The organism is Leptospiraceae bacterium (assembly GCA_024233835.1).
Lineage (GTDB): Bacteria > Spirochaetota > Leptospiria > Leptospirales > Leptospiraceae > JACKPC01.
Map to the genome: position 1 here is coordinate 1,007,743 of JACKPC010000002.1, position 57,671 is coordinate 1,065,413.

Consider the following 57,671-nt stretch of genomic DNA (forward strand, 5'->3'; position numbering starts at 1 on the left):
TATCGCATGAAAATGTACAAAAATTATTAGATGAAAATATTGAGCTAAGAAAAAATTCCATAATAGTAGTTAGCAATGGAGAGGATGGAGTATCAGGAATTAAAAAGCATTATGAGTTTTTTGAAAGTATAACTCCAGGAAGTCTTGATGCACTGCGACAATCAATATTTCGTTTATCTGACATGATATTTTCTAGCAATTCTTCCGACAGAAAATACTTTTTAGGAAAAAAAGAAAATTCACAAGGCAATATTGTTGATACGCCAGAGCAAATTTTACGCAAATGCGGTTCCCTAAAACCTTGTATTCATGGTTCAGATGCCCACGACGAATCAAAACTTTTTAAACCGGACAATGATTTATATTGCTGGATAAAAGCTATTCCAACTTTTAATGGTTTAAAGCAGGTAATTTACGAGCCAGAAGATAGAGTAATTATCCAAAAAAATAATCCTTACACAGAATATGATAAACCTCATTTTTCATTCGTTAAAATTACTAATAGTAAAATATTCAGCGACAGCTCAGAAATAAAATATAATACTAATGAAATACCATTAAATAAGAATTTAGTAGCAATAATTGGAGGGAGAGGAACTGGAAAAAGTTTATTCTTAGATTCTATCGCTAGAACATTTAAGAAAACTGGGAGTAACAAAAGAATTAATGAAATAATAATTTCACCCGAAAATTTTCTGGTTACATTCAATAAGGAAGATGATGAAAAAATTACATTTAAAATTCAAGAAGAAAACAACCTAGAATATTTACATATTCATCAAGGAGAAGTAAAAGAGATTGCAGACAATTCGTCTAAACTAGATGAAGAAATTAAAAAGCTACTTAAAATTAGTGATTTTCAAGTATCAGATACACAACTCCATGACTCAGACATAGAAAGAGTAATTAGTGATATATTCGAAATTCAGATGTTTTTGAATGAAACTGATGAATTGGGCGAATACATTAATTCTAAAGATTATTTGTTGAAAAAGAAAAAAGAAAAGGAGGATTTAATAGGAACAGTAACAACTAGTAAAAATAAAGAGCTAATATCGAATTATTTAGACAATTTAAATAAACAAGGTGAAGCAACAGATCGAAATGGACGGCTTGAAATCTTTGAACAAGAGTTAAAGGAATTTGAAATCAATGAAAATGATAAAATTTCTGATTTTAATTCATTTATTTCATCATTAAATTTTGAAGACTACGCAAATATGCTTATTCCTGAAATTTCCTTTGAAAGACAAATTGATTCAATTAGCAAAATAAAAAAAACGCTATCTAATTACATTGAGGGGCTAGGAGTAAGAAATAAAGAAATTGAAAATAATTTTAAATCTATCGGTGTAACTGCAAATATTTTAAGCTTACTGTCTGATGTAGAAAAATATCAGAAAGAAATTTTAAGTATAGAATTAAAAATTACGGAACTTGAACAAAAGCAAAGAGATTTGGATGATAAGTTTATCGAAATTGGAAGATATTTAGATACATTTAATTTAAACTATAATATTTATAGAGAAAAAATTCGTGATGCATGGAAAACTTTAAAGGAAAGTTCTAGCAATCTAAATTCAGAACAGAAAAGTATCATGGAAATGCTTCTTAAAGATATTTCTATCGATGCAGAAGAACATTTCCTACTGAACTCATTTATTTCAAAGATTACTGACTTCTTAAGTGGACAAAAATTTAAAACAACGCAAAGGCAAACTAAAGGAGAGCGTATTGCGGAGGTATTCAACTTTAAAAATAAAGATGACTTTATGAATTTTTTCAAAGGTATTACCAAAATATCTATTGATGGAGATGAATATAATCTTAGAAATATTATCACTTCTAATATTTTTAATAAAGATGGAGCAAGAGATTTTCTGCGGGAATGCCTATTGCCCAAAAATATAAAAAACTTCTGGAAAATTATTTCTGTCTCAAAATATAAAGATAAACTGACTTCAAAACTTTCTGTTGGACAAAGGGGTACATTTTACCTTTGCTTAAAATTAGCAACTGACCCATTTGGTAAACCCTTTATTTTCGATCAACCTGAAGACGATTTAGACAATGACTTTATCATGCATGAATTAGTTCCATTATTTAAGAAAATTAAAAAATACAGACAAGTTATTATTGTAACACATAATGCTAATCTTGTAGTGAATGCAGATGCAGAACAAGTAATTGTAGCTAATAACAATAACGAGTCTTTAGAATATAGAATGGGAGCAATTGAGGATGAAGAAATTAAAAATTATATCTGCAATATTCTTGAAGGTGGCAAGGATGCATTTAAGAAGCGGGAAAGAAAATATGAAATCTATAAAGAAATCTGAAAACGTCCGCCAACAAAGAGTAGCCGCTCAGAAGCCATGAGAAGATATGGCTTCTGGCTCCGAGCCATCTGGTTGTTTAAGATAAATTTTTTAGTTTATTTGGAAAGCTATCGCAAGTCTTGTGCCTTCACTACTGTCACGAAACTTGCAGAGAAGAGCAAGTTTGCGTGCCATCCGTTCAGTCACAGGACTTGCTAGTTATACGGTTGGCTCGGAGACATGACTTTAAAATTCAAAAGGTGCTACCGCACTTTCGAATTTTAAAGTCACGTCGGCTACTCTAAACGTTGTCCGAAATTTTGGATACAACTATCAAGATAATATTTAAGGAGACTTAAATGGAAAATGTAAGCTTATCTGACATTAGGATACCGAGTCGAGACGAACTCAGTAGTTCAAGACTTTCTTCTTTAGAAAATGGCTATGATTCATTTGAAACTCAATTGAATAGTAGTAGTGACCCTATTGCTTTGGATAGAAGTGGTGGGAGACCGTACCGAATAATAAATGGAAGGCATAGAGTTTATCTGGCTTATCAAAAGGGTTACTCATCCGTTCCGGTAGTATTTACATAAGTAAAGAAAATTTGTTCTCTCGTAATTTTAGAATGGACATAATTTTAAAGTATGAGAGGATAAATTTTGATATATATCCTTTTAATATACAGGAGAAATTATGAATTATCGAGAGAGAATTATTGCTGATCCACAAATTATGCTTGGAAAGCCTATAATAAAGGGAACAAGAATAACTGTTGAGTTGATCCTTAGAAAATTATCTCAAAAAATTTGGATAGAAGAATTGCTAAAATCATATCCACACATAACAATAGATGATATATACGCGGCTTTAGCATATTCTGCTGATGTAGTTTCAAAGGAAGAAGTAATTGCCTGTTAAAATCATTGCAGATGAAAATATTGATAATATTATTATTCAATCATTAAGGGATGATAAATATGAAATAATTTCTATAAAAGAAAGTTATAGAGGGATAAAGGATATTGAAATAATAGTCCTTGCAAATCAAAATGAATGTCTAATTTTGACCGAAGATAAAGATTTTGGAGAATGGGTTTTTGCACATAAAACAGAATCTGTAGGTATTCTCTTCCTTAGGTATGACGAAAGTGAATTGAATGAAATTATAAATTCCTTAAAATTATTACTCAAAAAATATGGAGATTCTCTTTATAATAAATTTACCGTTATTACAAAGAACAAAATAAGAATTAGAGAAATATAATAACTTAACCAAAACTTCGGTCAACAATAGAGTAGCCGCTGCGAAGCCACCAGAAGATGTGGCTTCTTGCTCCGAGCCACTTTTTTGTGTAAGTGAAAATTTTTAGTGTTTTAGAAGTATTAGTGCAAGTCCAGTGCCTTCACTACTGTCACAAAACTTGCAAAGGAATGCAAGTTATTGTGCCATTCGTTCAGTCACAGTCCTTGCTTTGGTTAGGTGGCTCGGAGACATTGCCTACATGCTTCGGTCTTGAGTTCCTCAGACCTTCGCATTCCGGCAACGTCGGCTACCCTTGAACGTTGTCCAAAAATTAATGAATTTATATAGAAGGAAATAAATTTGAAAGATATAAAAGAATTTCCAGTAGAAGTAATTGAGAAAATAAGATTTTACGTTTATAGGCTGATAGATCCAAGAAATGGTGAAACTTTTTATGTAGGAAAAGGGAAAGGCAACAGAGTTTTTCAACATATCAATGATACATTATCTAAAAGTGATGTAGATGCTGATAGTGATAAATTAACCAGAATTAGGGAAATTTTAAATTCCGGATTAAAAATTATTCATATAATTCATAGACATGGGATGGATGAAAAAACTGCTATTGAAGTTGAAGCTGCACTTATTGACCTATTCCCTTCAGCATCAAATATTCAAGGTGGAAGTGGGAGTAATGATTATGGCCCTATGCATTCCTTTGAGATATTAAATAAATATTCAGCAGAGGAAGCTATATTTGAAGATAAAGTTCTCATGATTACTGTAAATAGAAGTATTACAGAAAAATCTTTATATGATGCAGTTAGATATGCATGGAGGCTATCAGAAAGTAAAATTAAAAAAGTTGAGTATGTTCTTGCTGTAGAAAAAGGAATCATTAAGGGAGTTTATAAACCTATAAAATGGTTAAAAGCAACTCCAGAAAATTTCCCTGATATGGGTAATAAATTAAGACCAGATAGAATAGGATTTATTGGTGAAGAAGCAAAATCTGATATAAAAAATAAATATATTTTCAAAAGAATTCCTGATGAATTCAGGAAAAAAGGCGCAGCTAATCCTATTAAGTACTCATTTTAATATTGTTTAGAAAGTTTATATATATTATACTGAGAGAATATAGTTGAGTACCAAAAGACCTAAATCAAAAATAATTGAGCAAGAAGGAATATTAGAATTCAGTAAGCAAATTAATATTAGTGGTTCTTGCTTCAATGAAATTGATACTAAAAATGATGTTGGAATTGATGGTTATCTTGAAATTTTTAAAGATGAAACAGCTACTGGATGCTGCATAGGAATTCAAATAAAGTCCGGAAAATCTTATTTTAAAAATAACAAACTTGTTTTAAATGCAGATATGAATCATTTCAAATATTGGAGTTCACATCTTCTACCAGTTATTATAGTTGGATATCACCCGGAAATTAAAAAAGTATTTTGGTTTGATATTTCTGATTATTTATTGAAAAATATAAAAATAATAGAAAAAGGACCGTATAGTCTATCCTTTGATATAAATAAAGCTGAATGTCAAATTGAAAACCTAATCGAATATTGCTCAAATAAATATAAAAAAGAAAATACTCTTAATTCATTGATCCGTAGTATGAATACTTTATCCACACACAAAAGCAATACTTCCTTTGAAGATTTAGTGTCCTCGATAAAATATCTTTTTTATAATTATAGAAATGAGTTATTTGTTGTTTCATTGATTCTTTCTATTTTTCAAAATACCGATGAACCCAATTTGCTGATTTTAATTATATCTGTTTTATCGTATTATGTAAGTCATGGAGATATATATTGGCACAAAGAAAATATAATAAAATATGAAACTTCTGATTATATAGTTAAGAATGTAATTGCTGATTTCAAAACTAATGAAATTATAAAAATGTTAAATCTTTTAGAAGACAGAGGGAGTTATAGTAGAGGTGGAATCGGTCAAATTGTATTTCATATAATAGATGCAAATAACAATAGAGAAGATATATTAAAAGATATTTGTTTTGAAATTGAATGTCCATATATAGTGAAGTATTATGCCTTTTACGCTTTGGTCTATATGCTTCAGTTTAAGGATTTAAAATTAACCTTAATAGTTATTGAAAAATTTTATAACTTGTATCATAAAATAGATAATGAATTTGGTATTGAATTTATATATAACTATATAAAAGAAGGTAATCAGATTGAAATATCTTAACTTCGGACAACGAGAGCGTATGATAAATTTCCGCCAGGTTATGAAGCTGCGGAAACTTCTCATTACGCTCGGGACGTTGTGAGGGCATTTTTTGAAAATTTTGAGAAAAGTGAATAATTTACCAAAATCTTTATTTTTTTTATTTTTAATTTTATATTTAGTTACCTTTATTTCTTGTGATGGACCTGCTAGTGATAGAGTCTCTCATAAGAAGTGTAAAGAAGAAGAGAAAAGTATGGCTTATACATTACTTCTTCTTATGGAAGATTTAAAAAGAAATAATACAACAGAACCTGTTTTTAATGATATATCTCTCATTTTTTATACAAGATATGATGGATGTTTAGAAAGGTGGAGAATTAGTCCAAAAATTATTGATCCTATAGATAATTTGCTTTGGAATGGCTGTGGTAGATGTTATAAATAAAATTTTTCATTAACAACTAAAAAAATATTGAAATCTGAATCGAAAAAAACATTCTCATCGCATTTTAATAGCATTGGAAGGAGTAATAGATGACAAATCCGGAAAACAGAGCTATTGAGCTTCATAATAAACTTTCAAATGAAAGAACCAAACGGCATACTACAACAGCAGTAGGAATCACTGATTCAAATATCTCTATAGTAGGAAGTAGTGAGGAATATTTACGAGCAGAGATTCGAGAAGCATTATCAGAAGATGAAATTCCTGCAAAGGGAAAACCGGGAAACCATGCAGAAGACAATGTAATTGCGGAAGCAGATGACAAAAATTTAACAATTACCGATATTGGAGCCAGCCGTCCGATTTGTCTTGATTGTGAGTTGGAAATTAAAAAACGTGGAATTAAATCTTGGACAATTTTCTCTGGAAAGAAGTCTAAGAAAAGGAGAGATTCATAATGGATAAAAAGATAAAACAACAGATTAAAGAGAAAATATCCAAACTCTCAACTTACAATCAGCTTGCTTTTGGAGTAATGATAACAGAACGGTTTTTACCTAATTATTTTACCTTCTATATCGCAGAAAGATGGGGTAATCCCATGATATTGTTAAACGGAATAGACCTCCTAAAGAATATTGTGAGACAGGAAAGCTATGAATCGGAAGAATTAGAACTCATTGATAATTTTATAGAAGATATTACGCCGGATATGGATGAATTTTCTGGAAGTTTAGAAGCTTCTCTGGCATTGGACTGTTCCAGTATGCTCTATGATTGTTTTTCTTTTGTTAAAAATAAAGATTCTTCTCATATAGAAAGCTGCTCCGAAATTGCTTTTGGCTCTTTAGAACTATTTATTCAAAAAAGAGATAATCTAAGTCATGAACTTTCTGTAAAAGAATTAGAAGCATATTTGGCAAAAGATGGATTGATTCAAAAAGAAATAGAATACCAGTTAAATTTACTTGATGAATTAACTGATAAAAAGATCAGCCATAAATTATATATAGAAAAAAGTATGAATGCTCCACTGCTAAAATGCTAATGTTTTACTGTAGAGAACAGGAATTAGCTGAAAAAATTTAATGATAGTTGTTTTTGAGCTTTATAGTGGTATATCAAAAAACAGCCCTCAAACAGAGCGTATAAAACATTTCCGCCAAATCGGATGCTGCGGAAACGTCTTATGACGCTCGGGACGTTGTGAGGGCATTTTTTATTATTAGAAATATTAGAGTTAAATGAATAAAACATGGAAAATATTAGAGTTAAATGAATAAAACATGGAAAATATTAGAGATTCATTAGTTAACATTGCATTAGAATGGGAAGATAGATATACTGTCATGCCGCAAATAACTTCGGCTATATCTGAATATGATGCTGCAAAATTAGTTGGATGTGATGATGAGAAATATTCTAAATCAATGAAAAATCAAACTGCTGTAACGAAAGGTTTCGATTTTTTATTTGAAAATAAAAAGTATCAAATTAAAGCAAATAGACCTAGTGGAAAACCCGGGAGCAAAGTTACAAAAGTTGCAAATGCTAAAAATTATGATTGGGATATTTTAATTTGGATACTATATGATACAAAATTTATTCTTAATGAAGCTTGGAAATTTAAAGTAAGTGAATATAAGAATTTATTTGATAATAAAAAAAGATTATCCCCAGATGATATGAGAAAAGGAGAATGTTTGTATAAAATTTCATAAAAAATTCTTGGCTCTATTTTATGAAATAGAAGATTTACTACCTAATTCAACTTATTATGTGACCTTACGCAGAGGAAATAAAAAATAAAATAGAATGAGTGCCTGTACGACAATAGAAGTATGAGACACGACGAAATTTTTGAATTATATGTAGATTATTTGCTATCGAGTTTCGGAGAGGTTACAGCGACCGGATTATCAGCGCTGACGGGAGGAATAATTTCACATGACAGGATAACCAGAAGTCTATCTGAACCCGAATTTGGACCTAAAGACCTCTGGAAAGAAGTAAAACCTATTGTGAAGAAAGTAGCTTCAGAAGATGCTGTAATAGCTTTCGATGATTCGATACTTGAGAAACCTTATACAGATGAAAATGAAATGATTAGCTGGCACTACTCTCATACGAAAAACAGAAATGTTAAGGGAATCAACCTTTTAACAGGTCTTTATTATTCTAACGGTATCAGTATTCCTGTGAGCTATTATATGGTGAAGAAAACAGAAATCTATATTGATAAAAAAACAGGAAAAGAGCATAGAAAAAGTCCCATTAGCAAAAACGAAATAGTTCGTGATTTAAGCCAACAGATAATAAAAAATGGTGTGAAGTTCAAATACTTTCTTACAGATTCCTGGTTTTCTTCAACAGAAAACATGATGTTTTTCAAGGTAGACTTACAAAAGGACTTCATAATGGGTTTGAAAAGTAACCGACTTGTAGCCATGAGTCTTCAGGACAAAAAGGAAAAAAGATACATACCAATAGATTCTATTGAATTGGAAAAAGGTTCCGTAAAAGAAGTTTTCCTTGAAGGGGTAAGGTTTCCCCTGTATATTGTGAAAAAAGTCTTCATAAACGAAGATGAAAGCACTGGAATTCTCTATCTGATAACAAGTGATCCCGGATTATCCTATAATGACCTTTTTGAAATCTATCAAAAAAGATGGAAAATTGAAGATTATCACAAGTCGATCAAGCAGAATACAGCTATCACAAAATCACAGACAAAGACAGTAAGAACTCAGAGTAACCATATATTTGCTTCTCTGTGTGCATTTGTTAAATTGGAAAAACTAAGAATTGTGGCCTCTGTTAACCAGACAAATGTTAGAAAATGGATATATTTTAATGCTCAGAAAAAAGCTATGGAATTTCTGAAAAATCTCAGTTGCAATTTAGATAATTATTTTTATTCTAAACAGGCTACTGCGTAAGGTGAGTTATTATATAATTAGTATATCATTTGACAAAAATTTTTACCTACACAACCCTGTCTAAATGGCAAAAAAATAATAGTAGACTATTTTCTGGAATCAGGAACTATTTCAGAATGGAGTAGAGAATTAATGGAAACTGCAATAGAAGAAAATCTTTTAAAAAAATTTGAATTACTTTCAAAAAATAGACAGCAAGAAGTTTTAGATTTCTTAGATTTTGTTTTTGAAAGATTTTTGGATGAATTAGAGGAAAAAGATAATAATCAAACAGAAAATGAAGAAGCCTTCATTGTAACGGATGAATTGCGTGAGTTTTTAAATTATCGGTTAAAACAGGCGAAATTACATAGAGATAAAGCTATAACATCTGAAGAGTTTGACAAAAAGATTAAAGAGAAATATAATTGGAAATAAATTACAAATTGCTCCTTACCAATGAAGCTGCATATGATTTGGAGGAAGTCATTGATTATTACGAAAATGTCAGAGAAGGCTTAGGAAAAGACTTTTTTCTGTCCTATCAAAAAGCAGAAGAGTTAATAAAAAGTAATCCAAAAATATATGCATGTATCGAGGGTGAAGTTCGTAGGGCTTTAACAGATAAATTCAGGTATTCTATTTTTTACCATATAATTGAAAACCAACAAATAGTAGAAGTTCTTGCAGTCATTCATACAAGCCGAGATCCAAAATATTGGAAGAAGCGAATCAAATTATAAAAAACAGCCCTCAAACAGAGCGTATGAAAAATTTCCGCCAAATTATGAAGCTGCGGAAACTTCCCATACGCTTTGACGTTAGGTGAAAGTTGAAGAAGGTTTTTATGTCACTAAAGAAATTATTTTCAATTCTAATAATCTTAATCTTTTTTGGGAGTTTAATATCTCAAGAAAAAGAACTTTCAAAGGAGGATTTAAGAAGAGCAGTACTTATAGAAGAATATTATTCATTTCTAAGAGCTAATCGGCCAAATGAAGCATTAAAATTTGCGTCGGTATACTTCAAAATCGATTAAGTCCGAAAGCTTTCTTAATGGATCGCCTATCTTTTCCAGCTTTTTCTTTCGTGATTGTGATTCAAAAATATTCATATTACCCATAAAACAAATATTTACTGACCGCTATTTTTGTTTACCTTTTTTTATGCAGGTTTTTAGAGGTTCCCTTTTAATTGAAGGAATAAAAGATGAGTAGAAATTATTATATTTGTAGCATAGGTCAGCCTAACCAGGGTTATGACGACGAAAATTTAAGAAGGTGTATTATCAATAATTGTTTCGTTTTACACGAAAATGCAAAACAAAAAGGATGTATCCACGAAATAAAACCAGATGATATTTTAATTCTAAAATATAAACATGAATTTATAGGATATGGTAGAAGTACTAGTAGTTTAAAACAAATTGGTGAAGGATGGTCTTATCAAGTTGATGTTAATATGTGGGAAATCATATTCATAAATATGGAATTCAAAATGCACAACAAGAAGGTACAGCATATGATGTTGTGAAAAAGGTAGAAAGAAATTTTGCTCTACAAAAAATTGAAGAAATTGGCTTCCCTTTTTAAATAATAAATATTGTATAATGTAATGGTAGTATCTCAAAAAACAGCCCTCAAACTGAGCGTATAAAACATTTCCGCCAAATAGGATGCTGCGGAAACTTCTCATGACGCTCGGGACGTTGGACGGCATTTTTTGGAATTCACTGAAGAATACAGGCTCAAACTGAAAAATAAGAGAAACAGGTGGATATATAAGAATTTTTATCGAAGGTAATTCAGCTAAATTTCTTTATACATTTACAAGTGCAAAAGAAGGAAAGCTATACTAATGTGCGGTATGTTATTTGACAAAAACTTTTCTATCCTGAACCCTATCTAAATGGCAAAAGATTTATTTCATGAAGCAGTAAAAAAGGCTCTGGAAAAAGATGGATGGGAGATTACAGATGATCCTTTGATTTTAGGAGAATTGGGAGCTTCTGTGAGAATTGATCTGGGTGCAGAAAAATTATTGGTTGCTTCCAAAGGGAAAACCAAAATTGCTGTTGAAATAAAAAGTTTCTTAGGTAATTCTGTAGTAAATGATTTTAATTCTGCTTTAGGACAATATTTAGGCTATTTAAAATTATTACGAGTAAAAGAGAGTGATAGGTTATTATATTTAGCTGTTCCTGTAGATATACAGGAGCATATTTTTAAAATAGAATATTATAAGGTTATGATTAACGATTATAAATTAAAAATAGTAATTTATGATCCTGTAAATGAGGTAATTGTGAAATGGATAAATTAGAAAGTTTTAGAGAAATAATTATTGAGACTTTAAATAATTATGGAAAAGTCCAGCCAAAAGATTTACCAGATGTTTCAGTTCAAATTAGTACCGATAAAGTCAATGATCATTACCATTTGCATTATGTTGGTTGGGATAAAATGAAAAGAATTTATACCTGTGTATTTCATTTAGATATAATCAAAGATAAAATATGGCTACAAGTAAATAACAGTAATTATGATATAGCTTTAGAATTAGTAGAAAGAGGTATTCCAAAATCAGATATTGTTCTGGGTTTTCAAGCTCCTTATAAAAGACAATACACCGAATTTGCAGTGGCTTAATAGTGGTATTTCAAAAAACAGCTCTATAACATGAGTGTATGATAAATTTCCGCCAAATCATTATTATGGCAGATAATAAAAGTAAAATACGTGAAAAAATTAATTCTTTAGAAAAGTAAATTTCTAAACACCAAGATAAAATTTCCGATTTCAAAAGAAAAAGAGGAACTCCCTTAAATTCATGAGATAGTACGGCGGGCACTGATTAAAGATGGTTGGACAATTACCCACGATTTTTTTGAAATTCCTGTAGAAAAAGGTCTAAATTATGAGATTGACTTTGGAGCAGAAAAAGTTATTATTGCTGAAAGAGGAGTCACAAAAATAGCTGTGGAAGTAAAAAGCTTTCTTGGTGCTTCAGAGACTTATGAGTTTCATAAAGCATTCGGGCAATATGTAACCTATAAAGAAGCTCTCGATGAAAGTGAACCGAATAGAAAATTATTCCTTGCTCTACCTAAGAAACTTAAAAAAGGGATATTGAGGTTTTCTTTTATCCAGAATTTATTATCCAAGTTTGGAGTTTATTTTTGTATTTTTGATCCTGTAACAGAGGAGATTATAGAATGGAAAGATTAGAAAAGTTTAGAAATGCAATCATTGAAATATTAAATAGTCATAAACAAGGAAACTACACCGAAAAAGTAGACGTCGAAACTCAAATCTGGATTGATAAAGAAAATGATCATTACCAGCTATTATGTATTGGCTGGGAAGATGACGAACAAATTTATTTTACTATCATGCACTTTGACATAAAAGGTGATAAAATTTGGATACAAAGAAATACCAGTGATATACCTGTAGATTTAGAGTTATTAAAGTTAGGTATTTCTAAGGAAGATATTGTTTTAGGTTTACAACCTCCATCGTATAGAAAGTTTACTGAATATGCTGTGGCATAATAAAAAGTCTTCTATATGCTATAAAATAATTTTGTAAATTGTTACTATAACGAAAATAAATTTTAATTGAAGGAATAAAAGATGAGTAGAAATTATTATATTTGTAGCATAGGTCAGCCTAACCAGGGTTATGACGACGAAAATTTAAGAAGGTGTATTATCAATAACTGTTTCGTTTTACACGAAAATGCAAAACAAAAAGGATGTATCCACGAAATAAAACCAGATGATATTTTAATTCTAAAATATAAACATGAATTTATAGGATATGGTAGAAATACTAGTAGTTTAAAACAAATTGGTGAAGGATGGTCTTATCAAGTTGATGTTAATATGTGGATTATGGGAAATCATATTCATAAATATGGAATTCAAAATGCACAACAAGAAGGTACAGCATATGATGTTGTGAAAAAGGTAGAAAGAAATTTTGCTCTACAAAAAATTGAAGAAATTGGCTTCCCTTTTTAAATAATAAATATTGTATAAAGTAATGGTAGTATCTCAAAAAACAGCCCTCAAACTGAAAAATAAGAGAAACAGGTGGATATATAAGAATTTTTATCGAAGGTAATTCAGCTAAATTTCTTTATACATTTACAAGTGCAAAAGAAGGAAAGCTATACTAATGTGCGGTATGTTATTTGACAAAAACTTTTCTATCCTGAACCCTGCCTAAATGGCAAAAGATTTATTTCATGATGCGGTAAAAAGGGCTCTGGAAAAGGATGGATGGGAAATCACAGATGATCCTTTGGAAATCAAGTATAAAAAAGTAAAATTATATATTGATTTAGGTGCAGAAAAGTTTTTAGAAGCCCAGAAAGGAAATAAAAAAATTGCTGTTGAAATTAAAAGTTTTCTGGGACATTCTGTTATTAATGAGTTTAATTCTGCATTGGGGCAGTATTTAGGGTATCTGAAAATCATTAGAAGGATTGAACCTGAAAGAGCTTTGTATTTAGCGATTCCCAATGAAGTGGAAAAATTAATAAAGGATAATGACTATTTTCAGGAACTCATTAGTGACTATGGATTGAAAATAATTGTATATGACCCTCAGCAGGAGAGTATATTATCATGGATAAATTAGAAAAATACAGAGAAATAATTATAGATCTATTAAAAGAATTCTCAAAGAGAAAACCTGTAAATATGCCTGAACTCGATGTACAGATAGTCATAGATAAGGAAAATGACCATTATTTCCTTTATGATGTGGGTTGGAATGAATTAGAAAGAATTCATGATTGTGTATTCCATTTTGATATAATAGATGGAAAGGTCTGGCTACAAGAAGACAATACAAATGCAGAAGCAGCATTATTGCTGGTAGAAAAAGGGATTCCAAAATCAGATATAGTTCTGGGTTTCCAAGCACCTTATAAAAGACAATATACCGAATTTGCAGTGGCTTAATTGTGGTATCTCAAAAAACAGCCCTAAAACAGAGAGTATGATATTATGATTCTCTCTATTTCAGGGCATGGGGAACTTTGATTCAGGGTAATTTGATTGCCGCTAAGGACGAAAACTCAGATGGAAATAAATTCAGCGAGCAGTAATTACTACACGAGTTTTAGCAGGTCACCGGGCTATATCAACAGGGGATTTACTAAGAGACTCACTCATCATAGTAAATAATACAAGTAAACCCAGAGCGGACATAAACGAAGCCAGATAGTATGCACCGGATAAACCCTGCCAGGAAAAACCTATACCAATAATCAAGGGTCCCAGAGTTTGCCCCAAACGCAGAACCGTTCCATTTATAGACATGAAAACAGCACGCTGATTATCCGGTGCGAGATTCGCAAGAGAAGTTTGCAAGCTGGGAATATTCAAAGCCTGTGCAATACCAAAGATAACGATTGGCAATATAAAAAGATAAAGGTGATTCACTGAAGGTAATATTAAGGTAACAATAAAATATAAAAGAAATGCAGTCTTCAACAATTTAAGACTTCCAAATTTCCGGTTCAATTTCCCAATACGTGTCGCTACAAATGCGGTGGTAAGAGAGCTAAGAGAAAACAAAATACCTATCTGCTGCGGAAGCAAATGAAATTTTTGATTAAGCAAAAAAGGAAGATAAGTCAGAAAAGCACCGTATAGGATAACAAAGGTCAAAACACTCAAGATAAATATAGCGATTACTTCGATTCGCATAACGCTTTTAGCCATTGAACTCAGGTATTGCCTGAAGTCTTCAGGCTTTACAATTTCCGGTTCTTCCATCCCAAATATTACCAGAAGTCCCACCGGTATCGCAAGTAAAGGTAAAAGAAAAGGATAATACCAGTTCATCCCGGCCAGAGCACCACCGATTAAGGGATAAAAAGCCGTGGATAGGCTTAGTACACTGGCGTTAAAGCCCATTGCTTCCGGACGCTGTTCTCCTTTAAAAAAATCACCTATCAGGGTAGTATTCAAAGAACCTAAAGACGCTGCACCCATTCCCTGCAGGATGCGTAGCAGGATCATAGTTTGAAAATGATGCACAAAGAAGATGGTAAAACCTGCTCCTGCAAAAAGGAAAAGGGAGGGAACAAGAACCATTTTTCGCCCCCATCTATCAGCAATAACCCCAACAACCGGTGAAAGGAATATTCCCGGAAAAGTAAAAGCACTGATTAGCCAGCCCACCTGAACCTTATTGAGTTGGAGGCTTTCAGCTATTTTTGGAAAGGCAGGTGTTAAACTGGCAACTCCCATCACCGCAATCAGCGTTATACTAAAAATAATATATATACGTCTATCGTTTAAAATTCGTTTTTTCATCCTTTTCCCTTTCCAAAAAAAATAGGCCAATACCCCCCCCAAGACCCGAAGCAAAAAAAAGAAACGAAAAGTTCAGGCTTCAGGGAATCTAATTAAAAAAAATAAAGGATTCAGTGTATGCTTGAATATCACAGCCTGGGGACCATTTTTTATATATTCCTTTTCGTGTTTATTGTTTTCTTTTTTTTCAGCTATATCCGGAGAGGAGAATACTCAGATATAGACTGGATAGCCAGAAAACATTCTATCCGCTTTTGCAGCTTTGGGGTTCTTTTAGCTCTTTCCCTTTTCCTTGGCATCTCCTCAAACTTTACCTGGTCGAGACTTCATGAAGGCTTGGAATTTTTATACCGCTTTGGAGTAAACATAGGATTCGGACTTATAGGACTTTACAGCAGTGTATGGTATTTAAGTCCTTTTTTCGGTCAGCAAATCATCCGGGAGAAAAGAAGTCCCGGCTTCCTTGGAATCCTTCTTACGATTATCTCCCTTTTCCTGGGAATATTTCTCGGTTCACTACCCGGATTCTTTGTTTCCCAATTCTACTACCGGTCAAATTTCTCTGATGGATTCCAGCAAACGATCATCGGCCCTCTTTACTGGATATTCTTTTTCGGAGGCATTCCGGCTCTTTCCCTCGGCTTTTTTCTTGGAAAAAGGATAGAAAAAGGCTTTTAGGTCATCTTACTTTATTCTACTTGCCCCTGTAGGCTTTCGGTTTTTTATGTTCTTAAAGCTTAAAGAACCGGGAGAACTACTTGAAATTATCATACGATTGGCTGAAGGATTTTGCCGACTTTGACTCTGTCCCTTTTGAGAAAATTACAGAAAAAATTGCCCTCTCCATCTGTGAAGTCGATGAGGTAGAAGAATACAAGGAATTCTTAGAAAAAGTCATCACGGTTAAAATTCAGAGCCTCGAAAAGCATCCTTCCGCAGATAAACTGAGTGTCTGCAAAGTATTTGATGGCCAAAAAGAAAAAATAGTAGTTACCGCTGCTAAAAACTTGAGTATATCCGACATTGTTCCTCTTGCCACACCGGGTGCTATTATCGGTGATAAGAATATTTCCGAAGCCGAACTTCGCGGAATCATGAGTTATGGAATGTTTGTTTCCGGCAAGGAAATGGATATAAATGAAGACGATTCCGGAGTTCATATTTTTCCTGCTGATACCCAAATTGGCCTTACAATTCGACAACTATTTCATCTTGAAGATAAAATCTTTCATGTAGACAATAAGTCCATTACCCACAGGCCGGATCTCTGGTCCCACTACGGCTTTGCCAGGGAACTCTGTGCCCAACTGAATCTCCCGATACGCTTTAATCCATTTGAAGTAAAATATTCTTTTGCAGAAGAAAAGAGTGTCATCGAAGTATTAAAAAATGATAATGCTCACTCCTATTACGCATCCCTTATAGAAGGAGTAAAGGTCTGCCCTTCTATAGAAAAGTTCAAGCTTCGACTTCAGAAATGCGGACAGAAATCCATTAATAATGTGGTAGATGTTTCCAATTATGTAATGTTAGAAATGGGACAACCCACACATTTTTTCGATAAGGATAGTATCGGTTCTATTAAAATAGAAGTCAGTCCCTCTATAAAAAATGAAAAAATTTTACTTTTAGATGATTCTGAAAAAGAACTCGAAGAAGGTATCATTCTAATTCGAAATGCTTCCGAACCGGTGGCCATAGCCGGTGTAATGGGTGGCCTTAAGTCTTCGGTTACAAATAACACAAAAAACCTGGTATTAGAATCCGCAGTATTTAAAAGAGAGAATATTCGTAAATCCATACGTTCTACCGGCATTCGTTCAGAAGCATCTATTCGTTATGAGAAGGGGCTCGACTCCTCTCTGTCTTTACCTGTTTTACAGAGAAGCCTGCAACTCCTTGAAGAAAATGCAGGGGGAGCTTTCAAGGCTTACAAACCGGAGGGTTTTAACAATTCTGCTGCCAAGGTAGTAAAAATAAATACAGATCTGGAATTCATTCAAAAGAAATTGGGGAAAAGCATCAGTGCCGAAGAAGTTACAGCTTATTTGAAGCGTCTCTACTTTTCAGTTAAAGAGAAAAATGGAAGTTTCGAGGTAGTTGTCCCCAAATTTCGTCACAATTATGATATTACCATTCCTGAGGACCTGGTAGAAGAGATTGGAAGAACCATGGAATATTCTAATATAGAAAATAAACCTCTTAAAATGGATGTAATGCCGGTTCCGATTTCTCATAAACGTAACCTCGAACGTCTATTGAAGAATGGATTTTCCAGATTATTAGGCTTTTCTGAAGTATTTAACTATTCCTTTGCTTCAGAAGAAGACAATGGTTTTGAAGGCCAAAAAGAGGATTCGGTAGCCATTTTAAATGCCATGCCGGAAGAACAAAAATTTCTTCGTAACTCCATTTATCCTTCCCTGATTCGGAATGTTCAGTCTAACCTTGACAGGTTTGGGGAAGTGAAACTTTTTGAATACGGTAGAACCTACCACAAAACAGAAGGAAAAGAGCTTTCTATAGAAAAGTTCTGGTTTGGATTTGCTCTCTCTAAAAATAGGAAACTAAAAGAAAATCTAGCTCTATTAGAAGATGACTTCCTGCAATTCCGTAGCGATTTTGAAGCCCTGTTTTTAAGTCTTGCACCTTTTACACTAAGTTTTTCTTCGTATGAAGGTGAATATTTGCATCCGGGTGCAGCTCTAAAAATCCTCATAGACAATGAAGAAATAGCAGAACTGGGCTATATCCATCCCGGAAAGAATGAAAGCTTCGGTCTAAAAAAACGAATCATCCTCGGTAAAATCAATTTTCATAATTTACTGAAAGCTTATGAAGCTTACCAGGTCAAAAATACCTTCAAAGCACCTTCGGTTTATCCCGGTGGAGAAATTGATCTATCCTTTGTAATGGAAGAAGAAAGAAGCACAGCCGATTTAGCGGAACTCGTAAAAAAACAAAACATCGAAGAACTGAAGTCAATTCATGTTCAGGATATATACAGGGGAGAAAATCCCGGTCCGGGCAAAAAGTCTGTGATGTATCGATTAAACCTGATTCGCTATGATAAAACCTTTACCTCGGAAAGAATTCAGGAAATATCAAACCTGGTTATTCAGGAAGCTACAAAACAGGGTATGGAACTTAGAAAATAGGAGTTGGAAATGGTTAAGCATGTTGTAATGTGGAAAGTAAAAGATACAAAGCAGGGTACAAAAGAAGAAAATATTCAAAAAGCGAAGGAACTCCTGGAAGCTTTAAAAGAGAAAATTACAGCGATTTCTTCTTTGCAGGTAGGTTTAAATTTCAGCACAAGACCTGTAGCTTTTGACCTTGTGCTCATCACCGAGCACAAAGATATGGAAGCACTAAAAGACTATCAGGAACACCCTGAACACAAGAAAGTGGCGGACTTCATCGGAGAAGTGAAATTAGAAACTGCTGTTGTAGATTTTACCTACTGAAGATTATCTGTTTCTTTTTCAAGATAAGCAATCTTATCTTCCATCTGGGTAAGTTTGGCGAGAATCATCCTCACAACTCCAAATAAGAAGGTAGGATTCGTTTTACATATTTTAATAAAGGAACGCCTATCAAGAGAAACAATCTGGGCTTCACCGGATTTCACTTTTACGGTAGAACTCCTGGTTTCTTCGCTGACAAGACCCAACTCTCCAAATAGTTCTCCGGCTTGTAAAACCGTAATTTCCATGGGAATATCTGTATTATTTTTAAGGATAGACAATTCGCCTGAAATTAAAAAATACATTTCCCCATTAGATTTCTCACCGAAAGCATAAATATTCTGACCTTTAAAATATGTACTGCTGGCGGCAAAACCAACATAGTCCAGAATATCAATACTTCCCACTTCATTGAGAGGTAATTTTAGATGCTCTTTCATGAATACAGGTTTGTAGTTTACCAGTCTATCCACCTTGCTTTCGGCAGATTTTAAACGGGTAATAGCTGTTTTCATGAGTTTCATTAAAAAATTAGTGCTGTTTTTAGCAATACTGCTAAATGTATCTTTATTAATTTCTGCAAGACGGGCAGTTTCTGAAGAAATAATAACAGTTGCAATCCGTTTCTTTTTTATACTTACGATAGCAACTTCCCCAAAAAACTCTCCTACCTTCATGGTATTTATTTTTATGTCTTTTCCACCCCTATTTTTATATACATCTGCCTGACCGGAGATAATGAAATACATAACCCCATTCGAAAAATCACCTTCTGTAAAAATTACATCCCCTTTCTTATAATTTACAGCCGAAATTCCCTTCAGGTCGTACTGTTCAATTTTCTCTGAACGAAAGATTTTAGCATCCGTCATAAAAGAAGCCCCCGGTTTTTATTTATTCTTGACTCTTAATGAAAATCATCCATAACTTAGAATTATTCTCAAGTGAAATTCTAATAAAATGGGAGAAAACAAAAAAAAGAATTACGTTTCATCCTTTTTTCTGGATGGAATCCAGTAAAAACCAAGCCTGGCCTCACAGTTTTTTAGCTCTCTCCAGGAATGAATATCCAGATGGAGAGAAAGAAAGGCAGATGTAGGAAACTTCTGAAAAAGAGAGCGGGTTTGCAATAAACCATTTGCCAGCTCTTCTAAACCCGGATTATGAGCTATGAGAAGAATTTCTGCATAATCTTCCGAAATCTCCTGAAGGTGATTTATCAATGCTGTATAATTGGCTTCATAAATTTGCGGGTCTTTAAGTATTTTATAAAACTTTAATTTTTTACTTTCTTCCAATATTTCTAAGGTTTGACGGGTTCGTCTGGATGTAGAAACCAGGCACAGAGGAAAAGATAATTTCCTTTTTTCCAAAAACTCTTTTAATTCCTCAGCATTCTGCCTTCCTCTTTTGGATAAAGGTCTGTCGTGATCTGTATCATAAACAGCATCCCAATCTGATTTAGCGTGACGTAAGAGATATAAACTTTTCATCATTCAGCAGCTTATTTTGAATTTCTAAAATAGGACACAGTTTGCTTTAGACTATCTGAATGCTTTTGTAAACTCTCTGCCGCAGAACCGAGACTCTCTGAAGACAAAAGATTTTGCTGAGAAATATCTGCTAATTGTGTAATAGATATATTTACCTGCTCCATCCCAACTTTTTGTTCTTCTGAAGCAGTACTGATTCCCTGGATTAATTCAGCAGTAGTTTGTATTTCCGGAATCATTTCTCCGATCAAACTACCAGCCTGATTGGCAATTTCCAGACTCTTGTCTGTAAGTTCAGATATTTCCCCTGCTGCATTTTTACTACTTTCGGCTAACTTTCTCACTTCTATTGCAACCACAGAAAATCCTTTTCCGTGTTCTCCTGCTCTCGCAGCCTCAATCGAAGCATTTACTGCCAGTAAATTCGTCTGGCTTGCAATTTCTTCAATAAGTGACGTTTTTTCTACTATCAGTTTCATAGCCTTGAGTGTATCAGAAACTGCTTTTCCACCAACCTCAGCCTTCTCAGATACAGTTTTGGAAATCACATTAGTTTTAGCTGCATTATCATTGTTCATTACAATAGTTGAGGTAATTTCTTCAATCGCAGCGGAGGACTCTTCTGTATTACTTGCCTGTAATTCAGCTCCTTCATTGATGCTCTTTGAAATTCTTTTTATCTGTGATACAGAAGTTTCAATTTCATCCGATACTCTGCGTAAATCTCCCACAATTTCTTCTATTTTATCTACTGTTGCATTCACAGAATCTTTTAATTGAAAAAAATCGCCCCTATATTCTCCCTGAATCTTTTTATGCAGATTCCCTGAAGAAATACCCGACATAACTTCTATCGTTTCCTGAATGGGAAAAATTACAGAATCCATCATCTGATTAATTCCATCGATCATTTCACTATAAAAAGCATAATCAAATCTACTCTTATCTCCTCTTTTCTTTAAGTTTCCCTCCGAAGCGCTTTCAAAGAGTTTATGTAACTCATCATTAATATTTAGCATATTCATCCGCAATAAATCTAAAGAACGATTTACATAGATTTTTTTTCCGGGAAGTTCAGACATCTGCACGTCTAAATTTCCCTTGGCGTATTCTTCTACAATTTCCACAATTTTCTTTTCTTCTAATAAATTTGTTTTTAACTGTTTATTTACCCCTGAAACCATAGAAAGGTACACACCCTTAAACTCACCCTCCGGCATAAAGTGATCAATATCTCCCCTGCTCTGCTCCTTCTCCATGTTCATCATTTCCTCAATAAATCTATTGAGAGTTTGTATCAGAGTATTAATACTTTCTTTAATAATATTGAAATCCCCATAGTATTCATTCTGGATCAGGGGAGGAATATCCCCCCTTCCAATTTGTTCCATATAATTAGAAGCAAGATACAAAGGTTTCGTAATAGCGTCAAGGGTAGAATTCATACCACGAATAATATCAGAAAAAACACCTTCGAATTTATCTGCATTTCCCCTTTGTTTCAATTTCCCTTCATGGGAAGCTCCCGTAATACTACTAATTTCATTCACTAAGGATTGAAAAATGTCCACCATATTATTTAGGGAACGAGAAACTACTCCAAATTCATCCAGTCTATTCGTTTCTTCAATTTTTTGAATCTTGCCGGAAGAGATTTGCTTAAAGGAATTAACCATATTATGTAAAGGATTGGTTATGGTTCGGGAAAGATAAGCAGTAAAAATTGAAAGTAGAAGTAAAATTCCAACAAGAAAACTGATCTGTATATACAAACCCCTTAAAGATTGAGTTTGTAAATTATAGCTTTTCACTAATAGAGAGTCAGCAAGGTTTGTCTCCAGTTTTTTTAGTTCATTTATTTTATCCGTAATTTGTTTAAACCAGTATAAAGGGTTTTCCGTAAATACTTCTGAAAGAATCCTATTTCGAATTCTTTCCACTTGTAAAAAAGAGTCCTTCTTCTTAAACTCATCTAACTCGTCTATAAAAGTCTTTGAAGCACCCATACGGAAAAAACGTTCTGATATTTCCTGTATGCTGATTATCTTTATATATTTCTGTTTTTCTCCCTCCTTAAATTTTTTCTGAGATAAGAAAAAAGCACCCATAGCTCTTTCAATTCCTGCATGTTCTTTTAGATTCATAAAATAATAAAATGTAGCTATATAATTTACCATTTCAGGTTCATGTGTGAATTTTTTAATTTCAAATATAGATTCTAAAAGTTTAGCATTAAAATTTGAATAAAAGCCCAGGACCTCATCGAGATCTGTCTTTCTCTGGTAAAAACGAAATCGCATATTAGAGATAGCTTGAAGATAACTATCTGCAAAGAAAATTCCTACAGGTAACTTATCCTGCATTTCTTTTCTAAAAGATTCATATGCATTCAGGGAAACATCTGTCTTCTTTTTTTGCTCTTCAAGCTCATTGAGATATAATCCTGAAGAACCAATATAGGAACTTGTTCTTCCTCGTTCCAATTGCAAATTGTGGATCAGATTATTCGTAATCCCGGCATACCGAATTAATATATTGATTTGTTTCATTTCTCTGTAAACTTTGTATTTTTCTGAAATATCTGAGAATGCAAAGAAAAACAGGAAGAGACCCGGAAACATAATGAGAAGAAATAACTTACTTTTTATTTTAATATCTTGAATAAAACTCATTGAAACGCCCATTTATGCAGGAATCATATAAATCGCTTTTTGATAGTCAAGTAAATACAGGAAAAAAAGATTGAAAATAAGAGAATGATATAAAGTCATAGAATCAAGAATCTTACAGGAGAGATAATTTTTGAGAGCTTTTTTAAAAGAATGCTTAAAAGGGGAAGATGGCTTCGTTGAGTTGCGTTATCACAAAAAATTGGCAAATTCGGTGACCGCAGAAAAAGGAAGAGTAGAAAACAGTCAAGTAAAAAAAAGAGCCGGAATAGGAGTTCGCGTCCTTCATAAAGGTACCTGGGGCTTTTCCTATACAGGAGAAATCAGCATAAGTTCCATCAAACAGGCCATTTCCCAGGCAAAAAGAAGTGCTGAGCTTTCTTCTTTCCTGCGACAAGAAAAAATTCAATCCCTACCTCCTGTGAAATTTGCAATTGGAGATTTTCCCGGTGAGGGAATTCAAGAGCTTCTTGATAAAAACCTTGATGATAAAATCTCACTCGTGATGAACGTAGCCGATATACATAAGTTTCCTTCCAGCCGAATCCAGAGTCTGGCCTGTTCTTATGCAGAAATTTTTGAAGAAAAAAGCATTGTTAGCACGGATGGAGCTGATTGCTATTTTTCTTATATTCGCCCTGAATTCAGAATCAATGCAGTAGCAGAAAAAGATGGAGACTTACAGGTAGGTGCAGAATCAATTGGGGTAACCGGCGGCTGGGATTGTCTATTCAAGCATAATTCAGCAGAAGAATTAAAAGAGAAAGCCTGTAAAACTGCTGTAGACCTTTTAAGCTCAAGTTTACCAAACGGTGGAAAACATACAGTTATCCTCGCCCCTTCCATTGTTGGACTATTGGTTCATGAAGCCATCGGTCATACTGTAGAAGCTGATTTTGTTTTAGCCGGTTCCGTTGCCAGGGGAAAACTGGGTACAAGGGTAGCCTCCGAACTCATCACCTTATGTGACAGCGGCCATTCGGAATTTTATAAAGGTGCAGGTGGAAGCATCCCGGTAGATGATGAAGGTGTACTGGCAGGAAGGACCTGTCTCATCGAAAAGGGTATTTTAAAATCTTATCTACACAATCGAGAAAGTGCCGCTCATTTTGGAGTCGAGCCTACCGGTTCTGCCAGAGCCTGGGAATACTCCGATGTTCCCTTAATCCGCATGAGAAACACCTATATAGAACCGGGGGAATCTTCTCTTGAAGATATGATAGCTTCCACAGATAGCGGTTTCTTATTGGAGGGGCCGAGAAACGGACAGGCTGACTCTACCGGGGAATTCATGTTTGCGGTTCAAAAAGCCCATAGAATTGAGAAGGGAAAAATTAAGGAAATGGTGAAAGGAGTCTCTGTATCCGGAATGGCGTTCGATGTCATGAAAGATGTAGATATGGTCAGTAAAGAGTTTCAGTGGGATCTGGGTTCCGGATACTGCGGAAAAGGTCAACCGGCCAAAGTCGATGCGGGAGGACCTTACTTAAGAACAAAAGTAAAATTGGGCGGACAGAAAAATGAATAAACAAGAAATTATAAATAATTTAGAGAATACCAAATCTTTCATTGCAGACTGTCTTTCAAAAGCAAAACGAGAAGGAATCGCACAGGTTGAAATCTATGCTGCTTACCATACCGGGATGGATATCAGCTTAGAGAAGAACGATTTGAATACTTCCACATTTTCTGAAGAAACCAATTATGGAATTCGTGTAATAGAAAACCACTGTCAGGGTTTTGTCACTACCAATGATAAGGCTTCTATCTACGATTCTATTCTGGATGCAAGATCTCTGGCAAAAACCCAAAACACACCGGATGAAGCCATGGAACTACCGGAAACTTCTCCCCAGATTCATGAAATAGATGGATTATATCATGAAGATATAGACTCTTTAGATATAGAAGATCTGGTTTCTGTAGTATCCCAAATTCTTAACTGGAGGAAGGAGAAATATCCTAAGATAAGCATAGACAGTGGAGATGTGTCATTTGGAAAAGGTTATAAACTAATAGCAAATACAAAAGGTCTTATGGTGTCAGAACTCAGAGCTTCCGTTTCTGCAGGGTATATGGGTATGGCCATAGATGGTGAAGATATAGGTAGCTTCGATTATGATTCTGCCATAGGTAGAAATATGGACTCCTTCCAAAAAAGCCTTACCCATTCCCTGGAAGACTTCGGAAGTAAATGTATGGGAGCCCTAAAAGCACAAACTATTAAAGGTTTCAAGGGAAATATCCTGATTCCTCCGGATAGTGTTTTTAGCTTTTTAGGAGATCTACTCTCCTCACTCACAGCTACCCAGATACGAAAGAAACGAAGTAAATTTGGAGATATGCTTAATAAAGAAGTAACTTCTCCTTTATTAAGTATTTATGAAGATCCTCATATTCCCTGCTTCCAGGGTTCCAGTGCTTTTGACAGGGAAGGTGTATCGACAAAGGAAAAAGAAATTATTCAAAAAGGAGTTCTTAAGACCTTCTTTTACAACCATTTTGAAGCGAGGAAGGCCGGTTTGGATCGTTCCAATGGAAGTGCCCTCGGCGGTTCCTCCTCGGTTCCTTACTGTGGCCCGGGACAATTGCAGGTAATGCCGGGAACAAGTTCCCTCTCTGAATTACTAAATACAAAGACAAAAACCATCCTTGTAAATCGCTTTTCCGGCTCAAGTAATTCTTCCTCAGGAGACTTTTCCGGTAGTGTAAAAGGAGGACAGCTCTTAGAAAATGGAAATAAATATCCAATCAAAGAAACCATTATTACCGGGAATATTTATAATATTCTAAAACAGATTGTTGCAGTAAGCCATGAAAGAAAACTCCTCTATTCCAGTTCCCAGGTCCCCTGGATATTAATAGAAGGTGTAGATATTACGGGAACGGATGAAGGATAACTTGTTTACAAATCCAGTAAAAGAGAATTTAGTTCGACCGGGAAATTCTTCTCTGTTTCTTTTATTGTCTTTTGAGAGTCTGGAAACTTATTTAAAAGTAAAACAAAATTGTCAGAGTGCTTTCTCTGAAATTTTATTTGAAAGTAATCCCTTACCCAAATGGACACCGGATAGCTCTGAAGGCTTACAAATCAAAGTAGGTTCAAACACCCGAATTTTTTCTTTTAAAAAACAAATAAGTAGGGAAAGCCTTCCTGATATTAAAAAAAAATGTATTAAGATTCGAAATAAAAATATAGATAAAGATCCAAGCTTAAAAATTATCCCGGGATATTTATCTTCCCATAATGTGATTCTTTCCGCAACTTCGGATGACTTTCATCGCATTTATTTACATCACGGAGTCTATGCAGAAATTATTTATAAATATGAAAAACTTCGGTACCATCCCTTACCGGAAGCAGCCAGTTTTTTTTCACAGCAGGAAGTGAAATACTTTTTCACAACCTTGAGAGAAGCTTTTATAAAATCTATTAAGGATTAAGAATATATGAATAAACTATTATTATTTCCTTTCATACTTTTACTATCCTATTTCTCCTGTAAACAGGGAAAGCTGGAAATCTCACAAACTGTTTATTGCGATAACATCACCTCTGAAGGTGAATGCAAGGAAACAACAGGAGATAAAAAACTTTATAAAATTGTCTTACCCGGCCCTAAAGAAAATGAAACTTGGGAAAATTTCTCAAATTACCTATATTTTCATTCCCGTGAAACTCCGGGTATTATTTTACGTTTTAACCGTTCTTTAAGCCTGACAGAACAAGAACTTTTACGAAAATCATTCAAAGTATATTATCACTTCAACGGGAGTCGAGGAAAAGTTGAGGGAGTCGAGTTTGGTGAGAACTGGGTAGGTATGTTCCAATACCTGGGAAGTATTATTTTAAAGAAAATGCGGGAACAAAATGAAGAAAAAACTGTTCCTAAAATTGAAAAAGTATTTCCGGCCAAACTTAGCTTCTATTATGAATCCGCCCTTTTCAAAGGCAAAGCAGATATGTCGATTGATATGCAAATGAAGGTTAAAAAAGCGGAACCCTGAATCTTACAAAAAAAGAATAAATTATGCGAAGCTTTGTTCGAACACTTATTTTCATTTTAGCAGTTGCAGGCTCGGGCTGTAAGAAGCTTAAAGTACAGAGAGTTGAAAGTGAAAAAGAATCCGGTTCTGCAGTTTCTATACGTAATTTTTCCAGGGATTCCTTTGATAAAGAAGGAAAACTTAAATGGAAACTCAAGGCAAAAGAAGCTTATATTTTTCCTAAAGAAAATAAAACAGTTTTATATTCACTGCGTTTTAAACAATTCGAAAAAGAAAAGGAACAGTCCACCATACTGGCAGATAAAGGGATTATCGACCATTCAATAAAAGTTGTATTATTAAATGGAAATATACAGGTAGATGGAGTAGAAGACCGCAAAATTATCGCAGAAGAGCTTCATTATGATTTAAATACTGAAAAGCTCTCTTCGGATAAAGAAGTTACCATCATTAGTAAAGGAACAACAATTCGGGGGAAAGGTCTACGAGCAGACAAAAATTTAAATAAATATACTATTTTAAAACCTTCTGCTATTTCTGTTAGCAACCCTTTGAAGAACAATGCCAACGAAGGTTTAAATCAATGAAAGTTATACTTTTACTACTCTTTTTCTTTTCTTCATTAAGTTTCGCAGTAGAAAATTTTCAAATTCCAATTCGCCCCCCCTATTTACTTTCTCCCCTCGAACTAAAAAAAAGCGGAACTCTGAAAATACCGGATGAAACAAAAAAAGAAGCCATTCCAACCTCCTGGGGAGGGAATTCTCTTACACAGGAAGAAAGAGAAATTATGGGTATAAAAAACAAAGTATTCACTTTAAGTGGAGGGGCCTGGATCTTACACCGCAAAGTACATTTAAGTGCAGCTACCATCGAGATAGTCGGAGAAAATGCAATATTAGGAGAACTTAAAAATGGTGTTAAGGTTGAAGACAAAGAACGTGGTGTAACTTTTTACTCAGGAAATGGACTCTACAATAAACTAACAGAAACAATTCTTCTGGAAAGAAATCCGAGACTCTACTACAAAGACAAGCAAAACAAAACCACAAAAGTAACCTGCACACGCATACAAAGGTTTATGGCGGAATCTCGAACGGAGTTGCAGGAAAATGTAATCATTGAAAATGATGATTATGTAATCTATGCAAACAAAGCCACATTTAATGAACAGGAGAAAACCTTATATCTGGATGAATATCCTTTTATATTTGGAAAAAATCTTTTCATTACGGGAAAAAAAGCTTCTTACAATAATGACTCCGGGATAACCAGGCTCGAAGAAAATACAATTCTCTTACAAAACTCTTATAAAACCAAGCCGGTAAAGTTTTCAAAAGAAAAGAAAACCGAAGAAACACCCGTCTTAGAAGAGGAAAAAAAAGAAAGAATCGTAAGTATTTTTACCGGTGACAAGCTGATCCGAGAAGATTCCGGAAAGAAGGAAGAATCTTATGCGGGTATGTTTGGACACGCCAGACTATATAGACCGGATTATGAATTTGAAGCCGAAGAAGCAAAAGCCAGGGGAGAAAAACTGGAAAATATCGAAGCAAAGAAAAATGTTGTTTTCTGGGATAAAGAAAATAAAATCAAAGTTTGGGGAAATTTTTACTCTTACAATAAAGAAGAAGACTATATGCATATAACCGAGGGAGCAAAGGTCGAATTTTTTAATAATCTTCAGGATGAAGAACCCAAAAGTACCCTGACAGCAGTAGAAATTGAGCGATTCGGTAGCCTGAAAGAAGTAGTTGCCCGTGGTAATGTTCTGATTCAGACAGAAAAGGCAACGGCCCGTGGACAATACGCCAGTTATTTGGAAGAAGAGGAAAAACTGGAACTACTCGGTGCACCGGCATTGCTGGGTAAAAATGGGGTTCTTCGCTGCGGAAAAATTATTTTATATCCCAAAACAGACAGAGCTGTGATTACCGAAGGTATAAAAGTGGAGAAAAAATGACAGATCAGAAGACTTTTCGTATGGAAAACCTCGTCAAAGTTTACAACAAGCGAAAAGTTGTAAATGGAGTCAGCTTTGAAATCAAACAGGGGGAAATTGTAGGTCTTCTCGGTCCCAACGGAGCCGGAAAAACCACTTCTTTTTATATGTCTGTAGGTTTTGTAAAACCGGACAGCGGAAAAGTTTTCATTGATGAGGAAGATGTTACCCTCGCTCCCATGTACCAGAGGGCACGAAGAGGGATTGGCTACCTGGCCCAGGAAGCCTCCATTTTCCGTAAATTAACAGTAGCTGAAAATCTGGAAGCTGTTCTTCAAACCCAGAAACTTTCCAGAGAGGAAATTGTAAAACGAAGAGATGAACTCCTCATTGAACTCCAAATTATGAGAGTAGCAAATCAAAAAGGTTTCACCCTATCGGGAGGAGAAAGACGGCGTTGCGAAATAGCCAGAGCCCTGGCTACAAGACCGAATTTCATTCTTCTGGATGAACCTTTTGCGGGGGTAGATCCCATTGCCGTAAAAGATATTCAAAATGTAATAAAAAGTTTGCGGGAAAAAGGACTCGGAATTTTAATAACAGATCATAATGTCCGTGAAACCCTTAAAATCACAGACAGGGCTTATATAATGTATAGTGGCAAGATCCTGATTTCAGGCTCTGCTATGGAATTAATTAACGACCCGGAGACGAGAAGGATTTACCTAGGAGAAGATTTCTCTCTCTAAGATAAGAGGAACATGGCTTTAGCTCAACAACTTGTCCAAAAACAGACCCAGAAACTGATCATGACTCAGGATCTGAGACAGTCTATTGAACTATTGCCCTTATCAAATCTCGAACTTTCTGAAAAAATACAATCTGAACTTATTGACAACCCCCTCCTTGAAGAAGCCTATAACCCGGAAAAACCTACTATGCCGGAGTTATATTCTGTTAGAGAAACCAAAAGTCTGGAAAAAAAAGCATCCGAAAGGAATAATGATGTTTCCCTCTACGATATTGTAAAAATGGAAGGAAGAAATGGACGGGGAGATTTTGAGGCCAGTGACCGGCACCACAGAATGATAGAATCTTCTCCCCTTTCTAAAAGTCTTTCCGATCACCTGAACGAACAGTTACTTCTCACCTCTCTTTCTGAAGAAGAAGTAAGGATAGGAGAGGTTCTCATCTCTATGCTCGATGAAAGGGGATTTATTACCCAGAGTCTGGAATCTTTATCTAAAGAAATACAGGCACCGATTTATAAGATTCATAAGGTATTAAACCAGATTCATAATTTTGATCCTCCCGGCATCGGTGCTTCCTCCATTCAAAAAACTCTTCAAATACAATCTGAAATTTTATATCCCAGAGAGAGAATGCTTCACTTATTGATAGAAGAGCACTTTGAAGACCTTGAGAAATTAGATTATAAGAAAATCAGTAAACAAATGAAAGTTTCTATTGAGAAAATAGAAGAATACACCCGTCTTATTAAAAAATTAGAACCTTTCCCCGCCACTCTTTTCATATCAAAAAAAACTGAATATGTTGTTCCTGATATTATTGTTCAGGAAAGTGAAAATGAGTTTACTATCCTGATTAATGATGAATGGATTCCCAAGCTTGAAATTAACCAGGAGTATAAAAGTTCCATCCAGAGCCTTCGGAATCCGGAGGAAAAAGAGTTTATTGTATCCAGGATGAATTCGGCTCAATGGTTGATTCGTTCGATTAACCAGAGAAGGAATACGCTTTATCGGGTAATGAACTCCATTATAGACTTTCAAATTGACTTTTTCCGGGAAGGAATTCATAAAATCCGACCCCTTACCCTTAAAGACATAGCCGAAAAACTCAGTATGCATGAGTCTACGATTTCAAGAATCACCACTAATAAATATGTTCAAACTTCCTGGGGAATTTTTGAATTAAAATGGTTCTTCTCCTCCGGTGTACGTTCTACTGAAGGTGGAAAAGAATCTTCCAAAAAAATACACGAAATCATAAAAAATCTCGTCAAAGAAGAAGACCCAAATTATCCGCTTTCCGATCAGGACATTGTGGATATTATGAGTTCAAAAGGAATTGAAATTGCAAGAAGGACGGTAGCTAAATATAGGAAAATTCTAAAAATCCTACCCTCTAATAGAAGAAAACGCATCAAAACCTTACAGGAATAACCTATGTCTACAACCAACATCACTGTTGAAAAGCTTTACAATACTCCCGAATTAAATTTGAATCTGCTTGCCGGTGAGTCAGGTCTTGGAAAAAAAATTATAAATTCAGAAATAAATCGTCCCGGTCTATCCCTCACAGGTTTTTTTGATTTTTTTGCTTTTGATAGAATCCAAATTTTTGGTAAGGGAGAATGGGCTTATTTAAATTCTATCAATGCGGAACAATTAGAAATGGTTTCTGAAAAATTTTTTAGTTACGAATTAAATTCTATCATCTTTACCCATGGAAATATCCCGCAGGAAATAATTATCCAAAACGCTTCCAAAAAAGGAATTCCTTTATTCAATAGTAATAAAACCACTCATGAATTTATCCGTTTGATTTCTGATTTTTTAAATAAGAGTCTTGCACCAAGAACTATGCGACATGGAGTTCTCATTGAAGTCTTCGGACTCGGAATTCTTCTTACCGGTAAAAGCGGTGTAGGAAAAAGTGAAACAGCCTTAGAACTAATCGAAAGAGGACACAGACTTGTCGCTGATGATATGGTCGAAATCAGAAGATATTCTGAAAACTCAATCTTAGGTACCTGTTCCGACATTATACGCCACCATATGGAGATTCGTGGACTCGGAATTGTAAATATAAAGGATATATTTGGTGCGGGTTCCGTTCGAGAACAGAAATATATAGATCTTATAATTACTATAGAAGAGTGGAGCGAAGAAAGCGACTATGACAGAACCGGCCTGGACGAAAAATGTGAGGAAATATTGGGAGTCAAAATTCCAGTCTTAAAAATCCCGATAAAACCCGGAAGAAATCTTCCTATCATTGTCGAAACTGCTGCCATGAATCAGAGATTGAAAAAAATGGGAAATCATGCAGCCAGGGAATTTAATCAACACATCAGCCAGCACATGAAGGAGAAAAAGCATTGAAAAAAATCGAATTAGAACTCAATGAAGCCTCAGATGGTATGCATATTAGACCGGCCTCTGAATTTGTAAAGGTAGCTTCCCGCTTTCCCTGTGAAGTCATGGTAATAAAAGATGATGTGGAAGTAAACGGAAAAAGTATTATGGGTTTAATGATGCTTGCTATTGCCCCAGGAGACAAATTTACGATCACTACAGAAGGGGAAAAGGAAGAAGAAGCAATGGACGCATTAAAAGAAATGATAGAAAAAAACTTCCCAACTTAGGCTTAATATGGAATTTTTCAAACGTTTACATTCGGGAGAACTAAAGTATTATCTTCGAGATTTATATATTTTCCTTTTTAGTGTTTTCATATCTATCGTTCTTGCAGAAACTCTTATATTCAATAGCTCGGAAAAAAATGATGTAGTTGATAAAATTTTTGTTTATATCTATTTTATATTCCCTTTGTTTTCTCTGTCCCTCATAGGTTCTTATGTCTATAGAAGTAGCCGTATCCGTAAAACCGGTAAAGTAAGGAGCATTATTCGTTACCGAATCACTCTTGCATTTATTTTTGTTTCCATACTCCCCTCTATTCCCATTTTTCTCCTTTCCTCCAATGTTGTAGGAAAACTTGTTGAGAGCTTCTATAGAATTGATATATCCGACGCACTGAAATCTGCTGTTCACAACATTAATATGCTCGAAGAAAGGGACAGGCAAATACTGATAAAAAAACTCAGTCTTTTAAAAAAAGAACTCAGAGAAACTGAGATAACAGAAGAACAAATACAAAAAGTAGCTATTGAAATTAAATTGAATGAAATTGAAGATTTATACTTTTGCATTCTATTCAAAGATAAACTGGTGATGGAAAATAAAAGTATTTACAATAACTTGCAGGTCGATGATTTTAAAGATAGCCCGAGACCCTCTTTCCAGATTGCGAACCTTTATAAAACAGGTATTGCTTATGTACTGGTTAAAACTAAAATTGATAACACTGACTATTCGGTTTTAGTTGGAAAGCGAGTTCATAAAGGAAATGAAAGTACCGTCTATAATACTATCTTTACCGAACAGTCTTACAACGCGACCAATCTCTGGAAATCCAAGGTACCCTTTACCCTGCGTTTATCTCTCGGAATTTTTACTATCATCATTTTTGGTATTTCCATCCTACTCTCTTTTATTATGGCAAGACAAATTTCGCGCCCTATCGTACAATTGGCTTACGCAACCCAGATGGTTTCCAAGGGAGAAACCGATGTATTTCTAAACTTGAAAGAAGAAGGGGAAATGGGAATCCTTATAGATTCTTTCAATCAAATGACCCGGGACTTAAAAACCAAAAATGAAGAGATCATCCATATCCAGAGAATTGCTGCCTGGAAAGAAGTAGCCCAGAGGATGGCCCACGAAATAAAAAACCCTTTAACGCCAATTCAACTCTCTGCTGAAAGAATTCGCAAAAAACTGGATAGTCAGGATAAAGAAAGCTTTCGAAATGTTGTATTAGATGGAACAAATACAATCATCGGACAGGTAAAGGTTCTGGAGCATCTGGTAAAAGAGTTTTCTGAATTTGCCAGGATGCCCACACCCATTCTCGTTAACCAGCCTCTAAATCCTTTGATCGAAGAAGCAGTAAACCTGTTCAAGGATACACCCAACATTCGGTTTGAACTAAATCTTTCCAGAAATCTTCCCGAAGTTTTTATTGATAGAAAACTCTTTTTAGGCGTCATCAATAATTTAATAAAAAATGCAGTGGAGGCCATTCAAAACTCCATGATAGAACTGGAAATTACTGAATTTCAGGGAATCATTCGCTTAAGAACCCGATTAGAAAAAAAATATCTGCATAAATATGTGGTTTTAAGTGTAGAAGATAACGGACCCGGCATTCCGATGCATATTCGTCAGAAAATCTTTGAACCCTATTTTTCCACCAAAGAAAGTCACGGAACAGGAATCGGTCTCGCAATCGTTAAAAAAACAGTCTTTGATCACCAGGGAAGAATCAGTATTGAAAATACTTCTCTGGGTGGAGGCCATTTTAAAATCGAGTTGCCAATAGCCAATTCTTCAAAATAGAATAATCAATGAGGTAGGGAAAGGGTGAAAAAATCAAAAATATATATAGTAGACGATGAAAGAGAAATTAGAAAAACTCTCCGGAATATCCTTGAAGATGAAAACTTTGAAGTAGATGACTTCGCCAATGGTAAAACTCTCCTCAAAGTACTACCTAAGGAAAGGCCCTCCCTGCTTCTTTTAGACGTCTGGCTCGGAAAAGATGATGGACTCGATGTTTTAGAAGAATGTAAAAAAATCTATCCTACTTTGCCGGTTGTAATGATTTCCGGTCACGGTACGATTGAGCTGGCTGTCAGTGCGACTAAAAAAGGAGCCTTTGACTTCTTAGAAAAACCCCTTTCCCTACAAAAGGTTCTGGACACTATCCATTCTGCTTTAAAGAAAAATGAAAAAACGGAAATTCCGGACGTTATCCTCGAATACGACCCGATTATCGGAGAATCATCGGCCATAAAAAAAGTTAAGTTTGCGATTTCCCAGGCTGCTTCCACCAACGCCAGAGTATTTATTTATGGTGAAAACGGAACCGGAAAAGAACTGGTAGCCCGTTCTATTTACCAGAACTCCAAACGAAAAGACAAACCCTATATAGAAATTAACTGCGCAGCAATTCCCGAAGAACTCATTGAATCCGAGCTATTCGGCTATGAAAAAGGAGCCTTTACCGGGGCTGCCGAAAAGCGAATCGGGAAATTTGAATCGGCCAATCATGGCACCCTTTTCTTAGATGAGATTTGTGATATGTCTCTTTCTACCCAGGCCAAGGTTTTACGTATTTTACAGGAACAGAGGTTCGAAAAGCTGGGAAGCAGCGATACAATTACGGTAGATGTTCGGGTAATTGCTGCAACGAACATCCCCGTAGAAGATGCTATCCGGGAAGGCCGCTTCCGGGAAGACCTCTACTACAGACTCAACGTGATTCCTATTATCATTCCTCCCCTGCGGGAGAGAAGAGAAGACATTCCCCTGCTCCTCGACTTTTACATGAAAGAAATTGCTGAATTCAATGGAATTGAAGCCAAAATGATGGATAACGAAGCCGTATCTATCCTTACCAATCACTTCTGGCCGGGAAATATACGAGAATTAAAGAACGTTGTAGAGCGTTTGAGCATTATGACCATAGGAAATACAATCAAAGGAAAGGATACAAAAGATGCTCTCATTGGTTTTAAAAAAGCCGAGGAAATTTTTCAGCAGGGGGACCTAAAAAAGGCCAAGGAAGAGTTCGAGAGGCAGTATATCATCAAATCCCTGCAAATGAACGAAGGAAATGTGAGTAAAACATCTAAAATCCTCGGAGTAGAAAGAACCCATCTATATAGAAAAATTAAATCCTTAAATATTCAGATTGACAACCTTTCCGAATAGAGTCACTTTTTAATTTGAAGCAGTAAGCTGGTTTCAGTAACTGTCGATAATAGAAACATGGCAATAGGTAGGTCGGACTCATTACAGGAATTAATTACCCTGATGGAAACCATTTATGGAGAAACCATCATCGGTTCTGATATTAATCTGATAAAACACCTATTCTACTATCTGAAATCCGAAAATTCCGAATTTGATATTGAATACGAAGAACGCCTGATGCCGGTTCGAGTAGAAACGGTTTCTGCCGAATCGGTCACCCTGAATGTTCTCGGTTTTGAAGACCAGGGTACCAGACGGGCAAAGATTCGTTTTGAAGTCATTAACGTACTCTATGTCTTTGAAGTCATTATCAATGAGATTAAAGACAATTTGGTAACGATTCGAATCCCTACCGAACTACAATCCGCTGAAATGAGAAAACACAGGCGGGTAGGTTGTGATGACCTTTTCATGAACTTTATCATCCTGTTTCGCTCTTACAAAGGAGGACAATATATTTCAGGAGATAATATCTATGCAGAAAGAAGGTTTACCCATCTTTTTCGTGAGATAAAATATGATGAGCCCAACTTAAAGCTCATGAACCTGATGCTTACCGATTACGTTATGAGAATTTCCTCGGAATACGAAATTGTAATATACAAAGAAAGTAATCCGGATTCGGATATTGTGCCCAGACTTATCTCCTGGTTTCAAAACGCACAGATGCCGGAGTATGATAGCCGGGAATACGAGAGCTCAAATTTAAAAGAAAGAAAGGAAAAATACTTTAAAGACAAGCTTGAACCTGAAATCATAAGGCGCTTACTCTCTAAAGAGTTAAATTCTATTTATATACAGGATTGTTCCAGTATCGATAGCTACATTCGTTCTCTAAATCATCCAAGTTTAATCTCTTATAATGAATTCTATCAAGAAATTTCAGATTTAAGTGATGAAATGGAAGCCTATAGCATCATGGAAAATTTTCAAAAAAAGGAAGACAAAGACTTTTTTGTTTCCTACATCATATCTCCGATTACCCTCTTCGATAAAGTAATCGGTCATATCAAAGTATACACAACCCACATGGACAAGCATATCCTTACAAATTATGATGCTGAGTATATCCATGAGATGACTGAAATTTCAAGCTACGGTTTTACAAAAATTGCTATCAAGGGAAACCGTTTTAATATGCTATACACCAATACAAAAATTGTAGACATTAGTATTACCGGTTTGCGTTTTGAGATTTATGATGAAAAACTCTTTCAATATCTACACAAGCATAATACAATAAAAATGTATATCCCCATTGGCCCGAGGACTCTGGTAATTAACGGGGAAATCGTGCGTTACGAACCTTCCTACGACGTATATCGCATGGGAGTAAATTTCTTCTCTTCTAACCCGGATGATATGAAAATCCTGGAAAACTATATCTATGAAAAGAAAGGAAATATACTCTCCGAATAGTCTTTCGATTTTTCCGGGGAGAAAGCGAGCCACCGATGGTTCGCCTGCGGGGAAAAAACAATCCCGGCCTCTTTGAAAATTCATGTTAGAGAAATTTTATTTTTATAGCTTTTTACTCTTCCTTTTAAGTTTCCCCCTATCGGTAAGTATATCTCAGAGTTTTGCGGTTTTATCGATTCTCTTTTATGCTTCCCTCTTAATAAAACAAAAAAATATACCCAAACTTCCCCTGCCTTTTTATATACTTTTATTTTATTTTCTTAGCTACATTCCTTCTCTTATCTACCATTTTCAGGAATATCCCGATGAAGCATGGAAACTTTTAAAAACTTCCGAGCTTTCCGATATCTGGATGTGCTTCATCCTTCCTGTGGCTTATAAACTTTTTCAAGATAAGCAAAAAAGAAAACTGATTCTCTATATATTCTTCTTTTCCTTTTTCCTATTATTTCTTTCCGGTTTTATTTCTCTCTTCACACCCTTTCGTCTTGCCTATTATATTCGGGATGGTTTTAAAGTTTTACCGGGAGTTCGTTTACAACATTTAGCAGGTCGCACATTCGGAATTGTTACCTACCTTCCTCTCGGACTTATGAATACACACCTGACCTACGGGGGCCTTTTGAGCCTATTTCTTCCCGGAATAGGTTTTTATAGCCTGCACTCTATTTATAAAAATTTCAGACAAAGTAAATTCAGCTATATTTTTTTCCTACTGCTTCTATTAGTACCTGCCCTATTCGTCTTCTTTTATAACCAGTCCCGGTCTGCCTGGTTAGGACTTGTCTTTTCTGTTTGTTTTACTTTAATTTCCATCAGAACTCTTAGAATATTTTTATTCAAACCTATCGTTCTTTTTAGTTTTATTTCACTATTAGTTCTCGGAATTTTTTCTGCATCTATCCTGATTGAAAAAAACTGGATGCTAAAGCGAGCCTTTCAGCAATTAAACAAAAAAAACAGTACAGAAAACCAGAGATATTTTATTTATAGGTTTAGCTTAAAAATTGTCCAAAACTCTCCTCTATTGGGTGCAGGCCCCGGACGGTTTCGTATCGAGCATGAAATGGCTTCTCAAGAGATGGTAAAAAAGCAGGAACAACTCTGGTATGAAAGTTCGATTACTCCAAGGGGTCATGCACACCACGATATTCTTCACTCACAGGCAAGCGGGGGAATTCTCGCTTCTTTTCTTTTATTTCTTTTCTGGTATCAATTATTTTCCGGCCTTATTTATTCCCGATTCAACTCTTATCTTCTTCTTTTTTCAGGAATCCTCAGTTTATATGTGGCAGGTTTCTTCCAGTGTTATTTTCAGGATGATGAAGTCCTGCTTCCCTTTCTGACTTTTACCGGCTTCTATTTAGCATCGATAAAAAGTAGAAAAACACATTTTTCTTTCCCCTTACTTCTAATACTATTTCTTCTTCTTTTTTCCTCTGTCGGACTCATCCTGTATCGAAATATTCCTTCTCCTTCGGAAGTTTATGAAAGGAAAATATTTACCGGTACACAGGAAGAGAAAGAAGCTTATGGAAAAAGTTTAAAAGGTCTTACCGCTAAATTACCTTCCTCAAAAGCCAAATCAGGCTTTCGGCTGGAGGGCTGCTTAAATCAACGATTTGGAAATCCCATTCTTCCGAGAAAGGAAGACTATTCTATCGCTCTGACGATTCCAAAAAATGCAGCTAATCCGCCTCAGTCTGTCAGGGTTCAGGCCTGGGAAAGAGATGCTTTCGATCAGGATAAAGAATATAAAGCTCACGAGCTACGTCACCTGAAAGACTACTATTTTGAGCTTCATACCGGCCGAAATATTCTGACATTTCCCGGTCTTCTTTCCGCAGAAGGTTCAGTAGCCTTTCCTGAGAATGTTTACTTTCGAGACTTTACCTTTCTTTTTCAGGTAAACGAATCGGAACCTATTTTCTCAATTCCTCAAATAGACCCCGGAGAACTCTGCAATGCAAAATAAGGATATACCTCCTGCTCCTTCAAATACAAAAACTATTAGGAAGAAATAAATTGATTTGTTTAAGCGGCTATAAAATCACACAAGAACTATTTGAAAGTACATCCACAATCATATATAGAGGATTTCGCGAATCGGATAATCAAGCAGTGATTTTAAAACTATTAAAAAAAGAATACCCCGCTCCGGAAGATATAGCCCGTTTTAAAGGAGAATTTGAATTAACAAAGAGTTTAAGAATAGAAGGAGTTATTAAAGCCTACAGCCTGGAAAAATACAAAAACACTTTTGTTATGATTCTGGAAGATTTTGGCGGGGAATCACTGAAAAATCAGATAGGTTCAAAAAAATTCATGTTAGAAAAACTCCTAAGGCTTGCTATACATCTAACAGAAACCCTCGAAGAAATCCATAAGAATCATGTAATACATAAAGATATTAATACAAGTAATATTATATGGAACCCAAAGACCGATCAAATTAAAATCATCGACTTTGGTATTTCTACCAGGTTATCCAGAGTAACTCCCAGACTATTAAACCCGGATATACTGGAAGGGACTCTGCCATATATTTCACCCGAACAAACAGGACGCATGAACCGAACTTTAGATTATCGCACAGATTTCTATTCACTGGGTGTAACCTTCTATGAAATATTAACCGGTCAATTGCCTTTTTTATCTTTAGACCCCATAGAGCTTGTGCATAACCACATAGCAAAAGAACCTCCGGATCCCCGTAAATTAAACCCCAAGTTACCTCTCTGTCTTTCCAAAATCATCTTAAAACTTATGGCAAAGACAGCAGAAGAACGGTACCAAACGGCTTATGGTTTAAAGTGCGATCTTTTACAATGCCTGGAACATTTACAGGAAAATAAATTTGATTCAGACTTTTCACTCGGACTAAAAGATATATCCGATCAATTTCAGGTACCACAGAAATTATATGGGAGAGAAAAAGAAATAAGGAGTCTAATTCAGGCATTTGAAGATATTACCACAGGCAACACGAATCTATTACTGGTAGCCGGGTACTCAGGTGTAGGAAAATCAGCATTGGTAAACGAAGTTCATAAGTCTATATCCAAAAAGAATGGCTATTTTATCGATGGAAAATTTGAACAATTTCAAAGAAATATTCCTTATAGTGCTTTAATTCGATCTTTTAATCTACTAACCCAACAACTTCTTGGTGAATCAAAAAGTCATTTAGAGTATTGGAAAAAAAGACTCCTCGATAACCTTGGTTCTAATGGACAAATTATCATTGATTTGATTCCGGAAATGGAACAAATTATAGGTAAGCAAGATCCGCTTGTAGATTTAAATCCTACAGACTCCCAAAATCGATTCATCATAACTTTTCAAAACTTAATTAAAGCACTTGTCGGACCGGAGCATCCCCTTGTATTTTTTTTAGATGACCTGCAATGGGTTGATGTTCCAACTTTAAATCTGATCCAAAATCTGCTGACTTCAAAAGACATTCAGTATTTGCTTATCATCGGGGCCTATCGGGATAATGAAGTAAGTGAAGGACATCCCTTAAATATCTGTCTGGATGAAATCCAGAAAACAAAATCCATCATTAAATTGATTCTCGAACCTCTAAAGGGAGATACGGTAAATCAAATTCTTTCAGAAACACTTCACCACCCCAAGGAAAAAACGAGAACTCTATCAGAATTAATATACAAAAAGACAGAAGGAAATCCTTTTTTTGTAAACACTCTACTAAAAACTCTTTACCAGGAAGAACATATCAAGTTTTTATATGATAAAGGTTCCTGGGATTGGAGTATTGATGAAATTCAAAAAATGCAGGTGAGTGATAATGTAGTAGAATTTATGATTCTCGAATTAAAAAAACTTCCCTTAGAAACAGGGGAAGCTCTTCAGCTTGCCTCCTGTATAGGAAATCAATTTGATTTAAAAACACTTTCTTTAATTTCTAAAAAATCATCACATGAAGTTGCAGGTATGCTCTGGGAAGCAATACATAAGAACATTCTAATTCCTTTAGATACTCAGTACCACCTATTTCAATCAAAATCAGAAAATGACATAGATAATTTGGATTTTGAAGTATATTACAAATTTTCCCACGATAGAGTTCAGCAGGCAGCGAATTCTTTAATAGATTCGGAGAAAGCAAAGGATATTCATTTAGCCATCGGAAGAATTATGCAGGTACAGGTGGAAAAGGAAAACCAGGAGGAAAAGCTTATAGAAATGGTAGGGCATTTGAATGAAGCGAGAACCCTGATTACAGACCCTCTTGAAAGGGAAGAATTGGTTCGCTTCAACTTAAATGCTGCAAAAAAAGCAAAAGCTTCCACAGCCTACAGAGCTGCCCTGGAATACCTGGCAATCGGAAAAGAACTATTAAAGAAAGATTGTTGGAATATTCAATATGACTTAACCTTTGATATATATAAGGAATATGCGGCCTGTGCTTATTTATGTGGAGAATTTGAACAGGGAGAAGTTCATAGTGATGAAATGCTTATACATTCGAAAACACGACTGGAAAAAGTTAAAATACGCTCCATGCAATTATTACAATATTCTTATAGTCGAAAAATGGAAGAAGCAAATCATGCAGGGATCCTTGGCTTACAACTTCTTGGAATTAAAATTTCCAATCGACCGAGTATGCTTTCAATTTTAATAGAACTTCTTATAACCAAAAAAAATCTGGGTAAACGTAAAATCGAAGACTTAATTAATCAAGCTCCTATAACCGATCCGGAAATTAAGTTAGCAATGAAAATCCTGATAGATTTTATCCCCCCGGCTTTCCTTACCGGAAATTCTAACTTGTTTGCTTTAACAGTATTAAAGCAGACCAATTTATCTTTAATACACGGAAGTAGTCCCGAATCAGCTTCGGCCTATGTTAGCTATGCTGTCTTATTGGCAGGTCTGGGTGATTTGTATTCCTCTAATGAGTTCGGGCTTCTGGCAATGAAGTTAAACGAACGCTTCCGGGATCTCGAAGGAAAATGTAGAACTCTAACTCTCTATACTATATTTTGTCATAGCTGGAATCATCATTGGAAGACCCTTCCCGCATTATTTAACAGGGCAATTGAGGCAGGTTTACAGTCAGGAGATTTTCTCTTCATGGCTCATTCCTGTAACCATATACTTCTCTGGGATCAGGAAAGTCAATTGGATATGGTTATTGAAAAATATAACAAATATATTATATTGATAGAAAACACCGGGTATTATGATGCAAAGGAGATGATTTTATCCCATCAAAACTTTCGACTGAGTTTAAGAAATGGACTTTCCATTGATTCCTCAGAGGAAGAAAATGCGAGACTGGAACGAATGAAAGAAAGTAAATTCATTACAGGTGTTGCTATTTCCCATTTATACCAGCTTCTTACTTTTTTTACCTTCGATGACTTCGCTAAAGCTTCATATCATAGTCAGGAAGGAGAAAAAGTGATACAGTCTCTTGCCGGTGCACTTTTTATTTTAGAATACACACTTTATTCCTTTCTAAGTTATGCAGTTTTAATTCCCCAAATGGTCTTTGTTAAGAAGAACCAGGCCTGGAAAAAAATTCGGAAATATTATAAACAAATGAAAAAATGGGCCAGGCATAATCCTGTGAACTTTCTTCATTTAAAACTTCTAATGGAGGCAGAAATAGCCCGACTCCAAAATAAAAATGCAAAAGCCGGAAGGCTATATGATGAAGCCATTTCTCAGGCTCAAAAAAATGAGTATCCACGTTATGAAACCCTTATAAATGAATTAGCAGGAAAATTTTACTTTTCTTTAAAACAGGAAAAATTTGCAACTGTTTATCTTAAAGAAGCCCATTATGGATATACACGTTGGGGAGCTTTTGGAAAAGCTCAGCAATTAGAGAAACTATATTCTCAATTAGTTACAAAAACAGAATCAAGAAAGGCTCTACAGGAGACTATTATTTCAACAAGCTCTTCCATATTGGGAAGTTTAAATAAAAATTCTCTGGATTTAAACTCTGTGATGAAAGCCTCACAAACGATTTCAGAAGAGATTACCCAGGAAAGTCTATTGAGAAAAATGATCAAAGTTCTTATGGAAAACGCCGGGGCCCAAAAAAGTTTTCTACTATTAAATCACAACGGCAATTTAAATATTGAAGCAGAAGGAATGATTGAAAATGAAACTATTATTTACCCTCAAAGGATTTCCATTGATTCTTTAGACTTAGAAAAACAAAATCTTCTCTCTCTATCCATAGTAAGATACGTTGAAAAAATAGAAAAACCGGTAGTTTTATCAGATGCGTCAAAGGAAGGACTATTCACCGAAGACTCTTACGTACTTGCAAAACAACCCAAATCAATATTATGTGCACCTATCCTTCATCAGAATAAGCTCATGGGCATCATCTATCTTGAAAATAATCTGACTAAAGGTGCATTTACACAGGAAAGATTGGAAATTTTAAAGATCTTATCATCCCAGGCTGCCATTTCTATAGAAAATGCCAGGCTCTATAATTATATGGAAAGCTTGGTAGAAGAAAGAACAACCCAATTAAATATTTCCCTCAGAAAGTTAGAAGAAAACCACCTTGAACTGCAATCGGCTCATAGAAATCTTCAGGAAACTCAGGCACAACTGGTTCAATCTGAAAAAATGGCAAGTCTCGGAACCCTGGTTTCCGGGGTGGCACACGAGATCAACAATCCCGTAAATTTCATTTATGTTCACGCGAAAACAATGAAAGAGGACGTACAGAAATTCAATAAATTTCTTTCTGAACTTTTATTAGAAGAGAGAGAGATTTTAGACTATTGTAACAAGCAATTTGAGAATTTTTTTACGTCTCTTTCTGATATTACAGAAGGCTCGGAAAGAATTCAAGTAATCGTTCAGGATTTAAAGAATTTTTCAAGATTAAATGAAGCAGAAACAAAAAAAGTCAAAATTTCAGAAGGAATTGAGTCAACTCTAAGAATTGTGATGACGCAATACAATCATAATGTGAATTTCGAGGTAAATTATATAGATGATCCTGAGATTGACTGTAGACCGGCCCAATTAAATCAGGTTTTTTTAAACATTATGAATAATGCTTGCCAGGCCATTATTATAAAATCCAAAACCCAAAATATTACAGAGAAAGGAAAATTACTGATTGAATTATATGAATCCGATTCCAAATTAGCCATATTATTCAAAGATACAGGCTGCGGAATGAAACAAGAAACAATTGATAAAATGTTCGATCCCTTTTTCACCACAAAACCTGTCGGACAGGGAACCGGTCTTGGGATGTCCGTTTCTCATAATATTATCAAAAAACATGGCGGCCACTTTGAAGTCTCTTCACAGGTTAACGAAGGAACACAAATCATAGTTTATCTACCGATTTAAATATGGAACTTAAGATCAATAGAAATGCCCTTATAAACACAGAGAACGAAAGTAAAAATTTCTCCATGTTAATAGTTGACGATGAGGAATCGAATCTGAGAGTTCTCAGAAGAATCTTTGAAGACAACTTCACCCTTTATGAAGCAAAAAATGGTAAGATAGCACTTGAAATTATAAAAAATCTAAAAAGAAATGAAACTATTCATGTCATAATTACCGATCAAAGAATGCCTGTTTTGAATGGAGTCGAATTGCTGGCAGACTCGATTCAGTATCTACCTAAATCCATACGAATTATCTTAACAGCCTATACCGATATAGAGGCTGTTATTGATGCAATAAATAAAGGGCAGGTTTATAAATTCATTTCCAAGCCTTACGACCCGGCAGATTTAAGAATCACTGTTTTTAGAGCGATGGAGGCCTTAGAGCTGGAACTTAAGAATAATGAATTAGAGAAAATTAATAAATCTAAAGACAAAATCTTCGCCATCATCAGCCATGATTTACGTTCTCCGATAGGTTCCATCAAAAACTTGATAACTTTGCTACAGACGGAAGATGTTTCGAAGGAAGAATTTATCCACCTTTCAGGAAAGCTAAAAAATAGTATAGAATCTATACATTTTACACTGGAAAATTTATTACAGTGGGCTCAGTCTCAAATGAAAGGTATAACAACGATAAAGAAACCTTTCTTTTTAAATCCTATTATTTTAAAAGTTTTTGATTTTTTTAAAGAAACAGCCAGGGTAAAAAATATCAAGATAAGCATAGAGGTTAATGAAAGTATACAAATTTTAGCTGATGAAGAACAAATCAGACTTGTTCTTCGAAACTTATTAAGTAACTCAATCAAATTCACCGATCATGATGGCTCTATCCGGGTCAGTGCAACTACAAACAATCATTCTTGCATGATAACCATATTAGATAGTGGAATTGGAATCTCTCAAACTGAAATTTCAGAAATACTGGAAGGTAAGTACGTAAGCAATTATGGTACAGATGGAGAAAAAGGTACCGGCTTAGGATTAGTACTATGTAAAGAATTTATAACTTATAATGGTGGTAGTTTAAGCATTGAAAGTACACCGGGTCAGGGTTCTTCTTTTTGTGTTACATTACCTCTAACAAATACTCCGGAAAGTCTGTAGAGGTCCATCAACTTAGAAGAAAGGATGTAGCAAATTAAGGAAAATAATATGTCATTGAATATAAACAAAGATGCACTTGAAAAATTCAATTATCAAAATCTAAAGAAAAAATACACCATCTTAATTGTAGATGATGAAGAGTCCAATTTAAGAGCACTTAGAAAATGTTTAGACAGCAGTTACAATTTATTAGAAGCATCAGATGGCCAGGAAGCTTTAGAACTACTCCTCAAATTACCAAATCCGAATATTATTCAATTAATTATTACAGATCAAAGGATGCCACATTTAAATGGTATCCAATTTTTAGAGAAATCAATCTCCCTTATCCCTTTTGCAATTAGAATTATACTTACCGCTCATATCGATCAGGACGATATAATTGATGCCATTAATAAGGGAAATATCTACAAATTTATTATAAAACCATTTGAACCCAATGAAATAAAACTTACAATAAAACGGTCTCTAGAAGCCTATGAACTTCACAACCATAATCTACTTTTAAAAGAAGAACTTAGTGAAAAAGAAAACCATCTTAAAGAAGAAATAGATAAAAGAAAAAAAGTTGAACTTGAAAAACAAATACAAGAACAGCTTCTAATTCAAAAAACCCAGATTGCAGAGCAAGCTGAAATTCTAAAACATCTAAACTCTACTTTAAATGATACCTTAAAACAAATACGCTTTGATTTAAACTTTGCCAAGAGAATACAGGAAAAACTACTTCCTTTGAACTTTCAAATTATTCAAGATTTGAAATTTACCTTTCAGTATATCCCTATTGAAGAGGTAGGTGGAGATATTTTTGATATTATCGAATTACCATCAGGAATAATACGAATTTTTCTTGCTGATGCAACCGGACACGGAGTTCAAGCAGCTTTAATCACCATGCTCATTAAAAGTGAATACGAAGTTTTAAAGTCTTCCCAAACCTCAACTGCCAATGTATTAGACAAACTTAATAAACTATTTCTAAGTAAATACTATTCCCTCGGAACTTTCTTCAGTTGCATTATCTGTGATGTTGACTTAAAAAATGGACATTTTACTTACTCCTCAGCCGGACATCCTTTTCAGGTAATGATTAGTAAAACAGAAGGCATTACCAAATTAAATAAAACCGGTCGAGCCATCGGGTTAAAAAAGAATACTGAATTTATTGAAAATCAAATGCCATTTCGCCCCGGAGACAAATTATTATTATATACAGATGGAATTTTTGAAGAATTTAATGATAGTGGAGAACAATTCGGAGAAGAGCAGATTTTAAATCTAATTAAACAATATCAAAATTTAAGTGCCCAATTTATAGGAAATATCATTCTAAAGTCTCTCTATGATTTCTTAAGTAGTTCTTCAACAAGGGATGATATAACTTTTATCGGAGTGGAATGGAAAGAAGAAATTAAATAATCAGAAGTATATACACTAAAAAATTAGAATCTTTCTTGATTTCTAAGAGTAGTACCAAAGCCTTAGCTCAGGATTCCAAATTGAACACTTATTTTGCAAAAATTCCATTCGGCTTGCAGGGCTTGTTAATACTCCTTCTTCTTTTTTTCTTAAACACCTGTTCTTATTCTTCTGAAGATTTTTACCGAATCCAGTATTTAGAAGTTGCAAGTGATTTTCAGACAGATACTCAAAATCTTAAAATCCCGGAGAATTTCTCAAAGAAACTCAAGCTTTCAGATACCGAACTTGAATTTGTAGAACTTCGCTTTCCTATTCCCCAAAATTTATTACTCAAAGGAAAAAATCTCGCTATAAATGCCGGGAGAATTTCAGATGTTTCTCGTTTTTATTTGAATGGTTATGAGTTGGGAGGTTTCGGAAATATTGAACCCTATAGACCGGGAGCTATGCGCCTTTTCCTGCGAATTCTTCCTGATTCTTATTTAAAATATGGTGAAACAAATTACATTACGGTAAGACTATATTCTATTCCCGGCAAATTCCCTATTAGAGCCTTTGATGCATTCAAACTCGGAACATCTGATGTAATTTTATTAGATTTTTTCATCAATGAGTTAATCCTAATCTCATTCATTCTACTATATTTAATAGCTGCGACTTATCACATTTTTTTATACTTCAGAAGGAGGAAAGACATTTATCATATTTTCCTGGCTTTATTTATTTTAGTTTTCTCTTCCTATATTTTCCTTGCTGATAGTCAATTAAGAGATTCTATTTTTGGTAATGCAATATTTCTTCATAGAAAATTAGAATTCATTAGTCTCTTTCTAATTACCCCCTGCTTTTTATTATTTTTAGGAAAATACTTTCGAGATAGAGTTGGAAAAACTGAGATAATTGTTTTTCTTGTATCCTTTTCATTTTGTATCCCTGTAATTTTTGGTGATATTACCCTGGTTAATACCAGTCTTTTTGCCTGGCAAGTCTCCTTTCTTTTATTTTTACCATTTTTAGTTTTTTACGTTTATCATTATGTTGTAAAAAAAACCCGGGAAGGTTTGTATCTAGGACTCGGTCTTTTAAGTATGGTAATAGCTGCTATTAATGATATTTTAGTTTCTTTGAATGTTATCAACAGTATCAGGATTACAAGTTACAGCCTTTCTCTATTTGTATTCGGACTCATAGGCCTATTAGCCAATCATTTCGTGGATACCCTGAATCGTTCCGAAGAACTACTCTCAAAAGTATCCAGATTAAATCTTGAATTGATAAAAAAAAACATACATCCTCACTTTCTAATGAATTCAATTCAAACTGCTATTACTCTCGTAGAAGAAGATCCTAAAAAAGCTAACACTCTACTCTATAACCTTGTTGATGAATTACGTGAAACCATAAGAGTTTCCGAATCTCGTTTATCATCCTTAAAAAGTGAAATTGAAATCTGTAAAAACCATTTAAGTATTATGAGTTACAGAAAAGAAAAAGAATTTAAGTTTAAACTCAATGGAAAACCTGAACACATCCAAATCCCTCCTCTTAGCCTATTAACTCTTATTGAAAATGGATTAAGTCATGGATATGCAACGAAAGATAGTGGTTTATTTATTCTTTTTATATATAATGATAAAACGAAGGTAAAATTAGAACTCTTTAATGATAGTGAAGAAATAAGCAAACCTACAAAGCAAAAAAGTACAGGTACCGGTTTTAAATATGTTGAAGCAAGATTCCAGGAAGCTTTTGGAAACAATTGGAGAATTGAAAAGGGAAAAGTAAAGGGAGGTTACAGAGTCATCCTGGAGTTTCCATTTTTTGAACCGAAGGTCAATAAACAGGAATAAAAGACTTTTCAAAAATTAGAATACAGAAGATAATTGGATCTAAGTCAATAGAAATATCTTTTCTCGGTTGTAATATCCGATAAAAGTCATTTCTAAATTTTGAGATAAGCATAACTTATATAGGAATTGAGAATACACATGAATAACAAGAAACTAATATTACTTTTTACAGGAGTTGTTACAGCATTACTTCTAATTGTCTTTTTCATAATGGATTGGAACAAATCACCCAAGGGTCAAAATAAGAATTCTAAGAACAACAAAGTAATGTCAAAAAATTCAGACCCTACCCTTGGAGGAGGAAGTAATGGTAGTAAATCGAAGGATCCTTTTGGTGGTCCACCGGGATTCGGAGATGATGGGGTAACACCTGCATTCTTACTTCAACAATATCAGGAATGGGCCAAATATCCTCCAAATTCTCGACCCATAGATAATAATAACCATGACCTTATTAGACCCTATGAAATTGATCTCGATGCAGTAACTATGTTTGATACACCAACATCTAAAAAACCTAATGGTTATCGTTGCCATTTTCAACCAAAAACCTGGGCGATTGTTGGAATGGAAAATGATATAGTTATAACATTGGAATGTAGAGATAGCAGCAATAAAGCTATTCCAATTCGAATTGACAATCATGCCATGTATCACTACAAAGAGTGGGATGGAACAAAAACACAGGCTCACAATGCAGATTATACAGATAATGGTACAGGAGCTGATTTAATGGCAAATGACAATATCTATACGTTTACCTGGAGACCGATGAGCAATCACTGGGGCCAAATGTTTTTAGAAGTTGATATTACTTATTCTCCGGAAGATAAAAAAGCCCACATAGTTGCAGCTTTTTTTTCATCACCAAGAAAGCCAGCTGAATTTACCAATTATTTTAGAGAAGTAATAGAAGATGGTTCCCTGGTTATTTATGCCGGAATTTCTGTATATACAAGCGGAAGCTATAATATTCAAGCGAATTTGAAAGACGTAAATGGAAACTATATCGCTTATGCTACAGAAGATGTGAAATTAAGTACAGGTTCTCAGGAAGTTAGACTACTCTTCTATGGCAAAATATTACGCGATGCTGAAGCCAGAAGTCCTTATACTCTTACCAGCCTGAGAGGCTACAGAGAAAATTTACCTTTTGATCCGGAATTATTTGGTGATCCAAGCCCAAAAGCTTTGAAAATAATTCAATCAGCAAAAACAACCGAACCGGACAAAGAAATAATCCCTATCTTTAAAGAAGAACATAAAACGAAAGAATATAGCCTCGATGAATTTTCTGATAAAGAATGGCAAAGTCCGGAAAAAGACAGGCGTATACAAGAATTAAAAAGTATAGAACCCACAAGTCCTCCGGAAATAAAATCCGAATAAAATAATCTTATTTATCTATACTGTAATAAGAACTTATGCCTTCCTGAAAATATAAAGGAAGCATAAGTCTCGGACAGTTCAAATGAAAAGAAGAACGAAATGTATAGAGATAAGGTTTTGTAAAAAATAAGCGAATGAACACCCGAATATAAATTGGTGACCGGGATAATAAATCAATTTTCTCATAGTTTGAATTCAACTTAACTTCCATTTCACATCTATTTTCTAAGTCAAACTTAATTTGTTTTTTAGAAAGGATGTCTGAGTTATTTTTTCTATCTTGCAGTATTTTTGAATATACTAATTTTCCATTTTTATCCTCTACAATAATTGTATAAAATGCTGACTCTTTACCTTTTCCTTCAAAACCTCCCAAATAAACTCTTTCACCGGAAGAAGCCATAAATCGATGTATTTCCCAGGCCTTAGAAAATTGATAAACTTCCCGGTTCATTAAAAGATGCTCCAAACCACCCCTGCCCTTTAACTCTACTTTCTTATTTCCCATAATATAACTCAACTTTGCAGTACCGAAAGATACCAGCGTGTCTGACTTTATAAACCCTCCTGTTTTCAAATAATGCCTACCGGCAGAAAGTTTTCTTCCCCTATTATTCGCCGAAAGTTCCAGTTGCAACTTAATTTCTTGTAAATTAAGAAAAACCTTATATTTTCCACGACGATACTTCATTCCACTTTTACCGCTTTTAAAGTAAAAATGTTTCTTATCTACCACAAGACCCTGCTGAGTACTCATTTCCGTAAAAAACTTTGGCTTTGAATCTGTATACTGTACTACCATAAGACCATGATTCAGATTTCCGGGACCAAGATGACTTACACCAAATACAATTTGAAAAAACTGTCTATCTGAATAAAAATGAAAACTCCAGGCCTGTAAATATCCTTCAGTACTGTATGGTGAAAAATAAGCATCACGAACAGAACTTTTAGAAAACTCTGAATCTGCTTTCAGAAGAAAAAAAGGTAGAAAGGTGAATAAAAATATACCAATAATCTGTTGTTTTAAATATTTCAACATGATTGCAGTTTCCTATTACTTCTTCTCGATCTTCTTTACAAATTGCTTCCACCATTTTTCAAATATATTCTCTTTTTCTAAAAAAACCAATTGACCGAACTTCGGAGTTAAAAGCTCAATACCATATTTTTCTGTATACTTCTCAGATTCTTCGATAGGTTCATACCAATCATGTAAAGCTAGTTCAAACATAGCCCAGTGAATCGGCACCATTTTCTTTCCCTTTAAATCTAAAACTGCCTGAGAGGTTTCTTCCGGCATTAAATGCACTTCCTTCCACATCTCGTTATATTGCCCATTTTCAATAAACACAAGTTCAAAAGGACCATATTTATCTCCAATTTCTTTAAAGTGAATATCATAACCTGAATCACCACTAAAGTAGAGATTTTGTTTAGGAGTTTTTAATACATAAGATGCCCACAAAGTCTGCCCTCCATCCATCCCGCTTCTCCCGGAAAAGTGCTGAGCCGGTGTACAGACAAGTTCAATATTCTTGAATGTTGTAGACTCCCACCAATCTAATTCTTGCATCCTGTCTTCCGGTATGCCCCAACTTTTAAGATGCGAGCTAACTCCCAAAGGAGTTATAAACCTTGTTTTCTTGGTTTGAAAATGTTGTATGGTTTCCATATCAAGGTGATCATAATGATCATGGGAAATGATAACATAATCAATTTCCGGTAAGTCCTTAATAGATAGAACCGGGGCCTGGAAACGTTTCACCATAAAAGAAAAGGGAGAAGCTGAACCAGATAAAACAGGATCAAAAAGAATAATCGTATTTTCGTAATTTACTAATATACTGGAATGTCCAAGCCAGATAAATTTAATACTTTCTGTAGGTTTTAAAAATTCTTCTATATCTGGAGGCTTTATCTCAGGAAGCTTTTGTTCGGGAACTCTGTCTCCTGAACCAAAAAAGAATTTCCAGGAAGTTGACCAGAGACTTGTTTTCTTTCTCATCTCTTCGAGTATATTGGATTTACGATTTACAAACTTCTTCTTCTCTTTATCATACTGAGGAGAGCTTTGGATTTTTTCTAAATGCTTCCCCTCCGGATCACTACCAAAGGAAGAGCAGGATGTTGCAGCGAATAAGACTCCAAAAAATAAAATACTTATAGAACTAAACATATTTTAAACCTGTTGAAAGGTATAAATTTTTCAAGCTTTAAATCCCATCCGTATTTAATACAGATGGGACTATTTTCTAATCGAGGATAGAAGGAAGTTCAAATCCTTCCGGCGTTTCTTCACAGGCCCCCGAATACAAATCACTCAAAGAAATAACAGCGTGAACCGGATGGCTTAAATTTCCCTGGCTCAGCAGTTCATCCCTTTCCTGCTTAATTCCATCCACATGAATCCAGCTATCCATTCTGGAAGAATTGCCCTCTATAATTTCAGCAGTCACAAGATACTCATAATTTCCAAAACGTTTTAAATATACTCTAAAGCTTTCATCAGACATATTCACCAGTTCCTCCCGAAATAAATAGGATGAGTTTGATTTCGTCTTTACCGCTTGCATGGCATAAAAACGGTTCAGAACCCTCAGTATATCTAAAAATTCTTTTTTCCGAAAACGCAATTCTTTCCAATCCTCACTCTGCCAATCATTCACTATCGTATTTGATTTTACCTTTGTTTTCATTTTTGCTCCTATACTATAATAGGTTTCAAAAGCGCAGAAATGACTTTTTGTAAGTGGATATTTTACCTAATAATCTCCTTTTTTTTAAATTCCGAGATATTTTTTGTAGACTATCTTTAATTTCTTAGTTGGAAAATAATATCCAGAAGTGCTTCATCCGATGCACCCGCAGTTGAAAGATGATTTAGTGTATAGAAAGTTTTACAACTTTTTACTGCTCTTTTTTCACTTACATCCAGGCCTTTCCAGCAGGCATTAAGAGAAAGATAATAATCAGCCAGACCATCTCCTACCTGGTAGCGTTCCCAGTTCATTTCAGATAAATAAGGATCTCGTTTATAAGAAAAATTTGGATCTTTTTTAGCAGCATTCAAACCTTCTTCAAATGCAGGTTGAAGTTTATCATAATGTAGATACTTTACATTTTTTCCGAATAATCGACAGGCTGTATAATTATATTCAAAGCTACGTTTTTCTCCACATGAAAGAAGTCTATCTCTCTTACCTCCACTAAATTTGTAGCGAACACCCGAAGCTGCAAAATCTGCCTTTAACCAGCCCTCTTTTTTTAGAGGTATATTATTAACAACATACAGGGGAACATTATTTTCCATTGGAGCCGCCGGACTTAAATCCATCCAGGTTGGATTGGTTTTACCCGGTTCATAGTCTTCATACAAAGGCATAACCATATTCAAACCAAAACCGAGACTCTTCACAAATTGCTCCTGTGTTTCCTTATCTTTGGATACATACGCACCTCTTACAACAAATGTAGCAAGGGCCCCCTGCACTACTCCTGTAGCAGAGTATATTTCAGAAAGTGCTTCACAGGTATTCTCTCCCATTAAAGATGTTTTTTGCATACATCTGCGGGCAAGATTAAAAGCAACTGCTCCTCCCTTTGAATGACCGATATAAGCACAGCGCTTGGAAAATGTCTCCGGCATCCCGGGTCGCAGAGGAGTACAGACTACATCCCGTATAAACTTTTCAGTTCTTTCAGTCATCTCTAATATAGTGGTTTTGTTAGATTCCTGAAAAGCCACAATCACTTCTCCGCAGGCTGTATCCAGGAGCTTATCTATACTGCCAAGCCCGTAATATGTATGAACAAAATAATCAAAAGTGATATTCTTAAACTTTAACATAGCTACCTCCATACCATAACCATGTTGTAAGTAGCAGGTTCTAACAGAAGGAATCAGCTTGTTTTCTAATTTATCCTTACGATAAATTTTATAGTAAACATTTTCCGTGATTTTCGTTTCATCAATCCTGGCCGGAATAAAGGAATTATAAGATTCCCTCTTTGATACCTTAAGTTCATCATGTTTCATCAATTGAAGCGTTTTACAAGCAGAAATTAAATTTGCTATACTAAAAATTATAATACTATAAATTATTCTCATATTAAATCCTTCTAAAAAAATGTAATATCATCTTCCTCTATTTTTTCCGGTTCATCAATATGGCCGGTTTGAACTTTATTATCTACTGTTTTTAATAATTCTTTTAACTTATCTAATTCCTCTACCGGAAACTCTTTCAATGCAGTTAAATTTAGTATATCACTTTCTCCTAATAAAGAAATTTCTTCTTTTGCTTTATTAATAGAATGTAATACATTCTGTTCCAGATCTGTAATATACTTTTCTAATTGTACAGTATTAATTGTATTATTTATGTCATTTTTAATTCCCAAACTGGTATTGCCCATCATATCCATTAAAGTTACAGTTAGTTCTATAATTAGTTTAAAAAGAGTTCGGGTCATAGATAAAAATACATCCTGTATAAGAGCAATAGTTGAATTGATATACTGTGATTCCGCATCCATAGCTTCTTTCAATCCATTTATAGAACCTTTTATATATAAATTTGTATCTTTTAGTTCTTTCTTTATTTTTTTTGCTGCCGATTCTGAAAGGCTCGCAAGACGCCGAATTTCGTTAGAGACCACTGCAAAGCCCTTCCCTTCGGTACCGGCATGAGCAGCCTCTATACTGGCATTTAATGAAATTAGCTCTATGCCATTTGCAATTTCAGTAACTTCTTCAGAAAGCTTTTGAATTTCATTAACTTTATTGAATATATTATCAAGAGTTTGAACATCTTCCAATTTTCTCTTATGGGTCAAAACCAACTCATCAATGATTTGCTGAAGAAGTTCGTGATATTTTTTCTGTATAAAGGAGATAAACTTTTCTCTATGCTCGGAATCTTTTAAAGTCATACTTTCTTCACTATTCTCTAAAGAATGATAAGACACAAAAGATAACAGGTCCTTTTCCGCAGTTTCAATCATAGAGATTATTTCTTCCAGCATCACATCTAATTTTTTTATAATGCCGGTAAAATATAATACTACAGTATCATTCGCATTTTTTAAGGAGTTTGAAATATCTTTTATTTCATATTCTGACTCTGCCAGTGCTGTTTTTATGCTGATGTAACCTGAAGCATCCCGAAGATAATGTTCTAATATGTTATGTACACCCGATTCCAAATCTTTTCTTGATTTTTTTTCATTCTCCAGATACAGTTCTATCTTTTTAAGTTTTTCTTGAAGTTCTATATTTTTCTTCTGCTCATTCGTTTTTAAAGTATAGTACAAATAAGATAGAACTATCGTAGAAATCAAGAATATACCGAATAATATATATGGTAGCAAAAGTTCCCCCCCTTACAGCGTGCCTTAAAATAGGCTTATCTATTAAAGAAAAGCAAGCTGCAAGAGCCTGTAGCTTCATTTTCAGACAGGCTCTTATAGGCAAACAAACTATACTCAGTCATTTTTTCAATGATAAAAAAGCCATTTTTATCTACTTAATAATTTATTAAGTAACTACGTTTAATCATGTTGCACAAAATAAAAAAAAATAGACAAAATCTAATTAAAAGTATAATTTGGAAATAGATAAATATATAAAGGAAGGAATGTTATGGATAAACCAAAAGGTCTATCGGGTAAGGGACTGGCAAAACAACCTGGTGGTGGAAAGAAGGGTTCATCATCCTTTCATCATGATGACAAGGGTGCGGAGTTTGCCCAGAAAAGAGAAGAAGCAAGAAGGATAGCGGCCGAAAAAGCCAAATCAAGAACCCTGGCAAAACAACAGCAAATTAGTGAAAGAATTGCAACTGCTTCTGAACAGCTTTCCAGCGGCATACAAGAAGGAAGCAGTGCTTCAGAAGAATTAATGCGTGCTATGCAGCAAATAGCTTCCGGAGCTGAAGAAGCCAGCAGTTCATCTGAAGAATCCAAAGCAACCGCTACACAAATAGAAAAAAATGCACAAATAAATTCTAATCTGGCTCAAACCACAATGGATAAGGTCAACCTGATCCAAACCCTAACAACAGCAACCAGTAACGATATTCGATCCTTAATTGAAGGTGTAAACAAAGCAGCCACAGCTGCAATTCAAACCGCCAATCTGATGCAGGATCTGGAAAAGAAATCAGAAGAAGTAGGTAATATCCTTCAATCGGTTGTTCGTATAGCCGACCAAACTAACCTTCTGGCTTTAAATGCTGCCATTGAAGCTGCAAGAGCCGGAGAGCATGGTAGGGGTTTTGCTATTGTAGCTGATGAAGTCCGCAATTTAGCAGAAACGTCAGAAAAAAGTGCCAACCAGATAAAAGATGTTGTGGCTGATATTCAAGCAGAAGTTCGTAAAGTTGTACAGGAAGTCAATAATATAGGCGCAACAGCCAAAGAAGAATCAGCAAAAGGAACTGAAATAACTAATGGTATATTAGGAATTGCAAATGCCATGGTTCAGTTTCAAAAAATTACTGATGATACAAATGTGGGTATAAATAACATACTGGAATTATCTAAAGAATATTTAAGTATTGCAGAAAATATAGCTGCCAGTGCTGAGGAAATTTCCGCCAGTGCCGAACAGTCCCGTAAAGGTACAGAACAACAGGCAAAAGCTTTTTCTGAAATGTCCTCTGCTTCAGAAGAGTTAGCTCAAACTGCTGAAGAATTAAAAAATTCCACCAATATGCAAAAATCCGCAGAAGAACTGGCATCCATGTCAGAACAACTTTCTGCCAATATTGAAGAAGCTCTTTCTGCCAGTCAAGAGCTTTCATCTGCTATTGAACAAATTCAAAAAGCAACAGAAATTCAGAGTAGAGAAACGAACAAAGGTGTAGAAGTAGGTGAAAGAATTGAAGGTTCCAACTTTCAGATTGAAAAAAATGCCAGTTCTATGCAAACCCAGGTAAAAGAAATAGCCATAAACCTGACTCAGAACAAGCTCGATGTAGATAAAATGATAAGTAACATAGGACTTGCAACCGAGAAGAACTTTGAAGCAGCTAAGAGTATAAGAACTTTAAGTGAGAAAACCCTGGCTATCGATAAAATTGTCGAAACCATCATTAATGTAACCATAAAAACTGATATGCTGGCTGTTAGTGGATCTATAGAAGCGGCCAGAGCCGGAGAACACGGAAAAGGTTTCTCTGTTGTTTCCGGAGATATTAGAAATCTTGCAACCGAATCATCCCAGAGTGCCGATCAGATTAAGGATTTGGTTCGCTCTCTTTCCTTATTAGTAGATACAAGTGCAATAAACGTTGAGACCGCAGCGAATCTATCACAGACTGAAGTAGCCAAGGCAAAAGAGTCCACCCGAAATCTCGAATTGATCGAAGCCGATATAAAAA

General features: G+C 34.7%; 54 protein-coding genes (2 of these 54 only partly in view). 45 read left to right on the forward strand and 9 right to left on the reverse strand.

Annotated elements, in window-relative coordinates:
• The 22 genes from H7A25_13745 to H7A25_13850 form a co-directional block, all read left to right on the forward strand.
• Window positions 1-2,339: the 3' portion of a hypothetical protein gene (locus tag H7A25_13745; protein MCP5500964.1), read on the forward strand. It extends 523 nt beyond the left edge of the window; the window shows 2,339 of its 2,862 coding nt (coding positions 524-2,862); its start codon lies off the left edge, out of view; its stop codon occupies window positions 2,337-2,339.
• 338 nt (window positions 2,340-2,677) lie between these two features.
• On the forward strand, window positions 2,678-2,914 hold the full coding sequence (locus H7A25_13750; protein ID MCP5500965.1) for a hypothetical protein: 237 nt from the start codon (window positions 2,678-2,680) through the stop codon (window positions 2,912-2,914).
• Window positions 2,915-3,014: 100 nt separating this feature from the next.
• The gene (locus tag H7A25_13755) at window positions 3,015-3,239 is read left to right on the forward strand and encodes a DUF433 domain-containing protein (protein MCP5500966.1); all 225 of its coding nucleotides are present in this window, start codon (window positions 3,015-3,017) and stop codon (window positions 3,237-3,239) included.
• Window positions 3,229-3,585, forward strand: coding sequence for a DUF5615 family PIN-like protein (locus H7A25_13760; protein ID MCP5500967.1), 357 nt, complete (start codon window positions 3,229-3,231; stop codon window positions 3,583-3,585). The genes H7A25_13755 and H7A25_13760 overlap by 11 nt, the downstream gene beginning before the upstream one ends.
• A gap of 339 nt (window positions 3,586-3,924) precedes the next feature.
• On the forward strand, window positions 3,925-4,665 hold the full coding sequence (locus H7A25_13765) for a hypothetical protein (GenBank protein ID MCP5500968.1): 741 nt from the start codon (window positions 3,925-3,927) through the stop codon (window positions 4,663-4,665).
• Between the two features lie 43 nt (window positions 4,666-4,708).
• Window positions 4,709-5,797 (forward strand): DUF4365 domain-containing protein, encoded by a 1,089-nt coding sequence (locus H7A25_13770; protein MCP5500969.1) that lies wholly within the window; start codon window positions 4,709-4,711, stop codon window positions 5,795-5,797.
• A 91-nt stretch (window positions 5,798-5,888) separates the two neighbouring features.
• Window positions 5,889-6,224 carry a hypothetical protein gene (locus H7A25_13775; protein MCP5500970.1) on the forward strand — a complete coding sequence of 112 codons (336 nt, stop codon included), beginning with the start codon at window positions 5,889-5,891 and terminating at the stop codon, window positions 6,222-6,224.
• Between the two features lie 89 nt (window positions 6,225-6,313).
• A complete protein-coding gene (locus H7A25_13780; GenBank protein MCP5500971.1) occupies window positions 6,314-6,682 on the forward strand; it encodes a hypothetical protein in 369 nt (122 codons plus the stop codon).
• Window positions 6,682-7,272, forward strand: a complete 591-nt coding sequence (locus H7A25_13785; GenBank protein ID MCP5500972.1) for a DUF416 family protein — start codon at window positions 6,682-6,684, stop codon at window positions 7,270-7,272. The genes H7A25_13780 and H7A25_13785 overlap by 1 nt, the downstream gene beginning before the upstream one ends.
• Before the next feature lie 238 nt (window positions 7,273-7,510).
• Window positions 7,511-7,945 (forward strand): hypothetical protein, encoded by a 435-nt coding sequence (locus H7A25_13790; protein MCP5500973.1) that lies wholly within the window; start codon window positions 7,511-7,513, stop codon window positions 7,943-7,945.
• Between the two features lie 120 nt (window positions 7,946-8,065).
• Window positions 8,066-9,163: a transposase gene (locus H7A25_13795; GenBank protein MCP5500974.1), complete on the forward strand. Its 1,098-nt coding sequence runs from the start codon at window positions 8,066-8,068 to the stop codon at window positions 9,161-9,163.
• 132 nt (window positions 9,164-9,295) lie between these two features.
• The gene (locus H7A25_13800) at window positions 9,296-9,580 is read left to right on the forward strand and encodes a hypothetical protein (GenBank protein ID MCP5500975.1); all 285 of its coding nucleotides are present in this window, start codon (window positions 9,296-9,298) and stop codon (window positions 9,578-9,580) included.
• A complete protein-coding gene (locus H7A25_13805) occupies window positions 9,571-9,885 on the forward strand; it encodes a type II toxin-antitoxin system RelE/ParE family toxin (GenBank protein ID MCP5500976.1) in 315 nt (104 codons plus the stop codon). Before H7A25_13800 ends, H7A25_13805 begins: the two co-directional genes overlap by 10 nt.
• Window positions 9,886-9,989: 104 nt before the next feature.
• On the forward strand, window positions 9,990-10,181 hold the full coding sequence (locus tag H7A25_13810) for a hypothetical protein (GenBank protein ID MCP5500977.1): 192 nt from the start codon (window positions 9,990-9,992) through the stop codon (window positions 10,179-10,181).
• Between the two features lie 170 nt (window positions 10,182-10,351).
• Window positions 10,352-10,675, forward strand: a complete 324-nt coding sequence (locus H7A25_13815; protein MCP5500978.1) for a hypothetical protein — start codon at window positions 10,352-10,354, stop codon at window positions 10,673-10,675.
• Window positions 10,676-11,050: 375 nt separating this feature from the next.
• The gene (locus H7A25_13820; GenBank protein MCP5500979.1) at window positions 11,051-11,464 is read left to right on the forward strand and encodes a fatty-acid oxidation protein subunit alpha; all 414 of its coding nucleotides are present in this window, start codon (window positions 11,051-11,053) and stop codon (window positions 11,462-11,464) included.
• A complete protein-coding gene (locus tag H7A25_13825) occupies window positions 11,452-11,790 on the forward strand; it encodes a XisI protein (protein ID MCP5500980.1) in 339 nt (112 codons plus the stop codon). Before H7A25_13820 ends, H7A25_13825 begins: the two co-directional genes overlap by 13 nt.
• A gap of 177 nt (window positions 11,791-11,967) precedes the next feature.
• A complete protein-coding gene (locus tag H7A25_13830; GenBank protein ID MCP5500981.1) occupies window positions 11,968-12,369 on the forward strand; it encodes a fatty-acid oxidation protein subunit alpha in 402 nt (133 codons plus the stop codon).
• Window positions 12,357-12,695 carry a XisI protein gene (locus tag H7A25_13835; protein MCP5500982.1) on the forward strand — a complete coding sequence of 113 codons (339 nt, stop codon included), beginning with the start codon at window positions 12,357-12,359 and terminating at the stop codon, window positions 12,693-12,695. Before H7A25_13830 ends, H7A25_13835 begins: the two co-directional genes overlap by 13 nt.
• Before the next feature lie 81 nt (window positions 12,696-12,776).
• Window positions 12,777-13,166, forward strand: coding sequence for a hypothetical protein (locus H7A25_13840; GenBank protein MCP5500983.1), 390 nt, complete (start codon window positions 12,777-12,779; stop codon window positions 13,164-13,166).
• A gap of 208 nt (window positions 13,167-13,374) precedes the next feature.
• Entirely contained in the window at window positions 13,375-13,788 is a 414-nt protein-coding gene (locus H7A25_13845; protein ID MCP5500984.1) for a XisH family protein, read from the forward strand.
• Window positions 13,776-14,114: a XisI protein gene (locus tag H7A25_13850; GenBank protein MCP5500985.1), complete on the forward strand. Its 339-nt coding sequence runs from the start codon at window positions 13,776-13,778 to the stop codon at window positions 14,112-14,114. Before H7A25_13845 ends, H7A25_13850 begins: the two co-directional genes overlap by 13 nt.
• A 168-nt stretch (window positions 14,115-14,282) precedes the next feature.
• On the opposite strand, the gene H7A25_13855 is transcribed toward H7A25_13850, so the two are convergent.
• Window positions 14,283-15,476 carry an MFS transporter gene (locus tag H7A25_13855; GenBank protein ID MCP5500986.1) on the reverse strand — a complete coding sequence of 398 codons (1,194 nt, stop codon included), beginning with the start codon at window positions 15,474-15,476 and terminating at the stop codon, window positions 14,283-14,285.
• Between the two features lie 117 nt (window positions 15,477-15,593).
• Here H7A25_13855 and H7A25_13860 point away from each other — a divergent pair, with 117 nt between their 5' ends.
• From H7A25_13860 to H7A25_13870, 3 genes are all read left to right on the forward strand, one after another.
• A complete protein-coding gene (locus tag H7A25_13860) occupies window positions 15,594-16,154 on the forward strand; it encodes a hypothetical protein (GenBank protein ID MCP5500987.1) in 561 nt (186 codons plus the stop codon).
• Window positions 16,155-16,234: 80 nt separating this feature from the next.
• Window positions 16,235-18,634 carry a phenylalanine--tRNA ligase subunit beta gene (gene pheT, locus H7A25_13865; protein ID MCP5500988.1) on the forward strand — a complete coding sequence of 800 codons (2,400 nt, stop codon included), beginning with the start codon at window positions 16,235-16,237 and terminating at the stop codon, window positions 18,632-18,634.
• 9 nt (window positions 18,635-18,643) lie between these two features.
• The gene (locus H7A25_13870; GenBank protein ID MCP5500989.1) at window positions 18,644-18,943 is read left to right on the forward strand and encodes a Dabb family protein; all 300 of its coding nucleotides are present in this window, start codon (window positions 18,644-18,646) and stop codon (window positions 18,941-18,943) included.
• Here H7A25_13870 and H7A25_13875 read toward each other — a convergent pair.
• The 3 genes from H7A25_13875 to H7A25_13885 all read right to left on the reverse strand — a co-directional run bounded on the left by H7A25_13875 (window position 18,937) and on the right by H7A25_13885 (window position 23,108).
• Complete coding sequence (locus H7A25_13875) at window positions 18,937-19,815, reverse strand: cyclic nucleotide-binding domain-containing protein (protein ID MCP5500990.1); 879 nt, start codon at window positions 19,813-19,815, stop codon at window positions 18,937-18,939. The two genes, H7A25_13870 and H7A25_13875, sit on opposite strands and share 7 nt — an antisense overlap.
• Before the next feature lie 111 nt (window positions 19,816-19,926).
• On the reverse strand, window positions 19,927-20,439 hold the full coding sequence (locus H7A25_13880; GenBank protein MCP5500991.1) for a histidine phosphatase family protein: 513 nt from the start codon (window positions 20,437-20,439) through the stop codon (window positions 19,927-19,929).
• Between the two features lie 8 nt (window positions 20,440-20,447).
• Entirely contained in the window at window positions 20,448-23,108 is a 2,661-nt protein-coding gene (locus tag H7A25_13885; protein ID MCP5500992.1) for a nitrate- and nitrite sensing domain-containing protein, read from the reverse strand.
• Window positions 23,109-23,238: 130 nt separating this feature from the next.
• Here H7A25_13885 and H7A25_13890 point away from each other — a divergent pair, with 130 nt between their 5' ends.
• The 19 genes from H7A25_13890 to H7A25_13980 all read left to right on the forward strand — a co-directional run bounded on the left by H7A25_13890 (window position 23,239) and on the right by H7A25_13980 (window position 50,286).
• Window positions 23,239-24,633, forward strand: a complete 1,395-nt coding sequence (locus tag H7A25_13890; protein ID MCP5500993.1) for a TldD/PmbA family protein — start codon at window positions 23,239-23,241, stop codon at window positions 24,631-24,633.
• Window positions 24,626-26,005, forward strand: a complete 1,380-nt coding sequence (locus tag H7A25_13895; protein ID MCP5500994.1) for a TldD/PmbA family protein — start codon at window positions 24,626-24,628, stop codon at window positions 26,003-26,005. Before H7A25_13890 ends, H7A25_13895 begins: the two co-directional genes overlap by 8 nt.
• 1 nt (window position 26,006) lies before the next feature.
• Window positions 26,007-26,549 carry a DUF4416 family protein gene (locus H7A25_13900; protein MCP5500995.1) on the forward strand — a complete coding sequence of 181 codons (543 nt, stop codon included), beginning with the start codon at window positions 26,007-26,009 and terminating at the stop codon, window positions 26,547-26,549.
• Between the two features lie 6 nt (window positions 26,550-26,555).
• Entirely contained in the window at window positions 26,556-27,113 is a 558-nt protein-coding gene (locus H7A25_13905) for a hypothetical protein (protein ID MCP5500996.1), read from the forward strand.
• Window positions 27,114-27,136: 23 nt separating this feature from the next.
• Window positions 27,137-27,700 carry an LPS export ABC transporter periplasmic protein LptC gene (gene lptC / locus H7A25_13910; GenBank protein ID MCP5500997.1) on the forward strand — a complete coding sequence of 188 codons (564 nt, stop codon included), beginning with the start codon at window positions 27,137-27,139 and terminating at the stop codon, window positions 27,698-27,700.
• Complete coding sequence (locus tag H7A25_13915) at window positions 27,697-29,076, forward strand: hypothetical protein (GenBank protein MCP5500998.1); 1,380 nt, start codon at window positions 27,697-27,699, stop codon at window positions 29,074-29,076. The genes lptC and H7A25_13915 overlap by 4 nt, the downstream gene beginning before the upstream one ends.
• A gap of 20 nt (window positions 29,077-29,096) precedes the next feature.
• A complete protein-coding gene (gene lptB / locus H7A25_13920) occupies window positions 29,097-29,804 on the forward strand; it encodes an LPS export ABC transporter ATP-binding protein (GenBank protein MCP5500999.1) in 708 nt (235 codons plus the stop codon).
• 12 nt (window positions 29,805-29,816) lie between these two features.
• The gene (gene rpoN / locus H7A25_13925) at window positions 29,817-31,241 is read left to right on the forward strand and encodes an RNA polymerase factor sigma-54 (GenBank protein ID MCP5501000.1); all 1,425 of its coding nucleotides are present in this window, start codon (window positions 29,817-29,819) and stop codon (window positions 31,239-31,241) included.
• 3 nt (window positions 31,242-31,244) lie between these two features.
• Window positions 31,245-32,183: an HPr kinase/phosphorylase gene (locus tag H7A25_13930; GenBank protein MCP5501001.1), complete on the forward strand. Its 939-nt coding sequence runs from the start codon at window positions 31,245-31,247 to the stop codon at window positions 32,181-32,183.
• A 38-nt stretch (window positions 32,184-32,221) separates the two neighbouring features.
• Window positions 32,222-32,446 carry an HPr family phosphocarrier protein gene (locus tag H7A25_13935; protein ID MCP5501002.1) on the forward strand — a complete coding sequence of 75 codons (225 nt, stop codon included), beginning with the start codon at window positions 32,222-32,224 and terminating at the stop codon, window positions 32,444-32,446.
• A 7-nt stretch (window positions 32,447-32,453) separates the two neighbouring features.
• Entirely contained in the window at window positions 32,454-34,262 is a 1,809-nt protein-coding gene (locus tag H7A25_13940; protein MCP5501003.1) for a HAMP domain-containing protein, read from the forward strand.
• Window positions 34,263-34,286: 24 nt separating this feature from the next.
• On the forward strand, window positions 34,287-35,639 hold the full coding sequence (locus H7A25_13945) for a sigma-54-dependent Fis family transcriptional regulator (protein ID MCP5501004.1): 1,353 nt from the start codon (window positions 34,287-34,289) through the stop codon (window positions 35,637-35,639).
• Between the two features lie 57 nt (window positions 35,640-35,696).
• Window positions 35,697-37,100 (forward strand): DUF1577 domain-containing protein, encoded by a 1,404-nt coding sequence (locus H7A25_13950; GenBank protein ID MCP5501005.1) that lies wholly within the window; start codon window positions 35,697-35,699, stop codon window positions 37,098-37,100.
• An 82-nt stretch (window positions 37,101-37,182) separates the two neighbouring features.
• Complete coding sequence (locus H7A25_13955; protein ID MCP5501006.1) at window positions 37,183-39,075, forward strand: O-antigen ligase family protein; 1,893 nt, start codon at window positions 37,183-37,185, stop codon at window positions 39,073-39,075.
• A 50-nt stretch (window positions 39,076-39,125) separates the two neighbouring features.
• A complete protein-coding gene (locus H7A25_13960) occupies window positions 39,126-44,468 on the forward strand; it encodes an AAA family ATPase (protein MCP5501007.1) in 5,343 nt (1,780 codons plus the stop codon).
• 2 nt (window positions 44,469-44,470) lie between these two features.
• Window positions 44,471-45,625: a hybrid sensor histidine kinase/response regulator gene (locus H7A25_13965; protein ID MCP5501008.1), complete on the forward strand. Its 1,155-nt coding sequence runs from the start codon at window positions 44,471-44,473 to the stop codon at window positions 45,623-45,625.
• A 48-nt stretch (window positions 45,626-45,673) separates the two neighbouring features.
• Complete coding sequence (locus H7A25_13970) at window positions 45,674-47,044, forward strand: fused response regulator/phosphatase (protein MCP5501009.1); 1,371 nt, start codon at window positions 45,674-45,676, stop codon at window positions 47,042-47,044.
• Window positions 47,045-47,124: 80 nt separating this feature from the next.
• Entirely contained in the window at window positions 47,125-48,897 is a 1,773-nt protein-coding gene (locus tag H7A25_13975) for a histidine kinase (protein MCP5501010.1), read from the forward strand.
• A 138-nt stretch (window positions 48,898-49,035) separates the two neighbouring features.
• Window positions 49,036-50,286, forward strand: a complete 1,251-nt coding sequence (locus H7A25_13980; protein MCP5501011.1) for a hypothetical protein — start codon at window positions 49,036-49,038, stop codon at window positions 50,284-50,286.
• Between the two features lie 7 nt (window positions 50,287-50,293).
• On the opposite strand, the gene H7A25_13985 is transcribed toward H7A25_13980, so the two are convergent.
• The 5 genes from H7A25_13985 to H7A25_14005 form a co-directional block, all read right to left on the reverse strand.
• A complete protein-coding gene (locus H7A25_13985) occupies window positions 50,294-51,328 on the reverse strand; it encodes a hypothetical protein (protein MCP5501012.1) in 1,035 nt (344 codons plus the stop codon).
• 15 nt (window positions 51,329-51,343) lie between these two features.
• Window positions 51,344-52,465 carry an MBL fold metallo-hydrolase gene (locus H7A25_13990; GenBank protein ID MCP5501013.1) on the reverse strand — a complete coding sequence of 374 codons (1,122 nt, stop codon included), beginning with the start codon at window positions 52,463-52,465 and terminating at the stop codon, window positions 51,344-51,346.
• Window positions 52,466-52,541: 76 nt separating this feature from the next.
• The gene (locus H7A25_13995; GenBank protein ID MCP5501014.1) at window positions 52,542-52,985 is read right to left on the reverse strand and encodes a hypothetical protein; all 444 of its coding nucleotides are present in this window, start codon (window positions 52,983-52,985) and stop codon (window positions 52,542-52,544) included.
• Between the two features lie 116 nt (window positions 52,986-53,101).
• On the reverse strand, window positions 53,102-54,397 hold the full coding sequence (locus H7A25_14000; GenBank protein MCP5501015.1) for a hypothetical protein: 1,296 nt from the start codon (window positions 54,395-54,397) through the stop codon (window positions 53,102-53,104).
• 11 nt (window positions 54,398-54,408) lie between these two features.
• Window positions 54,409-55,659 (reverse strand): hypothetical protein, encoded by a 1,251-nt coding sequence (locus H7A25_14005; protein ID MCP5501016.1) that lies wholly within the window; start codon window positions 55,657-55,659, stop codon window positions 54,409-54,411.
• 271 nt (window positions 55,660-55,930) lie between these two features.
• On the opposite strand from H7A25_14005, the gene H7A25_14010 reads away from it, so the two are divergent.
• Window positions 55,931-57,671: the 5' portion of a methyl-accepting chemotaxis protein gene (locus tag H7A25_14010; GenBank protein ID MCP5501017.1), read on the forward strand. The gene runs 224 nt beyond the window's last position; the window shows 1,741 of its 1,965 coding nt (coding positions 1-1,741); it begins with the start codon at window positions 55,931-55,933; its stop codon lies beyond the right edge, outside the window.

What these genes read in the sequence shown, in the direction of transcription:
- H7A25_13750 (MCP5500965.1), top strand. Translation starts at nt 2,678, where the DNA reads ATGGAAAATGTAAGCTTATCTGACATTAGGATACCGAGTCGAGACGAA.
- H7A25_13755 (MCP5500966.1), top strand. Translation starts at nt 3,015, where the DNA reads ATGAATTATCGAGAGAGAATTATTGCTGATCCACAAATTATGCTTGGA.
- H7A25_13780 (MCP5500971.1), top strand. Translation starts at nt 6,314, where the DNA reads ATGACAAATCCGGAAAACAGAGCTATTGAGCTTCATAATAAACTTTCA.
- H7A25_13785 (MCP5500972.1), top strand. Translation starts at nt 6,682, where the DNA reads ATGGATAAAAAGATAAAACAACAGATTAAAGAGAAAATATCCAAACTC.
- H7A25_13790 (MCP5500973.1), top strand. Translation starts at nt 7,511, where the DNA reads ATGGAAAATATTAGAGATTCATTAGTTAACATTGCATTAGAATGGGAA.
- H7A25_13795 (MCP5500974.1), top strand. Translation starts at nt 8,066, where the DNA reads ATGAGACACGACGAAATTTTTGAATTATATGTAGATTATTTGCTATCG.
- H7A25_13800 (MCP5500975.1), top strand. Translation starts at nt 9,296, where the DNA reads ATGGAAACTGCAATAGAAGAAAATCTTTTAAAAAAATTTGAATTACTT.
- H7A25_13810 (MCP5500977.1), top strand. Translation starts at nt 9,990, where the DNA reads ATGTCACTAAAGAAATTATTTTCAATTCTAATAATCTTAATCTTTTTT.
- H7A25_13815 (MCP5500978.1), top strand. Translation starts at nt 10,352, where the DNA reads ATGAGTAGAAATTATTATATTTGTAGCATAGGTCAGCCTAACCAGGGT.
- H7A25_13820 (MCP5500979.1), top strand. Translation starts at nt 11,051, where the DNA reads ATGGCAAAAGATTTATTTCATGAAGCAGTAAAAAAGGCTCTGGAAAAA.
- H7A25_13825 (MCP5500980.1), top strand. Translation starts at nt 11,452, where the DNA reads ATGGATAAATTAGAAAGTTTTAGAGAAATAATTATTGAGACTTTAAAT.
- H7A25_13835 (MCP5500982.1), top strand. Translation starts at nt 12,357, where the DNA reads ATGGAAAGATTAGAAAAGTTTAGAAATGCAATCATTGAAATATTAAAT.
- H7A25_13840 (MCP5500983.1), top strand. Translation starts at nt 12,777, where the DNA reads ATGAGTAGAAATTATTATATTTGTAGCATAGGTCAGCCTAACCAGGGT.
- H7A25_13845 (MCP5500984.1), top strand. Translation starts at nt 13,375, where the DNA reads ATGGCAAAAGATTTATTTCATGATGCGGTAAAAAGGGCTCTGGAAAAG.
- H7A25_13850 (MCP5500985.1), top strand. Translation starts at nt 13,776, where the DNA reads ATGGATAAATTAGAAAAATACAGAGAAATAATTATAGATCTATTAAAA.
- H7A25_13855 (MCP5500986.1), bottom strand. Translation starts at nt 15,476, where the DNA reads ATGAAAAAACGAATTTTAAACGATAGACGTATATATATTATTTTTAGT.
- H7A25_13860 (MCP5500987.1), top strand. Translation starts at nt 15,594, where the DNA reads ATGCTTGAATATCACAGCCTGGGGACCATTTTTTATATATTCCTTTTC.
- H7A25_13870 (MCP5500989.1), top strand. Translation starts at nt 18,644, where the DNA reads ATGGTTAAGCATGTTGTAATGTGGAAAGTAAAAGATACAAAGCAGGGT.
- H7A25_13875 (MCP5500990.1), bottom strand. Translation starts at nt 19,815, where the DNA reads ATGACGGATGCTAAAATCTTTCGTTCAGAGAAAATTGAACAGTACGAC.
- H7A25_13880 (MCP5500991.1), bottom strand. Translation starts at nt 20,439, where the DNA reads ATGATGAAAAGTTTATATCTCTTACGTCACGCTAAATCAGATTGGGAT.
- H7A25_13885 (MCP5500992.1), bottom strand. Translation starts at nt 23,108, where the DNA reads ATGAGTTTTATTCAAGATATTAAAATAAAAAGTAAGTTATTTCTTCTC.
- H7A25_13895 (MCP5500994.1), top strand. Translation starts at nt 24,626, where the DNA reads ATGAATAAACAAGAAATTATAAATAATTTAGAGAATACCAAATCTTTC.
- H7A25_13905 (MCP5500996.1), top strand. Translation starts at nt 26,556, where the DNA reads ATGAATAAACTATTATTATTTCCTTTCATACTTTTACTATCCTATTTC.
- lptC (MCP5500997.1), top strand. Translation starts at nt 27,137, where the DNA reads ATGCGAAGCTTTGTTCGAACACTTATTTTCATTTTAGCAGTTGCAGGC.
- H7A25_13915 (MCP5500998.1), top strand. Translation starts at nt 27,697, where the DNA reads ATGAAAGTTATACTTTTACTACTCTTTTTCTTTTCTTCATTAAGTTTC.
- lptB (MCP5500999.1), top strand. Translation starts at nt 29,097, where the DNA reads ATGGAAAACCTCGTCAAAGTTTACAACAAGCGAAAAGTTGTAAATGGA.
- rpoN (MCP5501000.1), top strand. Translation starts at nt 29,817, where the DNA reads ATGGCTTTAGCTCAACAACTTGTCCAAAAACAGACCCAGAAACTGATC.
- H7A25_13930 (MCP5501001.1), top strand. Translation starts at nt 31,245, where the DNA reads ATGTCTACAACCAACATCACTGTTGAAAAGCTTTACAATACTCCCGAA.
- H7A25_13935 (MCP5501002.1), top strand. Translation starts at nt 32,222, where the DNA reads ATGCATATTAGACCGGCCTCTGAATTTGTAAAGGTAGCTTCCCGCTTT.
- H7A25_13940 (MCP5501003.1), top strand. Translation starts at nt 32,454, where the DNA reads ATGGAATTTTTCAAACGTTTACATTCGGGAGAACTAAAGTATTATCTT.
- H7A25_13950 (MCP5501005.1), top strand. Translation starts at nt 35,697, where the DNA reads ATGGCAATAGGTAGGTCGGACTCATTACAGGAATTAATTACCCTGATG.
- H7A25_13955 (MCP5501006.1), top strand. Translation starts at nt 37,183, where the DNA reads ATGTTAGAGAAATTTTATTTTTATAGCTTTTTACTCTTCCTTTTAAGT.
- H7A25_13965 (MCP5501008.1), top strand. Translation starts at nt 44,471, where the DNA reads ATGGAACTTAAGATCAATAGAAATGCCCTTATAAACACAGAGAACGAA.
- H7A25_13970 (MCP5501009.1), top strand. Translation starts at nt 45,674, where the DNA reads ATGTCATTGAATATAAACAAAGATGCACTTGAAAAATTCAATTATCAA.
- H7A25_13980 (MCP5501011.1), top strand. Translation starts at nt 49,036, where the DNA reads ATGAATAACAAGAAACTAATATTACTTTTTACAGGAGTTGTTACAGCA.
- H7A25_13985 (MCP5501012.1), bottom strand. Translation starts at nt 51,328, where the DNA reads ATGTTGAAATATTTAAAACAACAGATTATTGGTATATTTTTATTCACC.
- H7A25_13990 (MCP5501013.1), bottom strand. Translation starts at nt 52,465, where the DNA reads ATGTTTAGTTCTATAAGTATTTTATTTTTTGGAGTCTTATTCGCTGCA.
- H7A25_13995 (MCP5501014.1), bottom strand. Translation starts at nt 52,985, where the DNA reads ATGAAAACAAAGGTAAAATCAAATACGATAGTGAATGATTGGCAGAGT.
- H7A25_14000 (MCP5501015.1), bottom strand. Translation starts at nt 54,397, where the DNA reads ATGAGAATAATTTATAGTATTATAATTTTTAGTATAGCAAATTTAATT.